Source organism: Blastopirellula marina, assembly GCF_002967715.1.
Classification (GTDB): domain Bacteria; phylum Planctomycetota; class Planctomycetia; order Pirellulales; family Pirellulaceae; genus Bremerella; species Bremerella marina_B.
Genome location: NZ_PUIA01000035.1, coordinates 286538 through 344208, shown reverse-complemented (window position 1 = coordinate 344208; position 57671 = coordinate 286538). Strand labels below are relative to the sequence as shown.

Annotated in this window: 47 protein-coding genes (2 of these 47 running past the window's edge); 23 read left to right on the top strand and 24 right to left on the bottom strand. The window is 56.9% G+C overall.

From position 1 onward, the window contains the following. From C5Y96_RS11315 to C5Y96_RS11295, 5 genes are all read right to left on the bottom strand, one after another. Positions 1-122 carry the 5' end (the start) of a chemotaxis protein CheX gene (locus C5Y96_RS11315; RefSeq protein ID WP_233198917.1) on the bottom strand. It extends 397 nt beyond the left edge of the window, so the window shows 122 of its 519 coding nt (coding positions 1-122); its start codon is at positions 120-122; its stop codon lies off the left edge, out of view. A 229-nt stretch (positions 123-351) separates the two neighbouring features. Next, positions 352-837 (bottom strand): 6-pyruvoyl trahydropterin synthase family protein, encoded by a 486-nt coding sequence (locus C5Y96_RS11310; RefSeq protein WP_105353175.1) that lies wholly within the window; start codon positions 835-837, stop codon positions 352-354. 27 nt (positions 838-864) lie between these two features. Next, positions 865-1722, bottom strand: coding sequence for a triphosphoribosyl-dephospho-CoA synthase (locus tag C5Y96_RS11305; RefSeq protein ID WP_105353173.1), 858 nt, complete (start codon positions 1720-1722; stop codon positions 865-867). Further along, positions 1719-2624 (bottom strand): alpha/beta fold hydrolase, encoded by a 906-nt coding sequence (locus C5Y96_RS11300; RefSeq protein ID WP_105353170.1) that lies wholly within the window; start codon positions 2622-2624, stop codon positions 1719-1721. Before C5Y96_RS11300 ends, C5Y96_RS11305 begins: the two co-directional genes overlap by 4 nt. A gap of 263 nt (positions 2625-2887) precedes the next feature. Then, positions 2888-4414 carry a hypothetical protein gene (locus C5Y96_RS11295; RefSeq protein ID WP_105353168.1) on the bottom strand — a complete coding sequence of 509 codons (1527 nt, stop codon included), beginning with the start codon at positions 4412-4414 and terminating at the stop codon, positions 2888-2890. 214 nt (positions 4415-4628) lie between these two features. On the opposite strand from C5Y96_RS11295, the gene C5Y96_RS11290 reads away from it, so the two are divergent. The 5 genes from C5Y96_RS11290 to smc all read left to right on the top strand — a co-directional run bounded on the left by C5Y96_RS11290 (position 4629) and on the right by smc (position 11897). After that, positions 4629-5600 (top strand): DnaJ C-terminal domain-containing protein, encoded by a 972-nt coding sequence (locus C5Y96_RS11290; RefSeq protein WP_105353166.1) that lies wholly within the window; start codon positions 4629-4631, stop codon positions 5598-5600. Positions 5601-5615: 15 nt separating this feature from the next. Continuing rightward, on the top strand, positions 5616-6038 hold the full coding sequence (gene rnpA / locus C5Y96_RS11285; protein ID WP_105353164.1) for a ribonuclease P protein component: 423 nt from the start codon (positions 5616-5618) through the stop codon (positions 6036-6038). Further along, a complete protein-coding gene (gene yidD, locus C5Y96_RS11280) occupies positions 6035-6283 on the top strand; it encodes a membrane protein insertion efficiency factor YidD (protein WP_105353162.1) in 249 nt (82 codons plus the stop codon). The genes rnpA and yidD overlap by 4 nt, the downstream gene beginning before the upstream one ends. A 127-nt stretch (positions 6284-6410) precedes the next feature. Beyond that, positions 6411-8234, top strand: a complete 1824-nt coding sequence (locus C5Y96_RS11275; RefSeq protein ID WP_105353160.1) for a flagellar basal body P-ring protein FlgI — start codon at positions 6411-6413, stop codon at positions 8232-8234. A 60-nt stretch (positions 8235-8294) separates the two neighbouring features. Further along, positions 8295-11897, top strand: a complete 3603-nt coding sequence (gene smc / locus C5Y96_RS11270; protein ID WP_105353158.1) for a chromosome segregation protein SMC — start codon at positions 8295-8297, stop codon at positions 11895-11897. Positions 11898-11916: 19 nt separating this feature from the next. On the opposite strand, the gene C5Y96_RS11265 is transcribed toward smc, so the two are convergent. The 5 genes from C5Y96_RS11265 to C5Y96_RS11245 form a co-directional block, all read right to left on the bottom strand. Next, positions 11917-12318, bottom strand: coding sequence for a cell division protein ZipA C-terminal FtsZ-binding domain-containing protein (locus tag C5Y96_RS11265; RefSeq protein ID WP_233198929.1), 402 nt, complete (start codon positions 12316-12318; stop codon positions 11917-11919). A 22-nt stretch (positions 12319-12340) separates the two neighbouring features. Further along, positions 12341-13015 (bottom strand): hypothetical protein, encoded by a 675-nt coding sequence (locus C5Y96_RS27765; RefSeq protein ID WP_233198916.1) that lies wholly within the window; start codon positions 13013-13015, stop codon positions 12341-12343. Between the two features lie 142 nt (positions 13016-13157). Then, a complete protein-coding gene (locus C5Y96_RS11255; RefSeq protein ID WP_105353152.1) occupies positions 13158-14108 on the bottom strand; it encodes a hypothetical protein in 951 nt (316 codons plus the stop codon). A 111-nt stretch (positions 14109-14219) separates the two neighbouring features. Continuing rightward, positions 14220-15131, bottom strand: a complete 912-nt coding sequence (locus C5Y96_RS11250; protein ID WP_105353149.1) for a hypothetical protein — start codon at positions 15129-15131, stop codon at positions 14220-14222. A gap of 62 nt (positions 15132-15193) precedes the next feature. Next, positions 15194-16096 (bottom strand): hypothetical protein, encoded by a 903-nt coding sequence (locus C5Y96_RS11245; RefSeq protein WP_105353147.1) that lies wholly within the window; start codon positions 16094-16096, stop codon positions 15194-15196. Between the two features lie 877 nt (positions 16097-16973). Here C5Y96_RS11245 and C5Y96_RS11240 point away from each other — a divergent pair. From C5Y96_RS11240 to C5Y96_RS11225, 4 genes are all read left to right on the top strand, one after another. Then, on the top strand, positions 16974-17546 hold the full coding sequence (locus C5Y96_RS11240; RefSeq protein ID WP_105353146.1) for a helix-turn-helix domain-containing protein: 573 nt from the start codon (positions 16974-16976) through the stop codon (positions 17544-17546). Between the two features lie 534 nt (positions 17547-18080). Next, complete coding sequence (gene moaC, locus C5Y96_RS11235) at positions 18081-18572, top strand: cyclic pyranopterin monophosphate synthase MoaC (protein WP_105353145.1); 492 nt, start codon at positions 18081-18083, stop codon at positions 18570-18572. 19 nt (positions 18573-18591) lie between these two features. After that, positions 18592-19596 (top strand): polyprenyl synthetase family protein, encoded by a 1005-nt coding sequence (locus C5Y96_RS11230; protein WP_233198914.1) that lies wholly within the window; start codon positions 18592-18594, stop codon positions 19594-19596. Between the two features lie 95 nt (positions 19597-19691). After that, positions 19692-20714 (top strand): alpha/beta hydrolase, encoded by a 1023-nt coding sequence (locus tag C5Y96_RS11225; protein ID WP_105353144.1) that lies wholly within the window; start codon positions 19692-19694, stop codon positions 20712-20714. Between the two features lie 10 nt (positions 20715-20724). Here C5Y96_RS11225 and C5Y96_RS11220 read toward each other — a convergent pair whose 3' ends face one another. After that, positions 20725-21666, bottom strand: a complete 942-nt coding sequence (locus C5Y96_RS11220; protein ID WP_146115625.1) for a hypothetical protein — start codon at positions 21664-21666, stop codon at positions 20725-20727. Positions 21667-21700: 34 nt separating this feature from the next. Further along, on the bottom strand, positions 21701-22183 hold the full coding sequence (gene nrdR, locus C5Y96_RS11215) for a transcriptional regulator NrdR (protein ID WP_105353142.1): 483 nt from the start codon (positions 22181-22183) through the stop codon (positions 21701-21703). Between the two features lie 340 nt (positions 22184-22523). On the opposite strand from nrdR, the gene C5Y96_RS11210 reads away from it, so the two are divergent. Next, positions 22524-23102 (top strand): PH domain-containing protein, encoded by a 579-nt coding sequence (locus C5Y96_RS11210; protein ID WP_158261182.1) that lies wholly within the window; start codon positions 22524-22526, stop codon positions 23100-23102. A 59-nt stretch (positions 23103-23161) separates the two neighbouring features. On the opposite strand, the gene C5Y96_RS11205 is transcribed toward C5Y96_RS11210, so the two are convergent. The 3 genes from C5Y96_RS11205 to C5Y96_RS11195 form a co-directional block, all read right to left on the bottom strand. Next, positions 23162-24025 (bottom strand): deoxyribonuclease IV, encoded by an 864-nt coding sequence (locus tag C5Y96_RS11205; protein ID WP_233198913.1) that lies wholly within the window; start codon positions 24023-24025, stop codon positions 23162-23164. Positions 24026-24171: 146 nt separating this feature from the next. Next, positions 24172-24639, bottom strand: a complete 468-nt coding sequence (locus C5Y96_RS11200; protein ID WP_105353140.1) for an NUDIX domain-containing protein — start codon at positions 24637-24639, stop codon at positions 24172-24174. A gap of 13 nt (positions 24640-24652) precedes the next feature. After that, positions 24653-25186 carry a hypothetical protein gene (locus C5Y96_RS11195; protein WP_105353139.1) on the bottom strand — a complete coding sequence of 178 codons (534 nt, stop codon included), beginning with the start codon at positions 25184-25186 and terminating at the stop codon, positions 24653-24655. 164 nt (positions 25187-25350) lie between these two features. Here C5Y96_RS11195 and C5Y96_RS11190 point away from each other — a divergent pair, with 164 nt between their 5' ends. Beyond that, positions 25351-25899: a hypothetical protein gene (locus tag C5Y96_RS11190; RefSeq protein WP_105353137.1), complete on the top strand. Its 549-nt coding sequence runs from the start codon at positions 25351-25353 to the stop codon at positions 25897-25899. A gap of 6 nt (positions 25900-25905) precedes the next feature. Here C5Y96_RS11190 and C5Y96_RS11185 read toward each other — a convergent pair whose 3' ends face one another. From C5Y96_RS11185 to C5Y96_RS11170, 4 genes are all read right to left on the bottom strand, one after another. Continuing rightward, positions 25906-26316, bottom strand: coding sequence for a GNAT family N-acetyltransferase (locus C5Y96_RS11185; RefSeq protein WP_158261181.1), 411 nt, complete (start codon positions 26314-26316; stop codon positions 25906-25908). A 91-nt stretch (positions 26317-26407) separates the two neighbouring features. Next, positions 26408-27463 carry a hypothetical protein gene (locus C5Y96_RS11180; protein ID WP_105353132.1) on the bottom strand — a complete coding sequence of 352 codons (1056 nt, stop codon included), beginning with the start codon at positions 27461-27463 and terminating at the stop codon, positions 26408-26410. Between the two features lie 30 nt (positions 27464-27493). Beyond that, complete coding sequence (locus C5Y96_RS11175; RefSeq protein ID WP_105353130.1) at positions 27494-27739, bottom strand: hypothetical protein; 246 nt, start codon at positions 27737-27739, stop codon at positions 27494-27496. A gap of 16 nt (positions 27740-27755) precedes the next feature. Then, positions 27756-28367: a DUF3990 domain-containing protein gene (locus tag C5Y96_RS11170; protein ID WP_114322173.1), complete on the bottom strand. Its 612-nt coding sequence runs from the start codon at positions 28365-28367 to the stop codon at positions 27756-27758. A 473-nt stretch (positions 28368-28840) separates the two neighbouring features. On the opposite strand from C5Y96_RS11170, the gene C5Y96_RS11165 reads away from it, so the two are divergent. Together C5Y96_RS11165 and C5Y96_RS11160 are read left to right on the top strand one after the other, a co-directional pair. Then, positions 28841-32731, top strand: coding sequence for a DUF6797 domain-containing protein (locus tag C5Y96_RS11165; RefSeq protein ID WP_105353128.1), 3891 nt, complete (start codon positions 28841-28843; stop codon positions 32729-32731). Positions 32732-32830: 99 nt separating this feature from the next. Continuing rightward, positions 32831-33265, top strand: coding sequence for a hypothetical protein (locus tag C5Y96_RS11160; RefSeq protein ID WP_146115624.1), 435 nt, complete (start codon positions 32831-32833; stop codon positions 33263-33265). Positions 33266-33307: 42 nt separating this feature from the next. Here C5Y96_RS11160 and C5Y96_RS11155 read toward each other — a convergent pair whose 3' ends face one another. From C5Y96_RS11155 to C5Y96_RS11145, 3 genes are read right to left on the bottom strand one after another with little or no spacing between them, the layout of a single operon-like run. After that, the gene (locus C5Y96_RS11155) at positions 33308-33733 is read right to left on the bottom strand and encodes a hypothetical protein (RefSeq protein WP_105353124.1); all 426 of its coding nucleotides are present in this window, start codon (positions 33731-33733) and stop codon (positions 33308-33310) included. 16 nt (positions 33734-33749) lie between these two features. Further along, positions 33750-35099, bottom strand: a complete 1350-nt coding sequence (locus C5Y96_RS11150) for a DUF1552 domain-containing protein (RefSeq protein ID WP_105353122.1) — start codon at positions 35097-35099, stop codon at positions 33750-33752. Continuing rightward, the gene (locus C5Y96_RS11145; RefSeq protein WP_233198912.1) at positions 35096-37207 is read right to left on the bottom strand and encodes a DUF1592 domain-containing protein; all 2112 of its coding nucleotides are present in this window, start codon (positions 37205-37207) and stop codon (positions 35096-35098) included. Before C5Y96_RS11145 ends, C5Y96_RS11150 begins: the two co-directional genes overlap by 4 nt. Before the next feature lie 467 nt (positions 37208-37674). Between C5Y96_RS11145 and C5Y96_RS11140 the strand changes: the two genes are divergently transcribed. The 8 genes from C5Y96_RS11140 (at position 37675) to C5Y96_RS11105 (ending at position 51705) form a co-directional block, all read left to right on the top strand. After that, the gene (locus tag C5Y96_RS11140) at positions 37675-39846 is read left to right on the top strand and encodes a peptidase domain-containing ABC transporter (protein WP_105353120.1); all 2172 of its coding nucleotides are present in this window, start codon (positions 37675-37677) and stop codon (positions 39844-39846) included. Between the two features lie 38 nt (positions 39847-39884). Beyond that, a complete protein-coding gene (locus tag C5Y96_RS11135) occupies positions 39885-41252 on the top strand; it encodes an HlyD family secretion protein (RefSeq protein ID WP_105353118.1) in 1368 nt (455 codons plus the stop codon). Beyond that, complete coding sequence (locus C5Y96_RS11130; protein ID WP_105353116.1) at positions 41159-42874, top strand: TolC family protein; 1716 nt, start codon at positions 41159-41161, stop codon at positions 42872-42874. The genes C5Y96_RS11135 and C5Y96_RS11130 overlap by 94 nt, the downstream gene beginning before the upstream one ends. 142 nt (positions 42875-43016) lie before the next feature. After that, entirely contained in the window at positions 43017-43802 is a 786-nt protein-coding gene (locus C5Y96_RS11125; RefSeq protein WP_105353360.1) for a phytanoyl-CoA dioxygenase family protein, read from the top strand. Positions 43803-43825: 23 nt separating this feature from the next. Then, positions 43826-45022, top strand: a complete 1197-nt coding sequence (locus C5Y96_RS11120; protein ID WP_105353115.1) for a Gfo/Idh/MocA family protein — start codon at positions 43826-43828, stop codon at positions 45020-45022. Between the two features lie 475 nt (positions 45023-45497). After that, positions 45498-47903: a PSD1 and planctomycete cytochrome C domain-containing protein gene (locus C5Y96_RS11115; RefSeq protein ID WP_233198911.1), complete on the top strand. Its 2406-nt coding sequence runs from the start codon at positions 45498-45500 to the stop codon at positions 47901-47903. 23 nt (positions 47904-47926) lie between these two features. Further along, the gene (locus C5Y96_RS11110; protein WP_105353113.1) at positions 47927-49345 is read left to right on the top strand and encodes a DUF1501 domain-containing protein; all 1419 of its coding nucleotides are present in this window, start codon (positions 47927-47929) and stop codon (positions 49343-49345) included. A 185-nt stretch (positions 49346-49530) separates the two neighbouring features. After that, complete coding sequence (locus C5Y96_RS11105; protein WP_105353112.1) at positions 49531-51705, top strand: WD40 repeat domain-containing protein; 2175 nt, start codon at positions 49531-49533, stop codon at positions 51703-51705. A gap of 130 nt (positions 51706-51835) precedes the next feature. Here C5Y96_RS11105 and C5Y96_RS11100 read toward each other — a convergent pair whose 3' ends face one another. Continuing rightward, positions 51836-53203: an SPFH domain-containing protein gene (locus tag C5Y96_RS11100; RefSeq protein ID WP_158261180.1), complete on the bottom strand. Its 1368-nt coding sequence runs from the start codon at positions 53201-53203 to the stop codon at positions 51836-51838. A gap of 186 nt (positions 53204-53389) precedes the next feature. Here C5Y96_RS11100 and C5Y96_RS11095 point away from each other — a divergent pair, with 186 nt between their 5' ends. Both C5Y96_RS11095 and C5Y96_RS11090 read left to right on the top strand, forming a co-directional pair. Next, positions 53390-54757: a sigma-54-dependent transcriptional regulator gene (locus C5Y96_RS11095; RefSeq protein WP_105353110.1), complete on the top strand. Its 1368-nt coding sequence runs from the start codon at positions 53390-53392 to the stop codon at positions 54755-54757. 192 nt (positions 54758-54949) lie between these two features. After that, positions 54950-57148, top strand: a complete 2199-nt coding sequence (locus C5Y96_RS11090; RefSeq protein ID WP_105353109.1) for a cation:dicarboxylate symporter family transporter — start codon at positions 54950-54952, stop codon at positions 57146-57148. 104 nt (positions 57149-57252) lie between these two features. Here the strand turns inward: C5Y96_RS11090 and C5Y96_RS11085 are convergent, their stop codons facing one another. Next, on the bottom strand, positions 57253-57671 hold the 3' portion of the coding sequence (locus C5Y96_RS11085) for a TolB family protein (protein WP_158261179.1). Its footprint extends 442 nt past the window's final position; 419 of the gene's 861 nt are visible here — the last part of the coding sequence; the start codon falls outside the window, past its right edge — the gene reads right to left on this strand; the stop codon is at positions 57253-57255.

Sequence of the window (57671 nt, the reverse complement as noted above, 5' to 3'; positions counted from 1 at the left end):
TCTCGTTTGATGGTACAGCCCAACATGGTGTCGAAGGTGACAAGCGTGGAGCGGATGAACGGATTGATGTATTCGACCTGCATGTGAGCACCGATGGCTAGGTGGCGACGTTGAAGCGACATGGATGTCATTCCTGGCTACGACTTCAACGCCAAGCGTGAAGCCTTCCTGGCTTGGAAGACTTCAAAAAATAGAACGCGGTCCCGGTCGGTCAAACCAAAATTCTTACCGTACAAACGGTTTGTGCCGTTTTATGGACTTCATGTCCCCATTCGGTGAATTGTCTTACGGTTGGGCACGTTTATGCAGGTTGCCTGGTAACGATTGGGGCGATTTTGCCGGCACCTGGGCCTAGGAGAATTCGCAGTAACCCCACTGACCGTAATTTTCGTCAACGCCAACACGCAAGACTTCGGGTTTCCACTCAAGCTTCTGCTGAAGCGTGGCCAGTAGCTGCTGGCCGATCCACTGGGCCAGCAGCTCGGTGGTCGTGTTAGGGATGTCCAGCAGAATGCATTCCTCTTTGGGAAAGACCCACCGGCGTTCCTCGAACGTGGCGGTCACTTCCTGGGCGTCGCTGGTCACGTGGATCGCCGGGTGCCTGGTGGGCAGCAGCATCCGGTGGTCGAGCCCGGTGACGATCTCTTGCAGCGAGTCGCGCAGTGCGATGAAATCGACCACATAGTGATTATCGTCCAAGGGGCCGTGCAGTTCGACCTCGACGCGGTAGTTGTGCCCGTGGATTCGCTCGCAGATATTGCCGCCGAACGTGATGAAGTGCCCGGCACTGAAGACGAGGTGATCTTTGGTTAGCTTGACCCAATGACGGACAGGCATGAGCGGGGGCTCCCTGGGGAAAATCAATTAGACAAACGGGGCGACAATCGTTTTCTGCCGGAGGCAAACGAACAGCCCCGCCGCGATCAGGTCGGCGGTGGTGCCGGGGTTTCGCTTGTGGCCGTTGCATCGCAGCCAGAAATCGAGATTGCCCAGCTGCTGCATGTAATCATCTTCCATCGGTGGGCCGGCGTCGATGACACGCTTCGCCAGCATGGTACTCTGCAGGGCCGTTTCGTCCCCATTTTTACGGGCAATCAGTGTATCGGGCATCTGAGCCATCAGGCAGACATGCGTATGGACAATCCGCTGGCTTAGGGGAAGATGCTTGTGAGTTGTATCGGTCAAAAGCGGCACGACCTGGTCGAACAAATCGGCCAGGCTAGTCGTGTATTGCCGGGCAATCGAATCACGATCGGCGGCCAGTTTCATCGCGTCCAGGATGTGCGGCGGTGCGCTGCCGGCGATGTCATGCTCGGCGGAAGTATTCATGCCGCCGGGCTTGGCCAGATTGATTGCCGCATAGATATCGGCGGCATCCTGGGCTGTCGAGTTCTCGATCGCTGCGGCAGCGTCTTGCTGCAAGTTGGCGGCGTCCTGGGGCATCGCCAAAGGAGCCATCAAGAGGAGCATGCCGAGGTTGGTGTTCGTGCGGGTCATACGCGACGTTGCGGCGACACTTTGCAGGATAAGCTGCCCGAGCGAGAGAGACGGGGCCTGATCGAAGACCGGACCGATGGCGATCGCACTGGCGAGAAAGTCTTGCAGCGTGACGTCTTCAAAGTCGGCGCTGCGATGCACGTTGCCAGGCTTGGGGGCACATACTTCCAGCGTACATGCCAGCGATGCCAACTGGCCAATGGTAAGTCCTTGCGGTGCGTTCATCGCGGCGTCTCGGCTGCGACGGGCGTCGGGGCCTGCTTCAGGAAATCACGCAGCAGCGGCTCGATGCGTTCGCTGGCGTCTTCCACAACGTAGTGCCCTGCATCGTTGAAAATGGTGCCCCTGGCGGTCGGCCAGATCGTTTGGAATCGGTCCAGGCACTCCAGCCGGAAACACCAGTCTTTGCCTCCCCAAATCAGTTGAATGGGAAGATGCGACAAGCTGGGCAGTTCTTGCTCGATTCGCTCGAGCACGGCATACGTGGGGTGGCTCTTGGAAAGAGGAATATCCTGCACGAAGCGCGCGGTCGCGATGCGGTTGGCGTAGTTGTCGTACGGGGCAATGTAGCCGGCACGCACGTCGGGCGTGAAGCGTTCTGGCTTTTCGGTGGCCATGGTCAATGCGGGCCGAGCGAAGGCATTGAATGTACGAACCATCCAGGGGCCGAACATAGGTATGCGGCACGCACGAATGCGCAGCGGACAATACGGTGGGGGAAACGCGGCTGTGTTGAACAGCACTAGCCGGGCAAACCGCTCGGGTCGAGCCAATGCCGCACCCAGCCCAATGGCTCCGCCCCAGTCGTGTACCAGCAGATTGATATTCGTCAGGTCGAGGTGGTCGATCAGGGCCACCAGGTTGTCGATATGCTGCTGGAGACGGTAGTTGTACTGCTGCGGTTTGTCACTAGGCCCGCACCCGATGTGATCGACGGCCACCATGCGGTGGGAATCGCGAAACTGGGTAACGATGTTTCGCCAGTAGAACGACCAGGTCGGGTTGCCGTGCACCATCAGCATGGGCTCGCCGGAACCTTCGTCGACGTAGTGCATCCGCGCATCAGGCAGCGTCAGGTAATGCGACGAAAACGGGTACAACTTGCGCCAGTCGGCCGACGATGACATAGTCTGATGGAGTCTCGCTGGAGGATCGAAACTCCTAGTTTACCGGGTCACGCCAACATAACTAGACCGCTAAGTTCTGGTCAAACAACCTTGAATCTGGTCCCCTCGCCACCGTCTGCGGGGGAGAGGGTTAGGGTAAGGGGGCCGATTTCGAGCGTGGGGTATGCGCAGCGTCAACGAATTGCACCAGGCGTGAGGCTCGCACGGGAACCGCACGCCCAAGAAGACTTGGGACGTGGCACCCGGTGGGCATAACCAAGGCATTACGGCGCGTTGGCCATCTTGGCTCGTTTTTGCCAGAAATCACGGGCATCGCGCTGCAAGTCGATGATTTCGTTTCGCTGGTCTCCATCAGGCAGATCGATGTTCATGGCCCGGCGAAAGACCCAGTCGCGGAAGAATTCGGCGGCCGATTTGCTGATTCGCGGCTGGCCGTTGGCTTCGACGTAGAACGGAGCGGTCGTGGCGTATTGAAAGTAGCCAGCTTCCTGGGTGACGACGCGCACCAGGAACCAGCCCGAATCGGTAAACGTCACCGGCGGCAGCACCCCGCGGCGATCCTTGTACTCGTCGAGCGAGATTTCCAGGTCCTTTTCGCCATTTTTGATCACTTCCAGGTAGGCGATCGTCTGCCGGGTTGCCAGGCTCAAAGCGATTTGAAACTCGTGCTTTTCGCCGATATTGATCGGGAAAACGTGCCCTGGCGGGTATCCTTCGACGGTCGCCCTGAGCAGCGGTCCATTGGTGACGAAAACATTTCCGGCATCGACTGCATCCCACCACGCATCCGGCGAGAAATTGCCGTCGACCTTGGCGTAAACACGATCCAGACGCGACGATTTGCCTTCTTCATTGGTCCCGTTCGCGGCCGCAGGTGTGATACGAATGCCGGTTTCCAGCAACTTGTAGTAGACATCGAGGGCCAGGCGGGCCTTGCCGGTGACGTCTCCTTTACGAATTTCTGCCGCCTGGTCGGCCAACGGGTGTTTGGCACCGAACTGGTAGGCTTCGATTTCCGGTCCCAGGATGCAGACCGAATTGAGCAAGTCATGGGCGATCCACAGCGGCAGATCAGGTTCCAGCGGACTGGCAGCGGAGACGTGGGCCGAACCCAGGTCCCCCTGGAAAAACGTTGCCGCCGGGTATTCTGGCTGAAGTCGCTGCACCGGCAGAGGCTCTTTCATGCGGGCAAACCAAAGCTTGCCCCCTGCCCTGGCGTCTTCTCCTCCCATCTCCCACAGCGAACGAAAGGCCCCGAATTCATTGAGGGGTGAGGTGATCGGCTTGCCGGCCCAAGGATTGATTTGGTTGTTCCAGGTAATGTGATTGCCCAGCACCAGATCGTCGGCCAGCATGATCGTTTCCAGGTCGTTGGTACGGCCGGATAATGCCATGTTACCGGGGTACCAGCCTTCGTTTTTCATGTCGATAAAACGTTTGAGCTCGATCGTGCGGCTGTCAGCATCGCCAGAATTGAGGATGAAATTCCCTTCCATGAAGGGATATTCGGGGCCGGCATCGAGCCGGAATTGGTACTGTCCCGGCCTGAGCTTCATTTTCAAGCTGCCGGTAAAGTAGGCTGTCCCATCGATCATCAACGCCCCGTCGATCCGCTGGGGGGCATTGCGCGAGTTGGTAATGCGAATCTTGGCCGAGCAGGGCAACTGTGTTTGGGCGTCGACCACGCGCAGCTCGTATTCAGCATAGGCACCCAGCACGGTGGCCGGTGCTGCCAAGAGGATGAGCAGCAAGATGACGCGAACGGCGGCGAATATATGGGATAAATGCATAGCGGCGGAAGTTTCCGGAAACCAGTGCGTGTGTTTGCCGGGCAAATCTGGGATAATCGGCCGCTCTCCCCAGAGCGGCTTCCAAGTATAGAATAGCTTGCAGAAGTCACACGCCTTATTACGATTCCTAACCCTCTCCCTTCAAGGGAAAGGGAATAGGGTTGTTGTTGGAAGTTGTTTTCAGGAAACCAGTTAGACGAAAAACAAGAAGTTCATGGCTGACGATTACTACAAGATTCTGGGTGTCTCACGATCCGCTACGCCGGAAGAGATCCGCAAGGCCTATAAGAAAATGGCCCAGAAGTATCATCCGGACCTCAACCCGGACGATAAAGCGGCTCATACGAAGTTCAAAGAGATTCAGAACGCCTACGATGTGATCGGCGACGCTGAAAAGCGGAAGAAATACGACCAGTTCGGCAGCAATTTCGAGAACATGGGAGCCGGCCCTGGTCCTGGTGGCGGCGGTCCTGGCGGTTTTCATCAATGGCGCTCCGCTGGCGGCGGCCCCGGTGGTGGGCAGTTTGAGTTCGACCTCGGAGATCTTTTCGGTGGCGGCGGTGGGCCAGACCTCTCGGACATTTTTGGTGGCATGGGGGGCGGCGGTGGCGGCGGTCGTCGACGTCATGCCCAGCCGGTGCGTGGTAACGACATTCAGCACGACGTGACCGTTCCCTTCAAGCAAGCCATGGAAGGGGGCGAGATCAACCTGAACGTCCGCCGGCCTGGTGGCGAGATGGAACGGCTGACGGCCAAGATTCCTCCTGGCATTGAAGACGGCAAGAAGATCCGTCTTCGCGGCCAAGGGGACCCCGGCCCCAACGGTGGGCCGGCCGGCGACCTGTTGATTCGGATCCATGTCCAGGCTCACAAATACTTCAAACGCAACGGCAAAGACCTGGAAGTCACCGTACCGGTCTCGTTGGCCGAGGCCATGCTGGGTGGTTCGATCGATGTCCCGACACCAGGGGGTACCGTGACCATGAAGATCCCGGCCGGTAGTTCCAGCGGAAAGCGGCTTCGTGTGCGCGGCCAGGGCGTGCCAGCGACCTCGGGGGATGCGGGGGACTTGTACGTTGTTTTGCAGATTGCCCTGCCTGAGAAACCGACCGAAGAGTTGAAGCAGGCCGTCGAGAAGTTCGCCGAAGATCACGCGGAAGATCCCCGCAAGGACCTTAGCTGGTAGCGGAAAGGAAAGCGAGTGACGGAGAAGTCTCATCGGTTTCCGCCTCAGCTACGTCTGAAGACCCCAACCGAGTTCGACGCGGTGTTCACACGCCGCGCCTCGGCTGGTAACGGCTGGTTGGTGGTGTACGCCGCCAAGAATTCGCTCGGCGTGTGCCGCATGGGGCTGGTCGTTGCGAAAAAGAAGATCGGCAACGCGGTCCAGCGCAATCGCTGGAAGCGGCGTCTGCGCGAGGCGTTTCGGCTCAACCGCGAAAAACTTCCCAGCGGGTTCGATTTCGTCGTGCTGCCACAATCGAAGAAGCATCCGAGCTTCGAGGAACTCGAAAATGGCCTGGTGCAGTTGGCGCATCGCGCTGCCAGAAAGTGGAAGCGAAATCACAGCCAGCAGACCCCACCGACGGAAGGCCAGCCTCCGGGAGGAAGGCCGCGCGGATGATCTACCTACGATTCCTTTACCAGGGCTGGCAAGCACTGCTGTCCGAGGTGATGATCTTCGCCGTGCGGTGCTATCAGTACACGCTCAGTCCTTGGATCGGACAGTCGTGCCGCTTCTACCCAACGTGCAGCAACTACTTTATTGGTGCCGTGCGAAAGTATGGCCCTATTTCGGGGGCCCTGCGCGGCGCGTACCGGATTTTGCGCTGTAACCCCTTCTGTAAAAGCGGCTTCGACCCGCCGTAAGCCTAAACCGAATGGGAAATTGCTCTTGATCGTGCTATCAGATTTTCCTACTCTTTGCCGCATCTAGATCCGGGGGAAGGGAATTCTTCGGACTACTACCGTAGGTTTTTGACGGACCAGCAATCCAATGCCACGGCACGGACGCTCTCATACGGCTTACCTTTTTTCGACACTTGGCCTGATCGCGGTTGGGGTTATCCTCACCTCGGGGTGTACTGCCCCGTGGACCAGCGACAGTGGTTCGTCGATGAGCTATCTCAATCCCTGGTCTAGCGACGACAAGGAAAAAGACGAGCCTTCGCACGACTGGGAAAAGATCCGGACCGTCGGGGATCTGACCGTTCCTGGTGGCATGAACAACGCCAAGATCAAAGGGGTGACGCTCGTCACGGGGCTTCATGGCACCGGTAGCGATCCTCCACCTTCGCAGGCCCGCGATCTTTTGCTCAACGAAATGCGAGTCCTGCAAGTCGATCAACCACAACAGTGGCTGGCCTCGCCGCATACGGCTTTGGTCATGATGGAAGCGATCATTCCACCAGGAGCACGCAAAGGGGATACAATCGACGTCGTCGTCTTCGCCCCGCCCGAGACCGATACGACCAGCCTGGAAAACGGCTATTCGCCATCAACCCGAATGTCGGAAATGGCCTTCCTGGGTGGCCGAGCACGCAAAGGCAACGACATCGCGATGGCCTCGGGACCAGTCGTATTGGACAGCGTGATCGAAGGAAACAGCAGCAAGGCAAACATGCGACGCGGCCACATCCTGGGTGGAGCTGTAATGTTGGAAGAACGCCCGCTGGCACTCGGCCTGATCGAAGGAGAGGTCTCGATCGCTGCGAGTGCCTCGATCGGTGCCGCGATCAACAACCGCTTCCACATGTACCGCGAAGGGACCAAGCAAGGGGTCGCCACGCCGATGACCGACAAGTTGATCACGCTGGACATTCACCCGCGTTACAAAGACAGTATTTCGCGTTACGTACGGGTCATTCGCTTCATCCCGCTTTCGCGATCGACGGAATTCCGTCAACGCTACCTGGCCGAGTGTGAAGCCGAATTGCTGGAAGAATCAACCGCTCAGGCAGGTGCGCTCAAGCTGGAAGCAATTGGCAAAGAAGCGATCCCATCGCTGAAGAAGGGGCTCGAATCGCAAAACGAATTGGTTCGTTTTTGCTCGGCGGAAGCCTTGGCTTACCTGAACGATTCGGCCTGTATCGAGCCTCTTACCGAGGCGGCCCGCACCAACAACGGCTTCCGTTTTCGTGCGTTGCAAGCGCTTGGCTCGTTTGACGACTTGGATGTGATCGACAGCCTGGAAGGCCTGCTGCACGAAGAAAGTGCCGAAGCTCGCTATGGTGCTTTCGATCAGCTGAAGAAGCGATCGAATCAGTTGCCATCGATCGCTGGCGAACTGTTGGATAACCATGTGCAGTTGCATCACGTGCGATCGGCATCCTCGCCGATGGTTCACTTCCGTTTGAAGGACCGGCCTGAAATTGCCATCTTCGGGACCGACGTGCGTCTTAACGGCGATGTGGCCTTCGTCGGGCAGAATGGTCTCACGATCCGCTCGTCTGGGCATCGTAAGGTCACCGTTACCCGCTTCCAGCCAGGGGGTGGCGAGCTGGATAAGGAATGCTCGAACGACCTGAAGGAAGTCATCAAGGCCCTCACCGAGATCGAGTGTGGCTATGGCGAGATCGTCCGAAATATCTTCGCCCTGCGTAACGAGGGGTACCTGACCGCTCGTGTCGAGGTGAATGCGATGCCGCGTCCTGACCGCAATTATGTCCGCTCGGAAGAGCTGATGGCCCAGGAGTCGGACGAGGACGAAAACCTCACGGATAACTTCTCCCAGTCGTCAGAATCTGCCAAAACCGAAGAGTCTTCCGAAGTAACCACCTACGCGGAAGGGGATGACACCTTGATCCCGTCGTTCGATTAGAGGACTCTGGAGTGTTTATCCACTGTGTCCCTTTAATCTGCCCCTGGGTCGGAGCCGAATATGCTGAAAGCCTTAGAGCTTCACGGCTTTAAGAGTTTTGCCGACAAGACTCGTCTGGAATTCCCCGCGGGAATTACGGTCGTTGTCGGCCCCAACGGTTCCGGCAAATCGAATATCGTCGATGCGATCAAGTGGGTTCTCGGGGAACAGAGTGCCAAGAGCCTGCGTGGCAAGGAGATGGCCGACGTCATCTTCAAAGGCTCTAGCGCCCATGGCCGTAAGCCGATGAACGCCGCCGAGGCGACCATCATCTTCGATAACGCCGAAGGGACCTTGCCGATCGATGCCCCCGAAGTCCACGTCACGCGGCGTGTGTTTCGTAGTGGTGAAGGCGAGTATCTCATCAATCGGCATCCCTGCCGCCTGCGTGACGTGAAGGACCTGTGCCGCGGAACCGGTATCGGCACCGACGCCTACAGCATCATCGAGCAGGGAAAGGTCGATACGCTGCTCCAGGCATCGCCGCGCGATCGCCGAGCCGTGTTTGAAGAAGCCGCCGGTATCAGCCGCTTCAAGGCTAAGAAGCTGGAGACGCAGCGGCGGCTCGACCGGGTTGACCAGAACCTGGTGCGGCTGTCGGACATCGTTGAAGAAGTTGGCTCCCGCTATCGCAGCATCAAAGCCCAGGCCGGCAAAGCTCAGAAGTACCGCGAATACACCGAGCGACTGCAGCTGCTGCGCACCGTCGTGGGAATGGAGGACTGGAACAGCCTGTCGGTCCGGGTCGAGCAGTATTCGAGTGAACTCGAAGCGCTTCGTAAAGATCAAGCCAATGCTCAGGAAGTCATCTCGACGGCGGAAGCTGGCCTCGAAGGAGCGGAAGCGAAGCTGTTCGAGATGCAGGCCGGCCTGACGCAGAAGGAAGAGCAGCACGCCAAGCTCGCCCAGCGGCTGGCTACCCTGCACTCTTCGTCGGGCATGCAGTATCGGCTGCTGAAGGATCTAGAGCAGGAATCGACGTCGTTGTCGGTGAGCCTGGTCCGTAACTTCGGTTCATTGCGGGCGCTGACCACCGACTTTTCGACTTCGCAGCACGATCTTTCTAAAGCGAAGACGCAACGCGACGTCGTTTCGGCCGACCTGGAAAGTGTCGAGGCGGCTACCCAGGAAGTACAGACCGAGATCGAAGCCAGACGCGAGCAAGGGGAAGCCAACCGGCAGCAGCACCTGGAACTGCTGCGGCATGTCTCGACGCTCGACAACGCCTTGGGTGCGGTGAAGGCCCGCATCGAGAGCGATCAGAACCAGTTGGAAGCGATTGAAAAGAGCATCGAGCGCGACGAGACGCGTCTGGGAGAGCATCGTAGCGAGCTCGCTCAGTTGACTCAGGACGAAGGGGGCCTGATCGAGCACCTCTCGACCGCCCAGGCCGACGTGACCGATGCGAAGGGTTCGCTGCGGAAGCAGGAACTGGAAGCGAAAGACATTCAAGCCGACCTCGATGCCCTGTCCCGCCGCCGAGCCGTAGCCGCGGAACGTGCCTCGGTGCTGGATGAACTGGAACGCACCAGCGAAGGGGTGAACTCTGGCGTCAAAGAAATCTTGTCCCGAGCACGCGTCGAACGGCTACCGCTGTTTCAGTCGGTGATCGGCCTGGTGGCCGACGTGGTGCGTGTCGATGTTGAATATGCCCGGCTGATTGAAATCGCCCTGGGGGATTCGGCCCAGCTGGTGATTCTGGAAAACGGCGAGCTACTGCAGCAAGTGCTTGAGCGAGAAGTGATCTTCCCTGGCCGTGTTGGCCTGCTCGATATGCAGTCACTACCGGCTCGCGATAATGCAGAGCCGCCTGGGCTGCGGCACGAACCGGGCGTGATGGGGAATGCCCTCGACTTTGTCGAAGCGGAAGACGAATTCCAACCGGTGGCGTCGTTCCTGCTGGGTGGCATCTGGTTCGTCGACAATGCCCGCAGTGCGCTGGAACTGAAGAAGCGTTACAAGCAGCCGCTTCGCTTTGTTACGCGCGACGGCGAGATGCTGGAAGCGGACGGCCGCGTTTATGCCGGGCCCACGACCAATATCGGTGGTATTATCTCGCGGCGAAGCGAACTGCGAGCCCTGCGCAATGAAGTCGACAAGCTGCAGCAGGCCCTCGAGAAAAAGCAAGCGATCCTGGAAGAAGTTCAGACCGCCGTTGCCCAGCAGAAGCAAGCCTTGGAAGACCTGGTCGGTCAGCAGCAAGAGGCCTCGTCGGTGCTGACTGAGCACCGGTTGGTGAAGCAGCGGCTTGAGTCACGCATTACCGATGCCGACAGCGAACTAGCCAAGCGTGTCGAACAGCGCGAAACGATTACCGTTCGCATCGAGAACGACCAGAAGCAGTTGGCCGAGAAAGAACAAGAGCTCACGTCGACCCGAGAAACGATCGCCCAGCTCGAACGCGACAGCGAAGGCCTGACGCAGGTTCTCGGCGAACTGGAAGCGAGCCTGAGCGATAGCCGCAGCCAGATCACCGGCCTAAAGGTGGAACTGGCCCGAGCCGAGCAGCAGGTCGAAGCTCACCAGGCCAGCAGCGAGCGGCTGCAAGCGAACCTCGACGAACGCAAGGCGGCCATCCAAGAGATTCACGCCTCGATCGACCAGAATCGTACCAAGCTCGAGAATCAGCAGTTGGAAATCTTACGGGCAACTAGCGAGTACGCCTCGGCGATGCTGCAATTGACCGAGTCGCAGGAACAACTGACAACCGAGCGGGCAGCCCGGAAAGAACTGGAGAAAGCGAAGTCAGAGCACACGGCCCGCCTGGTCGAGGCCCGTCAGAAGCAGCGTACGGCCGACGATCAACTGCACCGCAAGGAACTTGCCTTCACCGATCTGCGGCACGAACGGAGCACGCTCGAGCGGCGTCTGCGCGACGACTATCAGATCGAGATCTCAGAAGTCGAACTCGATATCCAGGAGATCGAACTGCCCGGGGACCGGGCCGCGATCGACGAAGAGATTGCCGACCTGCGGCGGAAGATCAGCAACATCGGTTCGGTCAACATGGAAGCGCTCAAGGAGCTCGACGAGTTCCAGGCCCGCTTCGAGCAACTCGATGGTCAGCTAAAAGACCTGACTGAAGCGAAGGAATCGCTCGAGAAGATCATCAGCAAGATCAACATCGACAGCCGCCGACTGTTCGAGGAGACTTTGGAAACGGTTCGCAGCAACTTCCAGGTGATGTTCCGCCGCGTGTTCGGCGGTGGTTCGGCCGATATTATCATCGAAGAAGGGGTCGATATCCTGGAAGCTGGCATCGATGTCATCGCCACGCCCCCTGGGAAGAGCTCGCTCAACATCTCGCTGCTTTCCGGTGGCGAACGTGCCCTGACGGCGGTCACGCTGCTGCTGGCCATCTTCCAGTTCCGTCCCAGCCCGTTCTGTATTCTGGACGAAGTGGACGGCCCGCTCGACGAAGCCAACATCGGCCGCTTTGTCGACGTTCTGAACGGCTTTTTGGATTGGACCCGCTTTGTGATCGTGAGCCACTCGAAAGCCACCATGGCCGCCGCCACGACCCTGCACGGGGTGACCATGCAAGAGTCCGGCATCTCGAAACGCGTCAGCGTGCAGTTCGACGACGTCAACGAAACAGGCGACGGCGATATCTCGGTGGCTTAGTGCCTGACTGCCCTGCTATCTAAAAGAATCGCAGCGCCGCTTCGCTGCCGGGTGGAAAACCTTGCTCGGTTAGTTCGGCCTCAATGCGTTTGATTTCCTGCATCGCGGAATCGAAGTCGACTTCTTCATCGTCGATCATGTAAACGATCTCGCCCCCAAGACGTGACTGGACATACTCGACCGCTTTGCGCATCCGCTCGGCGATGGTCGACGGTGCGGCCGCGCGAGGAAGACTGAACAGGAAGGCGAGGTCCTGCGTTTGGAGACGCCCTGCGGCGATCTCTTCGGGCAGGAAGTAGCCAGGCGGGGTTGAGGTTTCGACGCTGAAGTAATAGTCGTCGCCGATGCCGGTGGGATTGATCCAGTGGAAGCAGTCCATGTCTCCCCAGGTTAGTCCCAGGTACAGCATGACGTCCCAGATCTCACGCCCTTCGAACAGCTTTTCATCCGGTGCGACTACGAGAAAGACAATCGTGCGATCGACTTGTTCTGGTAGCCGTGACAGGTAGAGGGTCCGTGCGGCAGCTTCTTCGGGGGTGCGTGTCGGCTTGGATGGTTGCTTCGATGCTGTCGCTGGCCAGTGCCGACTTGATGCCATCGAGCCGTGCCTGATACTTTGCGGCGGTCGCGACTTCGGCATCGTCTTTCCAGGCCGAGAAGTAGTCCCAGGCAATCTTCAGACCGGTGACCTCGGACGGGCCATCGGCCGAGATCAGAAAGGTCCACGAACCGGTGGCGGCGTCTTTGCCGTATAGGGTCAGTCCGCCGTGCTCTTCGCGGAAGGTTTTATCGAATGGCTGATCCAGACGCTGAACGTCGAAGACGCTGCCTGCGGGGAATTGAACGTCGACGATCCAGTCGGTGGCTTCCTCAGGCAGGTACTCTTCACGTTCCCAACTGGGTGCGGTCGCGCCGGGATGGGCAATCGTGCCCAATAGGTGGCTGACATCTTCGCTTCCCTGCGAGGGCAGCACGGCATCGGCGCGGGCTTGCGATTGGCTGCTGGTGCTGAGGTAGAAACCATCGAGCGGGTTTTCTTCAGACAACGTAGGCTCCTCACGGTTACAGCCTGCCAGCAGGCACAAGATCAGCGAGATGAGAAGGAGACGATCGAGCATGGCTCGTCCTTCGAGAATGGTGTTGGACTGGCCGCGATTATAGCAGACCTTTCTGAGAACCCATGAATAAATCGAATCTGCTTTTATCAACGTGGTGTATCGCCATGCATGTCGGACACGACAAGCGTTCTTGGTGGATGTGCTATTCGGGAATGGGTTGCTGCTCGTAGTAGGCAACTCCGATAGTGCGATCGTAGATGATGAAATGATAGAGCCCATCTGCTTGCCAGATCACGCGAAAACCGTCGGCGATCATTTCGTTTCCATAAGAGAGAATCCATGGCAATCGATTGGGGCTAGGGGACGTTGCGTTGACGGCACTTGCTAGTTCTTCCCATCGTCCGTCGTTTTTTGATACCACCGAGTCATGGTTCGATAGCCATGCTCGAAATGGGGCCTCTTGCATCTCGTAGCTGGCCAGAAGCAGCCCACTGCGGTCGCGCTCGTAGGTGATGGCCTGGGCCGCGTCTGGCACCGAAAAGGGAGCATCCGCTACGGCGACATTGGCTCGGTATACCGATTGGTTCGCGTGAGCCCGATAGGTGGCCGGAATCATGATCAGCCCCAGCACCACGCACAGGGCCATGATCTCTCGCAGGGAAACGACGAGACGCTTCTTGGTAGGGTTCTGCTCGGAAAACTTCTTGAGCTTCCAGGCCCATCGTCCGTTGAACCAGAGCGATGCGATCGTCAGCATTCCGATGATCGTCCAGACGACGGATTGCTCACGGCCCCAGATTTCGGTCGAAATGGGTTCGTTGGAATCGATGTCTATCAAGTGCAGAATTACGATCGCGAGATGGAGCATCGCACAGCAAAGTGAGCTTCCCCAAACCGAGAGCCACGCGCCATGCGAGTTCTGATGAAACGTCCCGAGGTATTGGGCGATGATGGTAAGCAGAGCCCAGGCCAGCAGAAGTAGTGCGTTGTAGCTGAGGGAATGCGGCCAAAGCAGTTCCAGCACCACCATCGAGACACTAGCCGCCACGGCAGCTATGACCATGTTGATAACCGAAATCACGATCAATGCCACCGACGGACGAAGCGGGGCTGGTTCTAGCTGTTGGGGTGTATTGTGCTGCGGGTTATCCATCGACGCAGGTTCCGGAAATAAGCGTGCTGTCCCTGAAACGGGAAATGACAGAGGTCCAATCTAAACGGAGGTTGAACCCACCGCAAGAAAAGCTGAGGGGATGCCTAGGGCTCAGCGGCTTGTGGAACGGCAGAAGACCTGCTGTGTGGTTCGATCGTACGTAATGGTCAGGCTGCGGTCTTCCATTCGCCAGCGATAGTTCCAGCCAGCCGTACTGGAATAGCGTTCGTAGAGGTAGTCCTTTTCAAAAACATGGGTCAGCCGTTCTAGCGAGGTTCGCGAAGTGATGGGCTGCAGTGGAAGTTCCGCCGAGCGTGCCTCGAAGGAGCCGACGCCTGCGTCGAACCATTCGAGAAACGCTTGTTCATTGGCCTGGCACTGAAAAACGGTCTCGTTGGCACCCTTCCAGTAGACGATTTGCCTTGAGCCTGCAGGCAGTGACATCGGCGCATCGGCCGCATTGTTCACGCGTCCGAAATTTGGTGTGGGTGTTTCTCGATAGAAAAAGCTGAATACACCGACCACCACACTGACTGCCAGCACGCTTAGCATCAGGTCTTTTAAAGAGATACCTACTCGCCGGGGAGGAGTCAGGCCGAGATCCTCTGCCTGTTTAAGCTCAAGAAACCAGGACCAGTTGCTGATCGTGACACCACTGCTAATGAGGAGAGTCGCGATCAGAACCGCTGAAAAATTCAACGCGCCGGCATACCCGTTACGGCTCGGCACGACTACGGAAAGTAATTGGATTCCGGCCAAGAAGAGCAGACAACTGAAGAGGGCGAGCCCGACGAACACCCAGGCCGTGGAGATCTTACCGTAGCGAAAAGCTCCCCAGTACTGCAACCCAGCCAGAAGCGCCGGCCAGGGGCACAAGATCATCGCGCAAACCGAGTCGTGTGGATCGGCTGAAGTGAGCCCCACCACGCAGATCGCCGTAAGTGCCAGGCAAGCTACGATCACCAGGACGGCGGATGCCTGGTGAAGGATCGAAGGCTGGGGAAAGGGTGGGTTTCTGTCCATCTCGCTAGGATACGTGACACTGCGGAATGAGGCGAATGTTTGGTGGCGATTCCAACAGCAGCTTAAAAACCGAACGGCTCGCGCTCGATATAAATCGCGGTCTGATGAGAAGGGCTGTAGCTTACCTCGTGACGCCAGCCGTTGTTGTCCCAGTAGATGTGATAGGCGTCGTCGAATTCAACAAATTCGTGTTGGACGATGCCATTCTTGTAGCCAGAGGGCAACATCACCGAGTAACCCACCGGCATCGGCCGCGGGCGAAAGCCGAGGTTGCCGGGTACTTGTTTCCTTTCTTCGATCCATTTGAGCAGGTCTTCCTCTTTCACTTGGAAAGAGGCCAGGATGACTCCATAGGCGTTTCGATGAAACCGCATGTTGGTGCCCTCGGGCGGCAGCGACACCGGTGCCGCCGTCGTGGGAACGTCTTCCAGGTACAGAAATGGATCACTCTGTATGGCAAAGCTGGTAGGTGCGATGATCAGCCCGATGATGGCAACCGCAGCCAGCATTTCTTTCAGCGAGATCGCCTGAAATCCTGAGGGACTATGGCCACGGTCTTCGGCTTTCTTCAAGACCATTTGCCAGTGAGCAGTTTCCCAAACGCATGGCAGCGCCAGACCCAGGGCCGCCGTGAAGGATACCACTGGCAGGAAATACCAGACGACCACTTCCGGCAGCTCGAACAGGCTTTCGATCACCGCGGGAAGGCTTCGCCCGACGTATACAAATGCCGGGATGGTGGCGATGGTGGCTACCAGCAGCCAGGTAGGCCGGCGATGAAAGAGCCCCCAATAATGCGTCACGATGAGCGTCAGGCCCACGCACAAGCCAAATAGCCCCACAACGAGTGCGGCTCCTCCTTCACGCATCTGATACGCAGCCAGGGCCGCGCATGCGATTCCGCCTGCGATCGCGAGGGATGCATTGAGAACGGCCTTGATCGGCGGTAGTGACGTGTCAGGCATCGAGCGGCGCACATAAGTAACGAGATGAACTTCCCAAGAAAATAATCGCCGATGCTAGCAAGTGCCATGGTTTCTGCCGGCAAACATTTGAACAGCGATGTTCTTGTTGTCGTACGAAGTCATGTCGAACCGAGCCGCGAATATTTTGTCTTTAAACAATGAAGCACTACGGCCATCAGGCTGCGGCCAACCGCCGGATAATACCTATTAGCGGCGATGGTCTTTTGATCAGCGCTTGCGAATAATTCCATACCACCGGGTAGGATCGCTAGCGACTCATCGCACCGTTAAAACCGGAACAGGACGTACAATCTGTCGGTGCCGCTGGTGGCGATTTTAAAGATCGCAGCAAACAGATCGGAAAGATGCTAAAGAAACACCCCCCAAAACATCGAAATTAACCTTCGGAAGGTTTGTTACACACTTCCCGATTGCAGCACTTGTTGCAGTCGGTGTGATGAAGCAGCCGGCCAAGGGGGGAATCTTTAACAAGCTGAAGCTTTCGCAGTGGCGTGACCTCGTCAGTGCGTGAGTTGTTCTGTTTGGGATTCTCCCATTGGTCACCGCATCGCCGAGCCGCTGCGAAAAGGTGAGCGAGGTTTGTTCTTTTAGAACAGCCGATCAAACCAAGTCGTGAGTAGTGGATCCGGTTTCCGCCTTGAAGGCGCGGTTCAGAAGGATCTGAGTACGAGCCACGAGAGAAGCAGCGTTTGTAGCGCCCTGACCCAGACATTGAAAACGAAGACTCTACCCATAGCCGAGTGCGAGGGATCGCCAGAGGAGTCTGAGTGGAAGATGAGGGGCGATTTTCGTGTTTCCGCCAGAACCGGAAACACAGTGGAGGTCAACTCAACGAAAGAGTAATGGAGAGCCTGTGATGAAGGTCTTCACAACAGGACAGGTCGCAAAGATCTGCAAAGTGGCCCCCCGCACTGTGAGCAAGTGGTTTGATTCGGGCCGCCTCAAAGGGTATCGCATTCCTGGTTCCCAGGATCGTCGAATCCCGCGGGAATATTTGATCAAGTTCCTGAAAGAACACGGCATGCCCCTTGGCGACTTGGAAGACGAAGCCATGGCCAAGGTGCTGATCGTAGCTCAGGACCAAGTGTTGGTGGAAAATCTGCGTCGTGAACTTCCGTTGGAGAAAGCATTCAAGGTCTGCGTGGCCGCGAGTGGTTTTGAAGCCGGGATTCAAGCCGAAGGTTTCCATCCGGACTGCATTATCGTGGATTTCTCGATCGGTCGTATCGAGGCATTGCAGATTTGCCAGAATCTGCGTCGGAATCCGGACTTCGCGGAAACGATTCTGATCGCCTTGCTGCCCGACGATGGAAGCTCGATGAGCTTCGATCGATCCACGATCAATGAGACGTTCAAGAAGCCGTTTGATGCGGCTCTGCTGGCCGAACGTCTGCGAACTTTGATCGGTGCTAAGAAGGAATTGGTCTAAGACCAGTAACTTCGGGGTTACCACAATCCGAGCTTAAAAAAGGACGCCACGATGCAAGTCGCGGCGTCTTTTTTTCGTTCTTGGATGGCGCAGAGCAGCCAGTTGGCGTAAGCAGCGATAAGTGATGAGGATCGCACAGGGGGCGACTTCGCTGCGGTAGTAGCCCCTCGCAACTAGGGGAAGCGCTTACGTTTTGCGGGCCTTACCCAGGTTGCCAGGTTGCGTGAACAAGCGTAGAACAAGCTTGGGTTGCGCGTTATGTGCAGTCTGTTGAGATGGGCTCTGCCAACCGGTAAGGGAAGCACCTCCTAGCCCAGCGGTTGTTTAGCGGATGAAAACCCCCTCAACATTCGGGTTAACCTGTTCGGACGAGCTGCGGTTCTGGTTAGGGATAAGGGGGCTGATGGGCATTGCGAAGATTGGTTCGCGGGTGACCGAGGCTTCCATCCGCAGAAAACGTTGTCTGCGCCCCTTCTGAAGAATCGCGAATCGTCTTAACATGGAGGCATTCGTGATTTTACGTGTGAGGGCTTGATGGCGGATTTCACCCATTTGGATCGCTCGGGCGCGGCGAAAATGGTCGACGTCGGGCAGAAGGAAGCCACCCATCGCGAGGCGGTTGCCCAGGCTTGCGTAAAAATGGAAGCCGCTACCGCAGAGGCGATCCGCGATAACCGAAATAAAAAAGGGGAAGTGCTGCAAGTGGCACGCTTGGCCGGCATTATGGCCGCCAAGCGAACCGACGAACTGATTCCCCTGTGCCATGGACTGCCGCTGGAAAGCATCGAAGTGGCATTCGAGTTTGCCGATGCTACCCGCTTGGTGGTGACCGCCACCGCTCGGGTCACGGCCAAAACAGGCGTCGAGATGGAAGCGATGGCGGCTGCTTCGGTAGCCGCGTTAACCATTTACGACATGTGCAAGGCAATCGACCGAGGAATGGAAATCGAACATGTCCGCCTGATGAAGAAGTCAGGGGGCAAGTCGGGGACCTTCCAACGAGAGCCTGAACCTAAAGCCGATTAGAAAGCGAATCGAGACCATCGTGAATCCTGCGAATCAGACTCAAGCCGCTCCCAGTGCCGAAGCATTGATGCGTTGTTACGGTGGAATCGGTGACGACCTGGCGGAAGTTGAAGCGATTTTGAAGCGGGAGATGTCGTCGAAGTTTCCCAAGGTTAGCGACATTGTTTCGTATGGATATCTGCTAGGTGGTAAACGCCTCCGCCCTGCCCTGGTGCTGCTATGCGGCCAGGCCTTCAGCAATGTCACCCCCAGCCACCATAAGCTGGGTGCGGTTCTGGAAATGGTTCACACGGCCACGCTGATCCACGACGACGTGCTCGATGGTGCTGAAACGCGGCGTCATCTGGAAACGATTCATCATCGCTGGGGGACCGAGTCGAGCGTGCTTGTGGGGGACTTCCTGTTCACTCACGCGTTCTACCTGGCCAGCACGCTGCCCACCACGTTGGCCGCACAGAAGATCGGTCAGGCGACCAACATCGTGTGTGAAGGGGAGCTACGGCAGATCACCACCAAAGGACGCTTTGATCTGAGCGAAGAAGAATACCTCTCGATCATCGAAGCTAAGACGGCCGTCCTGTGCCAGTGTGCTTGCGAACTGGGGGCGATCTATGCCGAAGCCCCGCCGGAAGCCGCCAAGCAGGCTGCGGAATATGGTCGCTGCCTGGGTGTTGCTTTCCAGATTGTCGATGATCTTCTCGATATCGAAGGAGACACCGATAGCACCGGGAAGACTCTCGGTACCGATCTGGCCCAGCGCAAGCCGACCCTGCCGATCATTCACGCGCTCAAGGTCGCTTCACCAGAAACCAGGGAAGAGATGCTGGCCGCTCTGCAAGCCGAGTCCCCTGATCCTGCCCAGGTAATGGCCTGGCTCGAAGAATTCGACAGCGCGGCTTATGCCCGGCAGACGGCCATTCGCCACGTAGAAACGGCTCTGGCCAACATCGCCCAATGGCCAGCCACCGACGCGACGGCTGCGCTGCGTCAACTGGCCGAGTTCGTTCTCAAACGCTGCTACTAACCCGCCTGGGCAATGCTTTCGCGGCGATTCGATGTGGAATATGCTAGAGGGGAAATGCTCCGTCCTTTCACTCCCCTCACCTGCGATATCTCACCATGCGATACCTGCCCCTCTTGGCCCTGGCCTTTCTAGCTACCATTCTTCCGCTTTCCAGTCATGCCGCAGAAATTTCCGGCAACGGCGACTTCGTGATCGGCCCTGACTATCATGTCGATCCTGACCTGACCGACCAAGGCAATCCCAAGGGGAAGTATTTCACGTTCTCGATGCCGTTGGCCGAGAGCAAGCTCTTCGATGGCAAAGACACGACGCTCGATCCGAAAAAGGATGTGCGTACCGAACGGAAGATCTTTGTCTATGTCCCGGCCGCCTATGAGGACGGCACCAAGGCCCCGATCCTGGTCACGTTGGATGGCCCCAGCCGATTGGACCTGGTTCGTAACGCGCTAGACAACCTGACGATCTCGAAAGACCCCAAACGCAAACTGCCGGCGTTCATTGCCATTGGCGTGCAAAACGGAGGCAACGACGGTAAAGGAAGCCAGCGCGGTCTAGAGTACGACACCATGTCGGACCGCCATGCCCGGTTCATCAACGAAGAAGTCCTACCAGCCGTGCTGAATAATCCTGAAATCAAAGCCGCGTACCCCAACATTGCCTTCACCGAAGATCCCTGGGGCAAAGGGATCATGGGTTGTAGCTCCGGTGGAGCCGCGGCGCTGACGGCCGGTTGGTTCCGCCCTGATCTATTCCGCCGCTTGATCACCTACTCTGGTACCTTCGTCGATCAGCAAGACGACGACGCACCCCAAGAGAAAGACTACCCACTTGGCGCGTGGGAGTATCATTCGAGCATGAAACTGATCGAAAACAGCGAAAAGAAGCCGCTACGGATCTTCACTCACGTGGCGGAGAACGACAACCGAGCCAATGACCCGGAAGAGACCTACCACAACTGGGTGATGGCCAACAACCGAACCGCCGCCGCCCTGAAGGCCAAAGGTTACGACTACCGTTACATCTTCAGCAAGGCGACCCGGCACTGCGATAAGAAGGTCTTCGAACAGACCCTGGGTGACACGCTGGTTTGGATGTGGGAAGGGTACGAGACGAAATGACGAGCAAGCGTTAGTCTCTGGCGATGCGATTGCGATAGAATCCTCGCTGATCCTGACGGTCAAAGGTCACTTCGTACTGGATTCCACCGACGCGCCAAGTCGCGTGCAATCCATCCACGATATTGAACTTGCGGTTTCCTCTTCCTTCGTGAAAATAGCGGCGAACGTCCACCGGCAGGGTGATCGGCTGAAGAGGAACTCCCCGGCACTCAGGTCGTTTCTCAGGCAACTCGCTTTCAAACCAGGAAGTAAACGCTTCTTCTGAGGTAGCGAAGTCGCAATCCAGATAAGTGTTCGATTGGACCGTGTAGGTGATTTCAGAGGCGTCCGCCGGTAGCAATATCGGGGCTTTTTCTCGAGCAATTCCGTGGCCGCGGTCATGGTATCGATCGACGTACCGGGCCCTGGCGATTCCAAAAATGCAACCCATAACAATCAAGCATCCCGTTAGATGCCCGATTGTGAAACGCAATGGTGGCCGATGAACGTGTCCTGTCTTCACGCTTTCTCGCAGTTTGTTCAGCCAAGCGATATCGAGGCCAAGGCATAGACCCAACCCAAGTCCCGTGAGTATGACGATGATGTCCTCTCCGGTTGGCTCACGCCCACGGTAGACAAGTCTTCCGTATCCCCCCAGCAGTAGAAGCAGCATTAGAAATATCTGGCCAATTACTAACACCACGGCGATTTGGTATCTTCGGAAGACGCCTAGGCACTGGTTGACCGCAACGGCAAAACACCAGGCCGCGACGAGTCCTACACTAACGCTAGAATAGTTGTTGACGGCGGCCGCCGCTTCCCCCAGACGCAAACCGCCCTGCCACAGGAAAAGTCCGATGACCCAGAGGGAACTGGCCATCAAAAGCCAAGAGGGTGACGGCGATTTCTGAGGTACGGAATGCAAGCCGTTCTCGATCGTCTCAGAACTGCTTACGCCATCGTAGGAGTTCATCAAACCGCAACGGTCCCGGCGTATCGCCAAACACTTACGAAGACGGCTTCGGCACGCTCGGGGCGTACTTCTTCAGCATCGGTTGCAACTCGTCCACAAAGTCGCGTACGTCTTTGAATTCTCGATAGACGCTGGCGAAGCGGACGTAGGCGACCTGGTCGATTGCGTGCAAATGCTGCATGACCATCTCGCCGATCAGGCGGCTTTCGACTTCCCCTTCGTACTGCGAGTAGATCTCGCTTTCCACAGCCGCCACGATCGCTTCGATTTGGGCTTCGCTGATCGGTCGTTTCCAGCAGGCCAGCGACAGGCCGCGTTTGATCTTTTCGGGGTGGAAGGGTTCCCGGACGTTGTCTTTCTTGACGATTTTGATGTCGAGTTCTTCGACCCGTTCGTACGTAGTGTAGCGCCGCTTGCACGCCAGGCACTCGCGCCGGCGTCGAATCGAGAAACTGTCCTGGCTTGCGCGTGAGTCAATCACACGGTCGTTGTCGGCTCGACAGAACGGGCATCGCATAGGGCTTACTCGATATCACGATGATGCGAACAAAAAAAGTGCGCGGTCACCGCCAGGGAAACTACTTCAATCTTCATAGTTTGGCCTGTACTTTCAAATTGAGCAAGCTAAGTCTTCATCAGCAAACAAGATAACTCGCAATTCCAGCAACTTATTAGGCGGCATGCATCTAAAGAAACCCGTCGCCGGGACGCTTTTTTGCCCCTGCAGAAACTCTATAATGGCCGGGAAAAGGATCAAGATTGGCCTCGTTTTTGCGAATATTCGCTCAGAGGTCCCCCCTCTTCTAACAAGAACCACGCAGGCCCACCTGCTTTTTCCATTGGGAAGGAATTGTACGATGGACGCGAGCAACCCCAACGATGCCGGTAACCCGCACGACGCCGCTATGGATGCCGGTAACCAGGACCCTGGCGAAAAGTTTACCGCTGGTAAACGGAAGTCTGGGGGCGGCGGCCCGGACGAGCATATCTGGAGCGGCGGTTACTCGGCCGTCGATCAGAGCGGAAGCTTCATGATCCTGTCTCTGATTACCGTCGGCTTGATCGTCGGCGGCGTACTTATTCCTTGGATCCTGCTGGCGATTCCCGTGCTGTGGATCGCCCAGTTTATCCGCGTTTGGTGGATCAAAATGGGGGTCGCGTACGAACTGACGACGCGTCGTTTCATTCACGAATACGGCGTCATCAAACGCACGACAGACCGGATCGAAGTGATCGATATCGACGACGTGACCGTCGAACAAGGGATCCTCGATCGTATGTTCAACGTCGGTACGATCAAAATCACTTCCAGCGATCGCACCCATCCCGAGCTTCGCATTCCCGGCATCAAAGACGTGAAGAGGGTTGCTTTGCTGATCGACGATGCCCGCCAGGAACAACGCGACCGCCGCGGTGTCTACATCGAATCGGTGTAACGCAGAATCAAGCATTTGTAGGGTGCGTTTCAGGCGAACCGCACCCTACGGCCGCGGACCTATTTGATCAGCGAGCGTAGTGTTGCCAGGTTCTTGGCGTCGTTCAGCACACCGTCTTCTTCCCCTTTGGGCGTTTCCAGGTACATGGGAATCTTCTTGAAGCGGCGGTCGTTGAGCATGTGCCGAAACGCCTCGACGCCGATCTTTCCTTCACCGATATGATCGTGACGGTCGACCCGCGATCCGAGGTCCTTCTTGCTGTCGTTCAGGTGAATGCCGCGCAGCTTGTCGAAGCCGATCAGCTTGTCGAAATCCTTGAACGTCGCTTTGAAGTCTTTCTCATCCGAGATCGGATAGCCAGCGGCGAAGATATGACACGTGTCCAGGCACACCGCCACGCGTTCCCCTTCTTGCACCCCTTCCAGAATCGATTGCAGGTGCTCGAACTTGTGCCCGATCGAGCTTCCCTGCCCTGCGGTCGTTTCCAGCAGTAGCGTCACCGGGCAATCCGGCAGCAGCTTGTGAAGCTCGTCGATCGCCTTCACGATTCGCTCGATTCCTTCTTCGAGCGTCGCTTCCATGTGGGCACCGGGGTGAAACACCAGGTTCGGAATGCCGAGTTGCTCGCACCGCAGCATCTCGACCCGCAGCCCTTCCACGGACTTCTCCCACAGTTCCTCCTTGGGGGAAGCCAGGTTAATCAGGTACGAGGCATGACAAAGGGGCGCACCGACGTTGTGCTTGGCCAACGCATCCTGAAACAACGCCACGTCCTTGTCGGTGATATCCTTGGCCCGCCACTGGTTGTTGTTCTTGCAGAACAGTTGCACCACATTCATATCCACTTCAGCAGCAGCTTCGACGGCCTTGTAATAGCCGCCGGCGATCGACATGTGGGCACCGATGGGGGGCATTTGACTCATGAGGTGATCCTATTCTGTTCGCGACAGGGCACGACAAGCGAGATGTTCAAAAAAGGCTTGCTGCGAGGTTAGTTCAAGGTCGCTGGAATGAATTCTTGTTGGCGAGGTAGCCTAGCAAAACATGCCTCGACTCGCTACCAGTGACGCTAACGAGCAAACTTTTCGGCCAGTTCATCCAGCAAAGCAACCTGAGCCGGATTGATCTTCTGCCGGGCCACCGGCAAGTCGAAGAACTCGGCGCGATCGATCTCGGGAAACTCGACTTGTCGACCTGACTTGGGAGGCCACTCCATCGCAAACGTGTTTGAGGTGAGGGCCGCCGGATCGCAGTCTCCTTTAAACGCCCAGGCATGGACGGTCTTGCCACCCTTCTGCTGGATAGGTGTTAGTTCGGTGAACGGCCCAACTGCCGTGAGGCCTGTTTCTTCGTGGAACTCGCGCTGCGCGGCATGCAGATAGTCTTCCCCTTCTTCCGGCTCTCCTTTGGGAATCGACCAGACGCCAGCGTCTTTCTTCTGAAAGTATGGTCCGCCTGGGTGGCCGAGCAGAACCTGGCATTGGTCATTGTGCCAGCGAACCATCAGCAGACCGGCACTTTGTTTGGACTGGGCCATGGGCTAACCTCTCCTACAGCAAGAACCGTAGAATTGCCACCATCAGGAAGCCCAGGAACAGAACGCCATAGCCGATGACGCCCGCCATGCCCAAGTAGTTGGCCCAAAGTAACAGGGCTCGGCCGCTGGGGTTCATATGCTTCTTGTCGATTTCTTCCAGGTCGGAGTGGGCCATGCTCCAGGCCGCGATGCTGAAGATAGGGCAGACGCCTAAAAGTCCAATCAGGGCCAAGATCAGGCTGGGAATTCCGCGATGAGGAACCTGATACGGAGCATTCGTTTCACTGAGACGGACCTGGTGAAAGGGTGAGCCTGAGCCGACTTGCTCTGGCAGGGCTAAAACCGGGTATCTGTGATCCGATTTTTCCCAGACCGCGGAGTCTGCCTTGCGCAGTTCGCATTGGCGATCGATGCGTCCATCCATCACCCACTTATCCAGTTCCTTTGAGGGAATCGGACCGAAAATCTGCCCTTCGGGAATCTTGACGAAGAATAAGGGTTCTTCGTTGGGCGATGCGGCCTGAGCTGGCTCCGGAGCGGAAGACATACGATGACGCAAAGGAAAGAGTTTTGATAAGACAGCGAATTGGCGACTATGGTAGCTTCTTGACGCCGCACGTGCCAGCATTGGTCAAGTTGCGTTAAAACTCGTTGTATTTATGGGCTGGTCGTCCTTAGAATTAAATGCATCTTAATGGTTTCGAATGGGTGATGCCCCTACTAGCTTTTCTGGGCAATGCCCAAGTCGACTTTTGGCTGAGGATGATGACCATGTGGACGATGTGGATCTCAATTTGGGTCTCGATTGTGGTCCTCGTCGTTTTGATAGGTACGTGGGGATTGGTGGAGTGGATCCGCGGTCGTCGCCGGTACCGACTGAGCAGCAAGAATCAGGAGCAAGCCAAGCAGCGGTTCCGTCTCCGCCGAGAGTGGTTGGAGGCTGAATTCTTGAAAGCCGCCGCTGCCAGTGGCAAGCCACGCGGTTTGCGCTGGGTCGATTGCGAGTTTGGCGACGACGTTCAATATGCCTGCGATGAAGAGTACGGTCTGTTGCGCGCGTTCGTCTCTTTGACCGTACGGTTCGAAGCCATCGAAGGAGGAGACATGGAAGAGGTCGAGGCCGTCGGCAATCTCCGGGCCGCGACGGGTGTCTTTGAATACGATGGCGACCGCTGGATCGCCAACCCCCGCGCCATCTTTAACCTGTCACCCAACCAGGCCATTCTGCACTTCAAGCATCGTTCGGTATCGATCGACTGAAGCCCGCTACAGCAGCTTCCGCAGAAAGATCCGCCGCTGCCCTTGCGGGAAGTCCTCTAGCTGACCAAACGGCTTGTACCCAAGTCGCGAATAAAACTCTGGCGACTGAAACGTAAACGTATCGACCCAGACACCGCGGCAGGCTCGTTCGAGTGCGATTCGCTCGGCCTGCTCAACGAGCTTGCTTCCGAGACCTTTCCCGCGATACGCGGCATCCACCGCCAGCGTCTCGATATAGAGCCACTCCCAGTTTGTAAAGCCCACCAGTCCGGCGATCACCCTCCCCTCTTCTTCGATCTTCAGCACAACCGGCTCTGGCCGAAACGGAAAGCCAGTGGCCTGGGCATTCTGCGAAAGGATGGCGATCACGGCGTCTTCGACGCCATCGGTTTTGGGAGTGGCTTGTTCGACTTGCATGATGCTCGCTCGACGGATGCACGGAAAACGGATGTTCAGTGCCGTGATCATACCAGATGGTATTGCCTGCTCGTCGATTGCATCGGACTTTCTATTTCAGCATCTCCAAGACAACTTCAGCTCGTTTGGCCAGGCTCTTGTCGTCGATCAACTGGCAGGCCTGGGCGATTTGCTGAGCCCGCGGCTTTTGCTCGTCCGAAAGTAGAAACGCATCCGACAGGGCCATGATCGCCAGCAAGATACGATACAAGATGAACTTACTTACATCACGTACAGCCGCGTCGCTCAGAGCCCTGTCATAGGCATCCAATAGGCAGATCGCATCCCCTTCTTCAGGCTTCGAGGCAATTATGGTCGACAACGGGAGCAGCCATGCTTTCTGCTGTGCCGAAGTAATATGCTGTGCAATAACCTGCTTAACGGCTGGAGTCGGCGGCGTAAGTTCAGCCATTTGATCGGCAACATTCATCATCGCCCGAACGCGTTCGCGATATTCGGGATGAGATTGGTGCGTTATGGCCGTGAACTGTTGTACGAGCGGTTCGAGGGTTTCTAAGTTGAATTCACCCTGCGCTAGAAAAGCCGCTACGTTCTCTTGAGATCGGGTGGCGATACGGGTCTGTTCAACAAGTGCTTCCTGCCGTGCCGTAGACGTTGCGGCCGTATCCTTGATTTTCTTCTCAGCGGCGTTGGTGTGGGTCTTAAACTCTTCATTCAATTGATCCGAGAATTTCTTGGCCAGGTTCGGCAGGAACTGGCGGGCGGCGAACCCTGCCAGGGCCCCAAAGGCGATAAGCCGGAAGACGCTGACGGGAGAATTGGGGTCCGTGAAGGGATCAGATCCGAGAAAAACGGCGATGACCAGGATACTGACGATGGCTCCCATCATGCCCACGAGCCACTCACCAATGATCCCAAGATCTGCGACGGTGTCATTGTCGGTGGTGATTTCGCTGCGAGGCATGCGTAACTTCCCGGAGCCGCCGTCCTCGATCAATCCGTGAATCATGCCGCCGAAACCACCGGCGATTGCAACCGATATGAATTTGAAGACACCTTCTTGTCCCACAAAATAATACAAGACGAGACCAATCAAGACGCCAGCGATCAGGGTGAGAAGCAGGCCAATCCAATACAGAAAGTTCATTTGTAAGTTCCTGGCTGGTAAATCGTGTTGCTAACTTATGACTTCGGGGAGACCATGCTCGATGATCCGATGCACCACTTCTGTTGTGAGCTCGACCCCTTGGTTGTAAACGGCGTCACCGACCTTGCGGTCTTCGGTTTCCAGTCGGTAGCGTCCAATGCCGAAGTCGGCACTTTCCTGTGAGTGCCTATACGAATTGATCAGGCCCTTGCGTACATCCGACCAAAACCCTCGAACCAATTCTTCGCGACTAGGAGGTGGTTTAGGTTCGCTCATAAGATGGTTTTCCAATCTACTGGATAATCTGTGAGTCGTATTTGCTTTTGTCGTTGCTATGGATCAAAACATTCAACAGTTGAGCCGCCGCATCGGTATGGAAGCTGAACTGGTCTGAATCCTGCATGGCCGATCGTTGTTTCCAGAACGCCGATACCGGGCCACACACGATGTCGTACCACTCGCCGTTGTGCTGGGCATGAGGCCCATCATGATGGTTGATTTGAGGCGTTTGCGAGCTAGACGGCGTGCTGCTCTGGCGGCAATGTTGCACAAGACTCCAAAAATCTTCCTGGAGATAATCACCCAGTTGAAACGAAAGAACGTCAAGTTTGGCCAGTTGGTGACGCTCGACGTGAAAGGTGAGTACTACCGGTTGGTAGCCGGAAGTTCGGGAGAACCTTGGGTGATAGAAGCGAGCCCATGCCCAGTGCTTGGCTTGGCGTTCAAGCGTGGTTGTGTAGAAGCCCTGGCCGAAGTCGGTGTTCGCCCGGCCTAACTGCGGTTTGACTCCATGCTTCTCGATTTCATCCCGATCCTTCGTCGTGCAGCCGTGATAAAGGGTAACGTACTTGTTGCGTGGCGGCTTCCAGCCGGACGCCTGGGCTAAGATGGGCAATGGTAGCACTCCAGTTTCGCGTTTCCAGGGATTAGGATCGCGATTGTCTCATAATACAAGTCATAATGCAAAGAGTATAAGGTTAGAATAATGGAACGTTAACGCAGTCAGCCGGTGTTAAATGCTATGGACTGCAATCGCATGGTATGGTCAGGTGTGCTGGCGAATATTCCGCGCGATCAGACATGCGTAAGTTCCCTGGCACGAGCGGATCCCACAGCGATGGCCACCAGTAAGCAAGCCGCTTCGACTCTCAGGAGCAATTGGCAAAGGGAATCGTGTGGTTGGGGAAACAAAGCAATTCCTGTCAATTGCGGCCTGTACTATGCGCTGGTATACGGTGTCGCTGTCGTAAAAATCATAGTTTCCCCAGACTTCGCAGGCTAAAATAGACTCTCTTCAAGCCTAACGGATCACTTCCGGGGTGTGCCATCGATCACGCTTGCTCGTCCCCTCATCCATTTCCAGACGCCAAGATATCCATGTTGCGTTATCCCTTTTGCTTAACGGCATTCGTCCTGCTGCTTATCACTCTTTCTGCCCCGACTTTGCTCGGGAAAACGCTGGAGCAGCAGCTTCAGGCGATCGATCCCCAGCAGCTTGCTGTTGAAGCGAAGCAGTTGGGCGACGCCAAACGCGGTGCGATCTTGTTCTATCAGCCGCAGATGGCGTGTCGGTCGTGCCATGCGATGGATGACCAGGCCCTGCTTGGCCCGGACCTGACGCAGTGGAAGAAGCTGCCGTCGGATGCCGACCTTGTTGACGCGATCCTGTCCCCCTCGAAGCAGATCCGCGAAGGCTTCGAGGCGGTCAGCATTTTGACGGTCCACGGAAAGGTGATCACTGGGCGACAAGTCGAAAGCACGCCCGAACAGGTTGTGCTCCAAGAACTGACCGGTGCCCAGCAGCGGCATACGATTCCCACCGATGACATCGAAGCCCAAACGGCCGGTAAGCAGTCGCTTATGCCAGCAGGCCTTGCCAACCAGCTATCAAGCCGGCAGCAGTTTCTGGACCTGGTGCGTTACCTGATCAAAGTTCGTGACGGTGGTCGCATCGCAGCGAGGAACCTCGAACCGGCTCCCCATTTGTATGCGGTGAAACCGGTTCCCGAGTATGAAAAACGGATCGACCACGCTGGCTTGATTGCTGACTTGAACGATGCCAGCTTCAAGCGAGGCGAGGCCATCTACACGCGGGTATGCGCCAATTGCCACGGTACCCACGACAAAGCTGGATCGCTGCCAACTTCGCCTCGCTTCGCGTCAGCCAAGCTGAAGAACCGCATCGATCCGCACGGCATGTATCAAACGCTGACGCACGGCTTCGGCATGATGCAGCCGCAAGGATGGATGGTGCCGCAGCAGAAATACGACGTGATTCATTACATCCGCGAGGCCTACTTCAAGCCGAACAACCCGGCGCAGTATGCGAAGGTTGACGACACTTACTTGAAGAGCTTGCCCACGGGAGATTTTCGCGGGCCCGATCCTTCGCCCATGCAGCCCTGGATCACCATGGACTATGGTCCGTCGCTGATCAATACGTACGAAGTCGGTAATGACGGCTCGAACTTTGCCTACAAAGGGATCGCCACGCGGTTGGATGATGGCACTGGCGGCGTTTCGCGTGGCAGTCGCTGGATGATCTTCGATCACGACACGATGCGTATGGCCGCGGCTTGGCAAGGGAAGGGTTTCATTGACTGGCAAGGCATCCACTTCGACGGCAAGCATGGCGTCCACCCGCATATCGTCGGGCAGGTACTCGCCGCCAACAAAACGGCCCCAGGCTGGGCGAACCCTGAGGACGGTTCGTTCGCCGATCCTCGCGTCCTCGGACGCGACGGCCGCCGCTATGGGCCTCTGCCGTCATCGTGGGCCAAGTACCACGGGCTATATCGCCATGGCAACGATCGCATCATCAGCTATTCGGTTGGCAAGGCCGAGATTCTGGAGATGCCCCAACTGCTGGTCGATACGCCGGCTGTCTTTGCCCGGCACTTCGAGATCGCCCCGCACGATCACAAACTCGTCATGCGTGTGGCCGATTTGCCCGGCGGATTTTACGATCAGTCCGAGCTGGCGAAGTGGAAGAGCGATGACTCGGCCTATGTCGTCCAGGCTGGCAAAGACGCTGCACCAAAATCTGAAGGTCTGAAGTTTGATGGCGCAACGTCGGTGCAAATCAAAACAGGCGATGCGTTCGACATGACGAAGTCCGATTTCAGCATCTCGGCTCGCATTCGCACGAAACTAGGCGGCCCGATCTTCGCCCAGACTACGCCTGACCCGAAGTGGGTTCCTGATGGCAAGGTCTTCTTCGTGCGTGGGGGCAAGCTGTGTTACGACATTGGCTGGGTCGGCGTGGTAACCTCGAAGACAAGCGTCAACGACGACAAGTGGCATGACGTGGCGATGACCTGGGATCAGACGACCGGAATAGCCTCGTTGTGGATCGATGGCAAGCTTGACGCGCAGAAAGAACTTCGTCCGAAACAAACACTGAAGGGCACGGTGGTGAGAATGGGCTATGCCAGCCCTAATTTTCCGGACCCTGGCAAATATCAAGGAGAGATCGAATCGCTGCGATTCTATTCGGAAAAGCTATCCCCTGAGGCAATCGGAGACTTTACCAGCCAACCGCGGCCTGTCCCCCTGTGGCATAGCGATGTCTTGCCGAAAGGTAATTTATTTACGCCGTCAAAAGAGAAGCTTGAAGCAGAAATCATCCGGGGTGCTCGCCAGTCTTTTGCCCGGAATTACCTCATTGCTGGACTGAAAAATCCGCCATCGGCGGCCGCTTTTCGTATCGCCGGAAAGGCTCTTCTATTGGACTTGCCAGCCAGCGATAAGCCAGCGAAGTTCACGTTGTGGTTTACTTCGGCGGAAGAAGCTAAGGATGTCGATCAGATTGTCAATGCCGTGAAGCTGACTTCCGGCGACACGCCTGACCTGAAGATGGCCACGCAAGGAACTCCTGCGCGGTGGACGGAAGTGCTGGAAACGAAAACGGTGCCAGGGACCGAGGGTGGTCCGTTTGCGGCCGATGTGTTGACCTTGCCCGATAACAATCCGTGGAACGCCCAGATGCGGCTGACCGGGTTCGACTTCTACCCTGGCAGCGACCGCGCGGCCGTGTGTGCCTGGGACGGCGATGTATGGCTGGTCGATGGCCTGATGGCGAACGATGGTGCGCTTCGTTGGCGTCGCATTGCATCTGGCCTGTTTCAACCGTTGGGTTTGAAGATTGTCAACGGAGCGATCTACGTGACCTGCCGCGACCAGATCGTGATCCTGCGTGACCTCAATGGCGATCTGGAAACGGATTACTACGAGTGCTTCAACAATGATCACCAGGTCACCGAGCATTTTCACGAGTTCGCGATGGGGTTGCAGGTCGACGACGACGGCAACTTCTACTACGCGAAGTCGGCCCGGCACGCGTTAACTGCCGTGGTACCGCACCATGGAACGCTGCTGCGAGTTTCGCCGGATGGCAGCAAAACCGATATACTGGCCACCGGCTTTCGCGCTGCTAACGGCGTATGCTTGAACCCCGATGGCACGTTCGTTGTGACCGACCAGGAAGGACACTGGAACCCGAAGAACCGCATCAACTGGGTCGAGCCAGGGGGCTTCTATGGCAACATGTATGGCTACCACGACGTGACCGACGAATCGGACGACGCGATGGTCCCTCCCCTGGTTTGGATTACCAACGAGTTCGACCGTTCGCCGGCAGAGCTATTGTGGGTGCCGAAAGATTGCTGGGGGAATCTCGGCGGATCGCTGCTCAATCTGTCGTACGGGTACGGCAAGGTGTATATCGTTCCGTTTGAAACGGTCGATGGCGTGAAGCAAGGAGGCATGTGCGAGTTGCCACTGCCGCAGTTCCCTACCGGCATCGCACGTGGTCGTTTCAGCCCGGCCGATGGCCAGTTGTATGCTTGCGGTATGTTTGCCTGGGGCAGCAATCAGCAGCAGCCTGGCGGCTTCTATCGCATTCGCCGCACCGAGCAGTCGGTTTATTTGCCGATCGGACTGAACGCGACCATCGACGGCGTTCAGATGACGTTCAGTGGTAAACTCGATCCGGCCACGGCGACCAATCCGGACAACTACGCGATCACCGCGTGGAACCTGCTGCGCAGCAAGAACTACGGATCGAAACACCTCAACGAGCGTCCCTGGAAGGTCAGCGCCGCGAAGCTATCGGCCGACGGAACCACCGTTGCACTGACCCTGCCTGAGATCGAACCAACCTGGGGCATGGAGATTCGCTGCTTCCTGAAGTCGGCCGAAGGGAAACCGGTCGAGGTGCGGATTCACAACACGATTCATCGGTTGAAGGAGTCAGACGCGGCGAACTAAATCATATGAATCGCATGTCGGATTCTGCTTTAATTTGGCTGTGGCATGGTTTAGACTTCTACCACGCATGGTGAGTCGTTGCTCTTTACTATGGAACCGATGATGAGCTTGTATGGAAGATTGTCGCTGGTGGCTAGTTGGTTGCTGTTTGGATTGGCGTTGGGCTGTGGCCCGCTGATGGAACCCCGGCTGGATGCCACCAGCGAAGAGACTCTGCGTACTTCACTGAACCAAATGGTGAGCGGCATGAGCGAGATCGAGAGACGCGAGTTCATCGCGGATGCCCGGTCGATGCTTATCATGACCGGAGCACGTTCGCAGCAGCATGTCGATGCACTCAATGGTATCGAGACGCCCCCGGTCGAAGTGTTGAAACCACTGCACGGGATGACTGTTACCGAAATCCGAGCCAAGGTTGCCGATCGGAATACCAGGATGGCAGAGAGCTTCGAGAGAAGTCGCCAGATGGGGGACGAAATCAAGGCCAAAGCCCACGCCGGCATGCCTGAGATGCATCGTCCATTCGCACCGTAAGCCACCTGCGACAGATTCGGTTGACCCCATCAGAATCAGGCACTAGCAACCGCTTCGTAGCGTCTCGGCTGCCACGGCCAAATGAGGTTCGACGAGCGTAACGATGCGTGCGAATTTATCAGCGATCTCTTTATGCGGACACTCGGCCGCAGCATATTTGAGCACGACTACGGGACTCCCAATCGGCCCGGTCGCAATCAAGCCGTTCCAGGAACCACTCGGGAGGCGAACACTTGGTTCGTACTGCGACAGGCTCTTTATCAACTCGCCGATTTCATGACGCTGGCTTGCTGAAATGGCTCCCTGTACCGAAGTACCCACAAGCTTTCCTTGGATGCGGACGTGAATCTCTCCGTAGTAAGAACCGTCGGGATGGATGCCGCGGAGGAACCACATTTCACCCAAGCCGCTGCCCTGTTGAGGTGGATGCCAGCGTAAGATGATGTTTTCGGCGATTGGACTTGGCATTGCGATAGGACCGGCACTAAGCACGTATCGCGTCGATGGTGCCGCGGCTATCGGCGAACTCGTCGATCTCCAGCCCCATCATCTGGGCTTGGGTCAGCCACAGGTTGGCCAGCGGAGTTCCTTCTGGCATGTTGATATGCTGCCCCGTTTTCACCTTGCTGCCACCCCCGGCGACGACCAGCGGTAGGTCGTTGTACTGATGGGTGGAACCATCCCCCAGGCCGCTACCGTACGTAAAGAGCGTGTTGTCCAACAGCGATGTGCCGTCCGCTTCGACAATGCGGTCCATCTTACCGGCCATGTAGGCGAACTGCTGCATGTGGAACTCGTCGACCTTCAACAGGTCGTCGATCATGTGCGATTGATCGTGCGACATTCCGTGATGGCTGCGCGGTTTGTCAAACAGGCTCTCGAACATGAACGGCGTGTCCCACCGCTCGGGGCCGACCATGAAGGTCGCCACGTTGGTCAGGCCGGTCTGCAGCGCGGCCACCATTAAATCACCCATAAGGCGAATGTACTCGCCGCGCGGGAGGTAGGCTTCCGGAGGCTCTTCGAGATCGACTTTAGAAAGCTCGCTCTTCATTGTTTCCAGGCGATTCATCTGCATTTCGATCGCCCGGATCGAATCGAAGTACTCGGCGAATTTGTGACGGTCGTCGTAGCCTAACTGCTTCTTCAGGCTGTTGGCGTCTTCCAGCACCAGGTCGGTGATGTCCCGCAGTTGCTGGGTATCTTGCGTGGAAAACAGTCGGCGATACATCTTGCGTGGGTCGCGGATCGATGGTGCCAGGTGCCCGGTGCCGTACCACGAGATGTTGTCGAAGTAGATCGACTCCTTATTGTCGCGATGGCTGTTGCAGCTGAACTCGAGCGTGCGAAACGGGGTGTCAGTGCCGATTTTGTCCGCAACCAGGTGATCGAGTGTACGATCTAGCGGCCATGCAGTTCCCTTGATCGTGTATGGCTTCGCGCTACTAAGGTAACACGAAGCACACTGCGCATGGACGTCGGTCCCTTGCTGGAAGGTGCGATCCATGCCGGTGATCAGGTTGACCTTGCTTTTAAGCTCTTCCAGCGGCTTCATCGTGGGCGTGAGTTCGGTCAGCAACTTCTGCCGAAAGTTGGGGTCTTGCTCGTCGAGAGACCTCATCAAGGTCCCCATGTTTCCCACGGGAATCTTGCCGTTCTGTTCGCCGGGAAAGAACCCCCGCCGCACGACCCCAATCGGCACGTAGAAGATCGCCATTCGCTGCTGCACGGCTTTGGCCGCCGCGGCCTGGCCGGTACTGGCCAGCCAGGGAAGTGCGAGCATCGATCCCCCGACTCCACGGAGAAATCGGCGACGGTTAAGGGACCTCGTCATGGGTTCACCTTTTGGGATAGCTGATTTGGGTTCGACTGATCGGGACTACGTTTGGCCAGAAATGGCTGGCTGAGGATGACTTCTTTCAGCATCGTTTGCATGCGGAAATCATCGGACTTGGCATTTGCAACAATGGTGTCCAGGGCGATTTCGTCAGAAGGTACCAGTTCGCGCGCCAGAGAGAACGAAAGCAGGTGGCCTGCCAGGGCTCGAGCAAAGCGAGGTTCTTCGCGCAGGATGGCATCTTTGAACTCGATGATGTTAGTGAACTCGTGTTTGCCGAACAACTTGCCGGATACATCCACCTCGCGGCCGTTATCGTACTTCTCGCGCCAAGTGCCGATGGGGCTGTAGTTCTCCAGGGCAAAGCCCAGCGGATCGATCTGTTCATGGCAGCCGCGGCAATCGGATCGCTCGCGATGCAGTGCCAGGCGTTCGCGCAAGGTCAAGTATTCTTCGCCACTGGTAGGCTTCTCATCAAGGGGCGGCACGTCAGCCGGCGGCGGCTTGGGTGGGTTGTTGAAGATCACCGAGGCGATCCACGCCCCACGCGTGATCGGCTGCGTTCTTTGCGGGCCAGAGGTCATCGTCATGATGGCCGCATTGGTAATCATGCCCCCGTTTCGGCGATCAGCGACCGGTACACGCTCGAACTTCAAGACGGTGTCGTTGGCCCCCCGGACACGCTTGGCAGCGTCGGGGGAAGCCAGCGTGCCGTAAGCGTCTTCAAGCAGCTTCGAACGATAGGTGAAATCGGAATCGATCAACTGTCGGACAGGCTGGTTCTCGATCAATACCGTCTCGAAAACTAACAGCGGTTCGAGCATCATGTGCATGCTGTCGCGATATCGGGAAAAGTAGAAATTGGGATAGGTCTCGCGGTCAGGCACCGAAGAGATGATCCGTTCCAGTTGTAGCCATTGGGTCGGGAAGCTATCGGCGAACCGCTTCATCTTGCCGTTTTTCAGCATGCGGTCGATCTGCCGATTGAGCACCTCCGGTGAACGGAGTTCGCCAGCGGATGCGAGGTCGAGCAAGATTTGGTCGGGAATACTTCCCCACAAAAAGAACGACAACCGCGAGGCGAGTTCATAATCGTCGACCAACGTCGACTCTTCCCCGGAACTCTTCTGATCGTACACATACAAAAACTTCGGAGATGAGATCACGGCAGCCGCGGCCGACTTCATCGCTTCGGGGAACTCGACCTGCGCGTCAAGCTGTTGGGCCACATATTGCGAATATCGGTCGAGTACATCAGGTTCAACCGGTCGGCGAAACGCGCGAGTCAGGAACGGTTCTAACCGGCGGCGTGCTACCTCTTGGGCATTTTGTGCGGGGGCCGGCGCTGCGAAAAATGTTTTCCAGATACCCACGTTCTTGGGCGTAAAATCAGGGCTCTCGACGATCGACTTGCCAAGCTTGAGGAACTCTTGCATCAGCAGCGGAGAGAGCGTCAGGTGATCTCCGCGATTGTCGAAGCCATGTTCGGCCCGCAGGTCTTGCGGAATGACGACGACACCTGACAGGCGAGGTTCGATCATCTGCGACTTGCCCATAGGACGGCTTCCTACCGAGACGACCTTCGGCATCTGGCCGGTCTGCGGTTGAAAGTAGCCGCTGTGATCACGCATCATGCGTTCTGGCAAACTGAACACCACACACTTGAGATCGAACAAGTCGGTGACGGCGTTGTTGTACTGAAAGCGGTTCATCCGCCGCATCGGAACATGCGGCAGAGCTTCGTGCCTGGCGACCGCGCGATGCAGTTGTGTGGTCAGCGCGGAGAGGAACTGCGTCTGCAGCGTTTCCTCTAGCGGCGGCTCGTCCTCCGGCGGCATCGCACCGAACTCGACTGCTTCAATGGCCTGCCGCAATAGCTCTGCTGCCGGGATGTTTTCGCTATCGACTAGCGACCGCAAATCGACATCGCCAGAGAGATCATCGACGTCCGCGCCGTGGCACTTGATGCAGCGGGTTTGGATTGTGCGCGCCAGCACGTCCTGCTCCGGCTGGGGCTCGGCGGCGTGGGCTTGCGTACAATAAAACGAGAGCAGCAGGATCGCGGCTAGTCGCATCGTCGCCATGTTCGACAGCAGGCTGGGCATCAAAAACCAAGGCCTCCGCGCGGCACGTGGGGATAGGTCGGGGGAATCGTTGGCAGGCTATCAGGGGCGAAAACCACAGATAGCACGCATCCTTCGGGGTGCCACTGGTGGTTGGTCCAAACCCCCGGGAAAACGGGAAAGGAGTTTTGTGAGGAGGAATTATCGATACAACTCAAAGTTTATAGCAAAAAAACGGAGACACCACCATTTTTTACGGGGCCGAAAAGTTGAAAGTGTCTGGCTGTACCTAAGAGTTCTGCAGGCTCGAAAACCATTGTTGTATCGCTAGATTCCGCCTGGAAATCGAGTTCGCGGCAATTGCCAAGCTACGATATGGCCGTTTTTTGAAGCATTGAAATTTTCTATGTCTGGCATCCAATAAATAAATTATTCCGCGTGATGATCGACGCGATAATTAACGGTTAGAGAATCTGCCACGCAGATCATGAGGAGAAAGTTCGCACACAATGACGCTCGGACGTCCAACTGATTGGGAAGATGCTTCGCTTCGCGGAGCCGCGGACGTGCTTGCGCAGTTTGCTGCGGCTGCTCGGGTGACGTTTGACCGCGGCCAGGCCCGACGATTGCTGCACGAGGCCGAACGAGCCATCCCCGGCACCGACCCAGCCACATGGGGCTGCCGGCTGGTCGAGGTGGGTGAAAGCATAAATCTGAAGGTGCGCACCCTCGATGCCAGCATCGATCGCATTATCGAATTCGTCCAAGATGGTACCCCGGTTGCCTACGGTTCCGAGAACGAGCCTGGCGAGATTCGCTGGCGGATCCTGCTTCAAGCCAGGGGCAACAAGGTCCAGGTAAGCGAGCCGCAAACCGAGACCACACTGTGGCTCTCGCGTGCTGCATTGGCCAAAGACCTGACCCTATCGGGTAAAGATGCCAAGTGTCGCTGGATTGTCGGTCAACCGGCTCTCAGCTGTCAGGCTTCGGGGCGACCAACCAATATGCCCTCGAGCGAAGGGGGCAGCAAGCCGATCAATCGCTTGATCTCGCTGGTCATGCCTGAGAAACGCGACCTGTGGATTCTGTTGATCTTCTCGGCTATCGTCGGTTTGCTGGCACTGGCCACCCCGGTCGCCGTGGAAGTGCTCGTTAATACGGTCGCATTCGGCAGGTATCTGCAGCCGGTCATCGTACTGGCGTTGCTGTTGTTCGTCTTTCTGATGTTCGCCGCCGCGATGCGGGCGTTGATTATCTACGTGGCGGAAGTCTTGCAGCGACGAATCTTCATTCGTGTGGTCGAAGACCTCGCCTACCGCTTGCCGCGCGTCGAACAGGAAGAATTCGACAACCACCACGGCCCCGAGCTGACCAATCGCTTCTTCGATGTGGTGACGGTCCAGAAGTCGGTTTCGTCGCTGCTGCTGGATGGCGTGGCAATCGTGCTGCAAACGATTATCGGGATGGCGGTAATTGGGTTTTATCACCCGTTTCTGCTGGGGTACGACATCGTCCTTTTGATGCTCATCATCCTGGCCGTTTCGGTACTGGGACGCGGAGCGGTGAAGACTTCCATCAAAGAATCAAAGGCAAAGTACGCCGTTGCCGAGTGGCTGCAGGAACTGGCCCGGCATACGACGGCCTTCAAGATGAACGGTGGGCAGACCTATGCCCTTGAACGTGCCGATGACTTGGCCGTGCATTGGCTGGAAGCACGCCGGGCGCACTTCCGCATCCTGGTGCGACAGATTCTCTTCGTGTTGGGGCTGCAAGCAGTGGCGGCAACCATCTTGCTGGGCATGGGAGGCTGGCTGGTCGTCTCTGGCGAAATGACGCTGGGGCAACTGGTCGCGGCGGAACTCATCGTGATGACGATCCTCTCGTCGTTTGCCAAGCTGGGAAAACACCTGGAAAGCTTTTACGATCTGCTGGCTTCGATCGACAAGCTGGGGCAACTGTTCGACCTGAGCATCGAACAGCACGACCGCTTGTTCCATTTGCGCGAGGGAGAACCGGCACGTATGTGCTTCCGCAACGTGTCCCTTGCCAATCACGAGCGGCCAGTCTTTTCGGACCTTACTCTCGAAATCGAACCAGGCATCTCGCATGGGATCTACGGCGACTCCGGTGCCGGCAAGTCGACCTTGCTGAGCTTGCTGTGCGGGCTGCGTCATCCGAACAAGGGAGGTGTCGAACTCGACGACATCGATATCCGCGAACTACGCCCCGACTCGCTGCGAGAACACATCGCACTGGCAGGCGACATCGAGATTTTCCACGGAACGATTCACGAAAACATTCATCTCAACCGGGCTCATATCAATGCCCGCGATGTACACGACGCGTTGGCTACGGTTGAATTGTTGGATGAATTTCAAGATTTGCCCGACGGGCTCAATACTGTCGTGCAGACACACGGACATCAACTTTCTCGCAGCCAGGCCGCGCGCATGATGCTCGCCCGAGCCATCGTCGGGCATCCGCGAATGCTACTTTTGGATGGCGTGCTCGATGGCCTTTCCGACGACCTGGCCGACCGGCTGCTAGCTCGCTTGCAAGAGGAAAAGAGCTGGACGCTGGTGGTCGCAACGGCGCGAAAGCGCCTTGCCGAGCAGTGCGATCAACAGATCTCGCTGCGCTCCGGCGGGACTACCCGAAACACGCAGGTAAATACACGGTAAACCAAATCGATTCTAAGGGTTCTAAGCAGCTGCTTCCGATGAACAAAGTGGGTTTGACGAATATGGCGACCACCACGCAATCATATGACGATAGCTTGCCAGCGTTGAAGCTAGTGCAGTCTTCGCGTTGGGTTTGGCGGCTGGCCAATGCGCTGCTGGTGATGCTGATGTTGAGCATCGTCGGCATGATTTTCGTGCCGTGGCAGCAGTCGTCTCGTGGGGCGGGACAAGTCATCGCTTACGCACCGCAGGAACGGCAGCAGATGGTAACGGCCCCGACCAAGGGAATCGTCTCCGAGATTATGCCTGACTTGCGAGAGGGGTCGCCGGTGAAGAAAGGAGACCTGATTCTCGAGATGGAACCAGCGGCGGCCAACCTGGTCAACCAGTTGGAAGCTTCGCTGCGAGATCTCGACGCCAAGGTTGAAACGGCCCAGGTTAAAGCTGAGGTGTATGGCAGAAATGTCATCGATTTCACTGAAGCCAAAACCGCCGCGGTTTCCGCCGCCGATCAACTGGTGGAAGCGGCCAAGGCCAAGTGGGATGCGAAACGAAAGCTAGTACCTGGCTACGAAGCCAAGCGGTTGCAGGCTCAGCTGAATCTGGATCGTCAGAAGAAGCTGTTCGATGAAGGTCTGCAGTCGGAAAAGGAGTTGGAGAAACTGAAGAAGGACCTCGATGTCGCCGAGGCTGATCTCGAGTCGGTCAAGCTCGACGTCGAGGCCGCGCTCGGAGAGTTGGAAGCAAAGAAGAACGAACGGATTCAAAAAGAGCGGGAAGCCCAAACGAAGGTCGACTATGCCAAAGCAATGCAGCAGGAAGCCTTGGGGCAGGTAGCCACCGCCAACAAAGAACGCCGCGACGTTAACATCAAGCTCTCGGAACTACAGCGTCTGAAAATCAGAGCCCCCCGCGATGGAACCTTGTATCGAGTCGAAGTATTCGAGCAAGGGCAGATGTTAAAAGAAGGAGATCCCCTGTTCACGATCGTCCCGGAGGCAACCCAACGGGCCGTCGAACTTTGGATCTCTGGGAACGATGTTCCCTTGGTACACACGGCCGATCATGTTCGGCTGCAATTTGAAGGTTGGCCTGCCGTGCAGTTTGCCGGCTGGCCCTCGGTCGCGGTCGGAACGTTCGGCGGCACGGTAGCCAGTGTCGACGCCACCGACGACGGGCTCGGCAATTTCCGCGTATTGGTCGTTCCTGACGCCGACGCCGAGAATGCCTGGCCAGATGAAAGATACTTACGACAAGGCGTCCAGGCCAACGGCTGGGTGATGCTGAATCAGGTTCCTTTGGGCTATGAAATATGGCGACAACTAAACGGATTTCCCCCTACGGCCGCCGACAGCAAGGCCAAGAGCAAGGATGCTACGAAGCCCAAGATCAAGCTTCCCAAGTAAGATCTTCGGCCTCGCTGGTTGTCTCCTGCTTGTTTCTGTCGGCCGTGGTGCTGGCCGGGTGTCGCGCGTCCACACCGAGCCCGCCTGACTACTCGGAACACGTCACCACCAAGGCCAGGCATCACGCTCAGCATGCCTCCCCTGCCCCGGAGATTGATGCTCAAACGCGGGCCGATCTGCAAATGGTCTCGTTCGAGGAAGAGGCCCAGTCAAAAACAGAAGACCTGCCTACACTGCAGTCGGTTCCTCTCGAAGAAGCGCATTCCGTTCCCCCGGAAGAAGTCCAGCCGGCACCGCTTGAAGTAGAAGACGTGCTAACGGCGGTTCAGGCATCGTATCCACTGCTGACCAGCGCCTATCTGGGGCGCGATGTCGCCGCCGGTGACAATATCGCCGCGTGGGGTGACTTCGACTTGAAGCTTAAGGGTTCGTCGATCTCGCGTCCGGAAGGTTACTATCAAACCTATCGCAACGCGGTGTCGATGGAGAAACCTCTCTTTTCCGGCGGCTACTTGTACGGCGGTTATCGTTTGGGGGAAGGCAACTTTCCGCCCTGGTACGGCGAGCGGCAAACCAACGGCGGTGGTGAGTTCGCAGCCGGAGTCGGCGTTCCGCTGCTGAAAGATCGCACCATCGACAAACGTCGCGCCGAACTGTTTAAGGCGCAGCTCGAACGACAACGCGTTGAGCCGGAGATCCGCGCTCAGTTGATCGAGTTCTCGCGCGTGGCGACTATTTACTACTGGGACTGGGTTGCCGCCGGTCAGGCCCGCGATGCCCAGCAAGGGCTTCTTTCGCTGGCCCAAGCACGAGTGCAGAGCATTCAACGGCGGATCGAACTGGGAGACCTCAAGTCGATTACCCGCATCAACAACGAGCAACTCATCGCCGCGCGTGAAACGAAGCTGATCGAAGCGGAACGTAAGCTGCAAAACGCGGCGATCAAGCTGTCCCTCTTCTTTCGCGATCCCGCCGGCGAGCCACTCTTGCCGCATGAATCGCTGTTGCCAGGCAATTTTCCTGCGCAGCAGCTTCCCTCGGAAGCGGACTTTGCCGATGCAACCGACGCCGCGATCGCTTCGTCGCCGCTATTAGCGGAAATGGATTGGAAGATCCGTCAAACGCGAATCGATCTGCAGCAGGCCGAGAACACGCTACTGCCCAAGCTCGACGCGCAGCTGTACGCCTCGAAGGATATCGGCGAACCGACCAGTTCCAAGGGAGACAAGACGCCGTTTGAGTTAGAGCTGGGGCTGTTCGGCGAGGTGCCCCTGCAGCGCCGCGAGGCCTACGGCAAACTCACTTCGACCCAGGCCAAGCTGCAGCAGTTGTCGGCCAAGCGTCAGTTCACCGAAGACAAAACAGTGGCTGCCGTACAAGATGCGGTCTCGGCCCTTTTGAACGCCCACGCGCGAATTCGCCGGGCCGAACAGAACGTTCGCCTGGCCGACGAAGCCTTGCAGTTGGCCCGCATTCAGTTTAACGAAGGGGACATCGACCTGGTCGAACTCAACATCTACGAACAGGCCACCACCGACGCCCGCCTGATCGACATCTCGGCCAAAGCCGACTTCTTCAAAGCCACGGCAGACTACCAAGCCGCCCTGAACATCACGCCGTAGCGACCCCCTGCTGCGTGGTCATCATGGTTCGTTCAACACCCTTGGGCATTACCGTTTGGCGTTCGCCCCTGAAATGTGGATAATAGCGGCGTGTTCCCCCCTCACTTTGCCCCTCATGCCACAAGCTCTGAAGGATCGATCGATGAATCAGTTCGCCCTGAGCGAAGAACAAGTCGCGCAGTTTCAAACCGCAGGCTTTTTGATTGTCCGCAGTTTGTTCGACTCGTCGGAAATGGAAGGCCTGCTCGCGTATGCTCGGGCCGATCAAAACCTGATGGGGCAGTCGCATGTGAAGACCGATGCTTCCGGCAAAGAAACGCGTCTGACCGTTCGCAACGATTTGGACGAGGCTTCCCTCTACACGGCGATCGTTCACAGTCATCGCGTCGCCGTCACCATGCAGACACTGCTGGGGGACGAGGTTTATCACTACCATCACAAGATGATGCTCAAGCAGCCTAAGACCGGCGGGGCCTGGGAGTGGCATCAAGACTACGGCTACTGGTATGAAAACGGCTGTTTGTACCCTGATATGGGCAGCTGCATGATCGCCGTCGACAAGGCCACCAAGGCCAACGGCTGCCTGCAGGTACTCAGCGGAACGCATCATCTGGGGCGCGTCAATCACGTGAAGATCGGAGATCAGACCGGTGCCGATCCGCAGCGCGTCGAAGCAGCGATCCAGCGGCACGAACTGGTCTACTGCGAGATGAGCCCCGGCGATGCGGTCTTTTTTCATAGCAACCTTTTGCATCGCTCGGACGAGAATGTTTCCGACGATCCGCGCTGGTCGCTCATCTGCTGCTATAATACGCGGCACAACGATCCGATCGTCACCGGCGGTCGCCACCCCAACTACTCTCCTCTGGAAATCTGGCCCGACCAGCGGGTCTCGCAAGCGATCCAGGCCGTCTCCTCTGCCAACTGAATCGCATCGATGAAGGCACTTCTATGACACGTATTGCTCTTTTGGGTACCGGCCTGATCGGTCGCTTCTACGCACAATCGCTGCACGGCAAGCGTTCGCGCGATCGGATTCAGGTTGTCTATTCCCGCAGTCCTGATCGCGCGGCTGCGTTCGCCGACGAGTTCGGAATTTCGCAGCACACAACCAGCTGGCAGGAAGCGATTGCCAGCGACCAGATCGACGCCGTCGTCATCGGTCTGCCCAATCACCTGCACCTGGAAGTCGTTCTCGCAGCCGCCGCGGCGGGTAAGGCGATCCTGTGTACCAAGCCGCTGGGGATCAACGCAGAGGAAGCTCTGCAGATGCTCAATGCGGTCGAAGAAGCCGGCGTCTATCACGCCTACCTCGAAGACCTCGTCTACACGCCGAAAACTTTGAAAGCACTTCAGTCGGTACAGGCCGGGGCGATTGGGGACGTACTGTGGGTTCGCTCGCGCGAAGCTCACCCAGGCCCCCATAGCGATTGGTTCTGGAACAAGCAACTTTCCGGCGGCGGGGCAATCATTGACCTGGGGTGCCACTGCATCGAGATCGCTCGCAACTTCATCGGTAAAGAGATTCGCCCCGTCGAGGTGATGTGCTGGGCCGAAACGCAGTTTCATCCGGTCGATGTCGAAGACCATGCCATCGGGCTGGTCCGCTACGAAAACGGAGCGATCGGGCAGTTCGAGACAAGCTGGATCTTCCGCGGTGGAATGGACCTGCGGGACGAGGTCGGTGGCACCGAAGGAACCATCTGGCTCAATCACTGGCTACGCACCGGCATGGAGATGTTCTCCTCCTCGAACCAGTCAGGCTACATCGCCGAGAAAGCCGAGACCGATACCGGCTGGCTCTTCCCGGTGGGCAACGAGGGTGCCGCGCTGGGCTACGACGACATGTTCGCCGACGTCCTCACCCAAATGGAAAGTGGCGGCAAACCTCAAGAAGACTTCTACGACGGCTATGTCGTCAACGCCATCATCGACGCCGCCTACCAGTCGGTGCAAACCCGCCAATGGTCCCCGGTCGAACTGCCCCTATGGCGAGGCCACACCGGCGAGCAAAAAGCCGAAAAGCACCGTGCGTTCGACGAAGATCACGACCTGATCAAAAGCGAACGCATGCCTGACGGAGCAACGAAGTACATCCTGCGAAACAAGCAGACAGGCGAATTGAGTCAGCGGATTGTTGCGAAGTGAGTACTCGTTTGCCTGTTGGTAAACACATAAGCATTGGCTGCTAGTTCTAGCCGGCCGCTTGCCTACCCAGATCATTGATTGCATTTATTTTATCGCGGAAGAATTCTATGAAATGAATGCGATCTCGCAGGTGGCTCACTGCGAGTTGCTGGGAGTCCTCTTAGGCCCCCGCTGCGATGGCGATACGCACGCAAATTGCGATACCAACGCGATTTAGAGGGGGGCCAGCTACAGGTTAGAACGCCCTCGGAGAATTGCTCGCGAATGTGAATAACGGTTGCTGGCAAATTGGTCTGCTTCCGAAAATCAATGTGGGCAAAGACAAGCCACGCGTTATACTTGAATGATCTCACCTGACATCATTTTCCTGCCCCAATTTGCTGCCTGCCCCTGGGCTGGGTAGCGGTCCCTTCCCTTCCGACCGATGCGTAGTGAGGCCGCTATGCGGACATCGAACTTTAAGCGAAGAGCGTTCGTGACAGCGCTGATGGTGCTGCTGGCCGTAGGTGGTACGACTGCGCATGCCGCAGATCTGGCCAAGCCCAGTTCTCAGGACGTCGCCTTCTTTGAATCGAAGATCCGACCTTTGCTCATCCAGCACTGCGTAGATTGCCACGGTGCCGATACGCAGGAAAGTTCCCTTCGCGTCGATACCATGTCGGGCATGCTGGGTGGCGGCGAGTCGGGTGCGGCGGTTATTCCGAAAGATCCCAAGCACAGCCTGCTGCTGGCCGCGGTACGTTACGACAACGAACATTTGAAGATGCCACCCGACGGCAAGATGTCGGACGAACAGATCAAGCTGCTGCAGCAGTGGATCGAAATGGGTGCTCCTCACCCCGATCAACTCGGCAGCGGCAGCATCCAGCCGCGTCGTGCTCCGATCGATATGGAAGAAGCGAAGCGGTACTGGGCATTTCAGCCAATTCAGCCGCCGCTGGTTCCGGAAGCATTCAGCCAGCAAGCCAATCCGATTGATTCGTTCATCGCGGCAGCGCTCGACAAGCAAGGTCTGCAGCCCAACGGCCCCGCCGATCGGCGAACACTCATTCGCCGGGCCACGTTCGACTTGATTGGCCTGCCGCCGACGCCGGACGAAGTGAATGCGTTCCTGGCCGATCAGTCGCCCGATGCATTCGCCAAGGTGATCGATCGCCTGTTGGCTTCGCCGCAGTATGGGCAGCGCTGGGGGCGGCATTGGCTGGACGTCGTGCGTTACGCCGACAGTAACGGCCTGGACGAGAACCAGGCCTTCGTCGATGCGTGGCGTTATCGCAACTACGTGATCGATTCGATTAATGCCGACAAGCCATTCGATCAGTTCGTTACCGAGCAAGTCGCCGGCGATTTGCTGGCGAAAGATTCGACAACGCCCAGCGATTACGACGCGACCATCGCGACCGGCTTTTTGACGCTCGGTCCCAAGGTGTTGGCTGAGAAAGATGTCGTGAAGATGGAAATGGACATCATCGACGAACAGATCGATACGCTCGGTCAGGCATTTCTCGGTTTGACAATCGCGTGTGCCCGATGTCACGATCATAAGTTCGATCCGATCTCGACGGCCGACTACTACGCCCTGGCCGGGATCTTCAAAAGCACGCAGTCGATGCAGTCCTTCAAGACGATTGCCCAGTACAACGAAAAGGTGTTGGCCACCGACCAAGAGAAACAGCAGAAAGCGAAGCTTGATCAGGCCAAGAAGGAGAAACAGGACGAGCTTGATAAGCTGCTCAAAGAGGCCAAGCAAAAGCATCCTGACAGCGATGAAGCCGCTTATCCGGAAGAACTGCGAACTCTCCTCGCAAAGCTTCGCCAAGAGATTGCTTCGATCGCGGAGCAATCCCCCGAACTGCCCACGGCGATGGCCGTCACGGAAGGCACTCCCGAAAACCTAAGGATCCACGTCCGTGGGAGTCACTTGATATTGGGGCAGCAAGTGCCCCGCGGCGTGCCCTTAGTGCTTCAACGTAGCGAACCGCTGAGTATCGACGACAACGAAAGTGGACGCCTGCAACTGGCCCAATGGATGGTCCATGCCGACAATCCGTTGACAGCTCGCGTGGCTGTCAATCGTGTGTGGCGATGGCATTTTGGCACCGGCTTGGTTCCCTCGACCGACAACTTCGGCAAGCTGGGCGAAGCGCCGACGCATCCCGAGCTTCTCGACTGGTTGGCCGCCAGTTTCGTTGCCGAAGGTTGGTCGCTGAAGAAGCTCCATCGGCAGATCATGCTCAGCGAGACCTATCAGCGAAGTAGCGATACTCTAGAAGCAAATGCCGCGACCGATCCCGATAACCACTGGTACTGGCGGGCCAACGTGCAGCGGTTGGAAGCGGAATCGCTGCGAGATTCGCTGCTGCAGGTCAGTGGCAAGCTCGATACTTCGCAGGGAGAAAGCATGCTGACGGTCGACAAGTGGAAGCTGGTGTTCGATCACACGTCGAAGGATGACACCAGCTACGACACGCAGCGGCGTTCGGTTTATCTGCCGGTCATTCGCAATAACCTGTACGACGAGTTCGCACTGTTCGATTTCGCCACGGCCGATACGACGCAAGGAGACCGGGCAACGTCGACGGTCGCCCCGCAAGCGTTGTTCACACTCAATAGTCCCCTGTTTTTAGACGCGGCGGAAAACCTGGCCGATCGCTTGCAGCAGCAAGTTCCTGATGACGATCGAGCACGGATCGAGCTGCTGTATCAACGGACTCTTTCGCGGATGCCAGAAGAGCATGAAGTGACGCGGCTGCTGACGACAATTGACCAGTTGGAAGTCGTTTTGCAAGCGCAGATGGATCAACCCAAGGCAAAGCGTCAGGCCTGGACGGCGGCGTGCCAGTGCGTGCTGGCCTCGAACGAATTCCTGTACGTGCAGTAACCTTTCCCGAAAGCGAGAGCACGATGAACGACCAACCGACATCCTTGCTGAACCGGCGGTGCCTGCTGAAGAACTCGGCGGTCGGCTTCGGCTACCTGGCGTTGTCGGCGCTGCTGCAAGGGGAGTCGCGACAAGCGATGGGAGCACCGACCGGTGAGGTGCCGCACTTTCCAGCACGTGCCAAGCGGGTCATCTTTCTGTTCATGAAGGGTGGTCCTTCGCATGTCGATACGTTCGACTATAAGCCGCAGCTGCAAAAGGATGACGGCAAGCCTCTTCCCTTCGACAAGCCGCGCGTACAATTCGCCCCGACCGGCAACCTGTTGGGTTCGCCATGGAAGTTTCGTCAATACGGCGAAAGTGGCATGTACGTGAGCGAGCTCTTTCCGCACGTCGCGCAGCATGTCGATGACTTGTGCTTTTTACACTCGGTCCACGGCACCAACCCTTCGCATGGCGGGGCACTATTGAAGCTGCATACCGGCAGCGATAACTTCATTCGCCCTAGCATGGGCGCGTGGGTGAATTACGGGCTGGGGAGCGAGAACGATAACCTGCCTGGTTTCGTGACAATCTGTCCTACGTTCGCTCATGGGGGCGCGAAGAATTGGGGTTCGGCGTTCCTGCCGGCCGAGTACCAAGGCATTCCCCTGGGTGTCGCCTCGCAGCCGTCGACCACGGCCAACGTCAAGTACATTGATAACCCGCGTTGGTCGAAAAATGTCCAGCGCGTGCAGCTCGACTTGATGAATGCGATGAACCGCGAGCACTTGACGCACGTGCAAAGCGAGCCTTCGCTGGAAGCGAGGATTCAATCGTTCGAGCTGGCTTATCGTATGCAGTCGAAAATGCCCGAGGCACAAGATCTCTCGCAGGAAACAGCTGAGACGATCGAAATGTACGGGCTGAACGATCCGGTCACCCAGGACTTCGGCCGGCAATGTTTGCTCGCGCGGCGTTTTGCCGAGCGGGGCGTTCGTTTCATTCAGGTGACCCACAGCGATACGAAAGTGCAGTGGGATCAACATGGCGATCTGAAAGCAGGTCACACCAAGAATGCGGCTGAGGTCGATCGACCAATCGGGGCGCTATTGGCCGATCTCAAACGCCGCGGCCTGTTAGAAGATACGCTCGTATTGTGGGGTGGCGAGTTCGGACGAACGCCGACTTGCCAAGGAAGCGGTGCCGATGGCCGCGATCACAACCCCGAAGGGTTCACCATGTGGATGGCTGGCGGCGGCGTGAAGGCCGGCTATCGCCACGGTACGACCGACCAGTACGGCTACTACGCCCAGGAAAATAAAATGCACGTGCATGATCTGCACGCGACGCTGCTGTACCTGTTGGGGCTCAATCACGAGCGGCTGACCTATCGTCACGCCGGTCGTGATTTTCGGTTGACGGATGTGCACGGTATCGTGCACCGCGAGATCCTGGCCTAGCGTGGCCCTCTTTGGCCGCGCGACTCGACAAAGTTGCTAATTCCCTAAGATGCCGAGATTCGACTAGACCTTGCGTGTCGCTGGCATTCTATTGAAGCGTATGGTCGGAATCGATTGGGCCGGGGGAACGTATCCTGCTTCCTGGCGGCCTGTCGTCGGATCCTTGTTTCATTCGGGAGCTAGTGATGAAATCGGGAAGCCTCCTGGGCCGAACGTTTGTCTTTTCGTTGGTGGCTGTGGTCCTAGCGGTCGGGTGGTTGACTGCCCGTGCCGCAGCGGATGATTCGCCGGTCGACTTTTGTATCTATTCGTCGCGGGCTGACGCCTCGTACGTAACCTCGCTACGGGAACTCTTAAGCCAGTTGAGCGACGACACGACGGTTAACATGGCCGAGTCGCTCGAGCAAGCCGCGGCTTCCGACGCCGAGGTCTTGGTGCTGGCGATGCCAGACTCGCGGCAGATTTACTCCGAAGAACTGCTAGACGCTATCAAGCGGAAGAAAGTCATTGGCCTGGACTTTGGGGCGGCGCAGTTGTTCGGTCAGTTGAAGCTGCTGATCAATGGAGGTGCCTGTCATTTTATGACACCGAAGTATCATGTGCCTCGATTGAAACAAGAGTCGAGCAAGCTCTTGGGGGATCAATCGCCGTCTCCGATGTTCCATCCGTATCGTCGAGTGGTACCTGGGGACAACTTCGGGATGTACATCTCGCCCCAGCATAATTTAATAGAACATGTCGACGTGATTGCCCGCTGCGAATTCGGGGAAGAATATGCCCCAATCGTGCGACAAGATAATTTCGTGCTGCTTGGCTACGCGGCGCATCCGAAAGATTGGAACCCGCAGTACCGGCAGTTGTTTCTGCAGGTCGCCCAGGCATTGCTTGTGAACGAAATGAGTATCTCCGAACCGGTCGAAACCCCAACCGGCAAGCCAGGCACCTACGAGTACCGACTATGGCAATCAAGGTCGCCGCTGGGCCAATCTTCGCAGGAATTCGGATTCCAGTTCGACCAGCCGGTGCAGTTTACCGCCGCGCTCACGCACACCGGCTCGAAGGCGATGATGCTGCTATTTAGGTCTGAGCTGAAGACACGCCACTCGACGCGAAAGGATGCAGAAATGGGGGAGTCGCTTGCGATCTCTGTCGATATCACCGAGGAGGACATTCGAGAGAATCGAGGACGCTATTGGATTTTGGATAGCAAGAATTTCGATCGGATCAATCCTGCCCAGTGCAAGTTGACAATCGATATCCGTCCGCTCGAAAAACTGCCTGCCGATCAGGACGATCCACCTTTGCAACTGGCTGACGAGCCGCAAATACAACTGCCGCGGTCGGACATTTCGCCGTCGCCGTATGACTTAGAATTCGATCAAAACGTTTGGACGCTAAACCCGATGGCCTCCTACGAGCGACCGGGGGCTTCCGAGGGATCTGCCGTCGATTTGAAGTACTCGATCGATGGACGTTTCATTGCCATCGGAGGAATGTTACGTGCGACCCCTCCTAGGACTCCCAGCGGCGGAATGATTGAGCTATGGGATGTGGCTGCAGGTCGGCGAACGATTTTAAGCGAGGGTATCGAGACACGGATTCATCCCACGTTGTTTTCGGTTGCGTTCTCGCCTGATTCTCGGCGGCTTGCTGCGGCGGATAGTTCGGGACGCGTGAAGGTGTGGAGTCTGGCCTACCCACCGATCGGCGAGCCGGAAGTGTTTGAATTTAAGGACGAGAACTTCTTGAATTCCACCATTGCCGATTCGCTTTGGTTTACTCCGGATGGAAAGGAGCTAATTGTGGGGGCCCATCCATCACAACGTTTCAATCTCGATACTGGGGAGAGTGTAAAGTATGTTCCCCAAGACACGGATAAGCCCAGTGGAACGGCGGCGATCGAACGCCTGCGAGGTCACTGGTATCTTCCTACGGCGAAGATTCAGGTGACGACAACCGCCCCCAGGTTTATGGAGGGGGCTGTTGTCTTTTCCGACGGTTCGTCTGGGAAAGCGAAGGCCACGATTGTCGGCCTGAGTTACGAGAGGCCAAGAATTGCCATCTCGGCCAACGGAAAGTTGTTGGCAGTGAACAGTGCCCGTATGAAGCTTACCCAAGATAGCAAGACCTGGTGGGACGAATATCGCGAATACCCTACGCACCGCATACCGCCTACGAGGATCGCGTTGTTCGAGATCAACGATGGCCTGCCGGAGTTCCTCGCCCAGGTGGAAGTGGGGCATGAGTTGATTTCGGGGATCGGGCTTTCACCGGATGGTAAGACGCTGGTTACCTGCGGAAGTCATTTGACGTTTTGGGATCTTAGCGACATTGAAAAAGAAGCCCCGGAAGATCAATGAAAACGCATGATCTGGTCGAGGCTTTGAGCACGAGCGGCGTGACCTATCGTCACGCCGCTCGTGATTTTCGGTTGACGGATGTGCACTGTGTTGTGCACCGCGAGATCTTACCCTGATCCTATATCGCTTGTTAGTTGACCGGAGGACCCAGCACACTGGCCGTTTGGGCCGGTAGCTGTAGCATCAGGCTTGGCGACTGGCTGCCGGAGTCCATTTGCAGCAGATAGCTCGGGTACTCGCCGTTCCACTTCTCGATCCGTTCGCGTTCAACCTCGAACTGCTTGAGCTGCACGAACAGTGGATCGGACTGGGCTTCGCGGGTTGCTTCGGCGATCTTCATGATCGCGTCGGCCTCACCTTCGGCGATGGTCCGGGCCATGTTCGCCTGGCCTTCGGCTTCCAGTTCGATGCGTTCGTTCTCTTTCTGTTGGGCATCGAAGAGGGCCATATTGATCACCTTCTTCTGCTGCGCGACGAAGGTCTCGTCGATCGCTTCCTGGATCTTGGGGGTCTGATAGGTGAAGCCGCCGAACATGCCGATGGTGGTGACGGTGATACCGCGTTGTTTGAAGAACGCGATCACGTCCTGGCGTACGTCGTCGACCATTTCCTGCTTGCGCGAACGGAGTTCGTCGAGGTCGTACTTGGCGGCCGTTTCGGCTGCGACCGACTGAATGCGGGCTCGCACTTCCGAGTCCATCATGTCGACTAATGAACGGCTGCGATACATGTACAGAAAACGAGCCGTGTCATCTTCTTCGATGAACGCGGTGCAGTTAAATCCAACCGAGAAACCAACTGAATCCTTGCTTTCGATCCAGATCGCTTCGTTGGCGGTCTTGGTACCGCTAGAGGAATCGGCAGTCCATTCACGTGTGACAGGCGAACGATCGACCTTGATCAGACGCACCGTGTCCATCCATTGACCCATGCTATACATGCGGCCGGTCTGGACCCAGCGATGAGGTACCTGCACGCGTTTGGCAGCGACTTTGCGCTCGGCCAGGTAACGTTCCGATTCGAACGCGACCTGCTGATCGGTGGCTCCTTCCAGCGGAATGAGGAAGCCGGTTTCCGAGGTATCGATTTCTTCGAACTCAGGCGTATCGAACGGACGGCATCCGCTCGAAGCAGCCAACAGCACGACGACACCCAGCATCGCCACCAGGCTATGCTTCGATTTCAGCGATGCGGTGCTGGCCGGTGCATCGGCTGGCGCGGTCCAACGAGTTACCAGCAGTGGTCCTACGAGGACCGCCGCGGCCAGCAGAACGAGGCCCGTCAAGGAAACCGGAAGGGACGCGTGCAGCGCGGTCAGCGTTTGCAGCGTATGCGACCAGGCCGGCGATTCCATCTGCCGCAAGGCCATCTCGTTGGCAGCGATCGGCCAGAGGTAATGCTCGACCAGCAGGTCGGCCTCCACGGCTAATCCCACCACGCACGCCAGGATAATCAGGCGACGCATCATCAACTCACTCCATGTCAACTCACGTTTCATCGAGGCTCTCCAAAAGGGGTTAGGGGGTAGTTCCGGGTCCCCTTTTGCATGGGGCGTGCCGAAAATCATGGGAATCGTGTAAGTCAAGTTATGAAAATGGGTTACGTGAAAATAGGAGTGTCCAGCTATGTGAGACTTTTCACTACATCTAGTGAAAAGTCTCACGTTCACAAGTAGCATAGGGCCATGCAATTCAAACGGCTAACGATCTACGGTTCCAACCCCGATGCACTGGACGATTTGCGTTCGGCGTTTCAAATGGCTGCGCCCGACTGCGAGGTGCGGGTGGTGCAATCAGAAAAGGAACTGCTGCGTGAGGTCAGCGCCCAGGCCGACGACAGTCTGTTCGTCATTCATGGTCCGCATGCCAGTAGCAAGCTGATTGGGGCCATGCGTCAGTTGTCGTCGACGGCACTGGTGGTGATTGCGGCCGATCAAGGAAGCGTCGAGACGGCAGCTTCGGCGATTGCGATGGGAGCGAATGATTTTCTTGTTCGTGGTCCGCAGCTGGCGGCACGGGTGGCGACGCTATTAGGGAAAATGGGCTACCTACTGGAAGTGCTCCGCGAAGCGCGGTCGCTTGATGCCCAGAACACGCAGTTGCAGAAGGATCTACGCTTTCTCGGACAGATCATCGGCAACTCACCGCAAATGAATGCGATTGTCGATCGCGTACATTTGGTAGCGCGCGTACCGCGGCCGGTCCTGATTGTCGGGGAACGGGGCACCGGCAAAGAGGTCATAGCTCGTGCGATTCATTATGCCCAAGACGATCACGCGCGACCGATGGTAACGGTCAACTGCGCGGCGTTCACGACGGCGCTGCTCGAGAGCGAATTGTTCGGCCACGAAAAGGGAGCATTTACCGGGGCCGACGAAACACGCGACGGCAAGTTTGGCCTGGCCCATGGCGGGACGCTGTTTCTCGACGAGATCGGCCACATGTCGCTGCCGTTTCAGCGGAAGATTCTGCGGGTAGTCGAGTATGGCACGTATAACCGTGTCGGCGGACATACCGAACTGCGAACATCGGCCCGCATCATTGCCGCGACGAACGTTGACCTGCGTCAGCGGATTCGCGAAGGGGAGTTTCTGAGCGACCTGTACGACCGTCTGGCGTTCGAGGTAATCGAAGTTCCGACGTTGCGAGACCGCGAAGGGGATATCGAAGTCCTGGCGCAGCACTTCCTCGATCAGTTCGCCCAAGAGATACCCCGCTTCGCCGGCAAGCAGCTATCCCGGTCGGCGATCAACGTTTTGCGGCGGTATCGTTTTCCTGGTAACGTCCGCGAGCTGAAGAACATCATCGAGCGGGCCGCTTACCGCGACACGACCGACGAGATCACGCCGGAAGATATTGGCATGCTGGCCAACGACCCGCAAGATGTCGCTGGGTCTGGCTTCAAAGAGCGGCTAGATAACTTCTGCCGCTTGATGATTAGCGAAGCGATGACCCAGTGCGGCGAAAACCAAGCCGCTGCTGCCCGACAACTGGGGCTGAGTTATCATCAGTTTCGGTATTATTACGCGAAGTACTTGGGGGATGAATCGTAGTAGCGACACGTGGTTCCTACTCTTGCACGCCCAAGCAGACTTGGGCATTGCACCCGGTCTTTTGGTGATTCTATTGGCCCCCAGGATCCCTGGCTCGACGAGGCGTCTAATTGAAATCGGTGGATACATGGACTACTTTTGAAGGAAACCCCTGAACCGACACCGTGTTTCTACTAGTCTGGCCCCACGTCGATGGCAACTTCTACCCCTCGTAAGAGACACCCCAGCTTCTCGACCTGGGTTGTGATTTCCTTGATCTTGGGGGTCGGATGCGGGCTGTTTTTGGGAGAATATGCCCAGTACATCAATTGGGTTAGTGATCTGTACGTCGGCTTGTTGCAAATGGCCGTTTTGCCGTACGTGTTGGTTTCGCTGGTCACTAATATCGGGCAGCTGACGCGAGAAACGGGTATTCGGCTGTTGCGTATCAGTTTGTTGGTGTTGCTGGTATTGTGGGCGATTGGCCTGGTTTCGCTGGCCGTTAGCGCGATGGCGTTTCCGCAGTGGGATACCGGTTCGTTTTATAGCAGTCGCTTCACCGATCCTCCCCCGGCTTACGACTGGAAGAGACTATTCATTCCGTCGAACCCTTTCGAGTCGCTGGCCGAGAACGCGGTGCCGGCGGTGGTCGTCTTTGCGATCGGGCTTGGCTTTGCCCTGATGCGTATGCCGGGCAAAGAGAAACTGTTAGAGCCGCTATCCGTGTTGATCGAGGCGTTGGCGAAGGTCAACAAGATGGTCGTCCAACTGACGCCGATTGGGCTGTTTGCCATTGCCACCAATACGGCCGGCACGATTGAATTGGGGCAGTTGAGTTTGCTGCAAGGCTACTTGCTGGCGTACTGCTTGCCAGCGATTATTCTCTCGCTGGTCGTCATGCCTGCATTTGTTTCAGCGGTGACGCCGCTACGCTACTGGGATATTCTACGAGCCTCGCGCGATCCGCTGATTACGGCGTTCGTGATCGGCAATTCGTTTGTTGTCTTGCCGATGATTGTCGAAAGCGTGAAACGGCTGCAGCAAGGTAACAGCCTGGGGGATAGTCTGCATGGGAACAAGCCGGAGTCGCTTGTTCCGCTGGCGTACCCGATGCCTGATATCGGTCGAATCGTGGCGCTAGTATTTATTCCGTTCGCTGCCTGGTTTTCTGGCACCGTGATTGCCCTTGATAAGTACCCTCCGCTGATGGGTGTTGGGTTTTTGGGGGCATTTGGCAAACCAGTGATTACAATTCCGTTACTCTTGAACATGGCCGAGTTGCCGAGTGACCTGTTTAATTTGTACTTGATCTCAGGGGTTGTCGCGGCGCGTTTCGGCGACCTGATGAAGTCGATGCACCTGATTTCGTTCACTCTGCTTACCTTTTGCGTACTGAACGGGACGATTCGTTTTCAACCGACGAAGATCGTCGGCAGATTCATCGGCTCGTTTCTGTTGCTGCTGGCGACCTCGCTGGCGACACGAGGCTACTTGATCGCGGAATTCCAGGACCACTATTCACGTGAAGCCCTGCTCACTGAGCGGACGATGGTTCCCATTCGCCGTGGCCATGGTTTTACGATGTCAAAGCATAAGATTCTGGAACAATCGGCTCCCAATCCGCAACCGATCAAGCCAGGCGAAACTCGCATCCAGCGCATTCAAGAGAGTGGCGTGTTGCGTGTCGGTTTCAGTGCCGATCGGATGCCGTTTGCTTACTACAACGGCCAGCGACAATTGATCGGGTTTGACATTCAGATGGCCTATATCCTGGCCAACGATTTGGGTGTCGATCTCGAGTTTGTACCGATCGACCGAAACAAACTGGTGCAGCAACTGCAGGAAGACCACTTCGACGTGGTGATGTCGGCGGTGGAAGGCAACGTCGACAGAGCGATCTCATTTCCTTCAAGTGATCCGTACATGGAGGTGACAATGGCCTTGGTTGTGCCGGATTACAACGAGTACAAGTTCCGCCAGCTCGATGAGATGTTGAAGATTCCACACGTGAAACTGGCAGCCGTCAAGAATAGCTACTTCGCGTCTTTAGCCAAAAAGGACTTTCCAGAGAACTTCGAGGTGGTGGAAATCGAAACGGTCGACGAATACTTCGCTGGCCGGTATCGAGAGGTGGATGGGCTGATCCTTAGTGCCGAATCTGGATCGGCCTGGACCCTGCTGTATCCTCACTTTGCGGTGGCCAACCCGCTGAATGGCCGCAACCGTGTCCCACTATATTACCTGACTGGCAACGACGCGGAATTCAACCAGGTTCTGGAAAGCTGGTTGCGACTGAAGCGAGCCGACGGAACCTATAAGTTGCTATACGACTATTGGATCCTGGGAGAAGAGAAGCGACCGCAAAAGCCACGCTGGTCGGTGCTGCGGAATGTTTTGGGGTGGGTTGAGTAGGGACCTGCCACTCTTTAGAAGAAATGTGTTGTTCGTTTGCTGCACAGACGCTCGACGTACCGCCGGTTCGTGTCGTGAGATGCAGTTCTCGGATCACAGATGGGTTATGGCTTTGGTTGGGGCTTCCAAGTCAGAGGGGAATCGATCAAGCTGCGATCAGCAAGTATTTGTGTGACGCCGGTATCGAGATCGATCTGCCACACGCTGAACTTCACGTTGCCGCCTGTGAGACCATTGGGCCACTCCGAACGCTGGAAAAGTATTCGGTCGCCTGCATGTGTGAATACAGGGTGATAACAGCCTCCGATGTTTGGTGTGAGTTCGCGTTCTGCCGCCTCGTTGGGGTCGGTGATACAGATCCTCAAGTCAGGCTCAAACTTTCCTTTTGAATAGGCAATGAACTTGCCATCGGGAGATGGAACTGCTCCCGACGGGCCAGGAATTGCTTGAGGTGCCGACGAACCATCGACAGGAATTGTCATTCTGCCGTTGGGGGTCGAGAAGACAATGTGCAAGCCATCGT

Coding starts and splice junctions, on each gene's coding strand:
- C5Y96_RS11305 (WP_105353173.1), bottom strand. CDS start 1,722: ATGAACGCACCGCAAGGACTTACCATTGGCCAGTTGGCATCGCTGGCA.
- C5Y96_RS11095 (WP_105353110.1), top strand. CDS start 53,390: ATGCAATTCAAACGGCTAACGATCTACGGTTCCAACCCCGATGCACTG.
- C5Y96_RS11300 (WP_105353170.1), bottom strand. CDS start 2,624: ATGTCATCGTCGGCCGACTGGCGCAAGTTGTACCCGTTTTCGTCGCAT.
- C5Y96_RS11180 (WP_105353132.1), bottom strand. CDS start 27,463: ATGAACTTTCTGTATTGGATTGGCCTGCTTCTCACCCTGATCGCTGGC.
- C5Y96_RS11250 (WP_105353149.1), bottom strand. CDS start 15,131: ATGGACAGAAACCCACCCTTTCCCCAGCCTTCGATCCTTCACCAGGCA.
- C5Y96_RS11175 (WP_105353130.1), bottom strand. CDS start 27,739: ATGAGCGAACCTAAACCACCTCCTAGTCGCGAAGAATTGGTTCGAGGG.
- nrdR (WP_105353142.1), bottom strand. CDS start 22,183: ATGCGATGCCCGTTCTGTCGAGCCGACAACGACCGTGTGATTGACTCA.
- C5Y96_RS11125 (WP_105353360.1), top strand. CDS start 43,017: ATGAATCAGTTCGCCCTGAGCGAAGAACAAGTCGCGCAGTTTCAAACC.
- C5Y96_RS11190 (WP_105353137.1), top strand. CDS start 25,351: ATGCCCCTACTAGCTTTTCTGGGCAATGCCCAAGTCGACTTTTGGCTG.
- C5Y96_RS11220 (WP_146115625.1), bottom strand. CDS start 21,666: ATGAACTCCTACGATGGCGTAAGCAGTTCTGAGACGATCGAGAACGGC.
- C5Y96_RS11200 (WP_105353140.1), bottom strand. CDS start 24,639: ATGGCCCAGTCCAAACAAAGTGCCGGTCTGCTGATGGTTCGCTGGCAC.
- C5Y96_RS11210 (WP_158261182.1), top strand. CDS start 22,524: ATGGACGCGAGCAACCCCAACGATGCCGGTAACCCGCACGACGCCGCT.
- C5Y96_RS11290 (WP_105353166.1), top strand. CDS start 4,629: ATGGCTGACGATTACTACAAGATTCTGGGTGTCTCACGATCCGCTACG.
- C5Y96_RS11295 (WP_105353168.1), bottom strand. CDS start 4,414: ATGCATTTATCCCATATATTCGCCGCCGTTCGCGTCATCTTGCTGCTC.
- C5Y96_RS11205 (WP_233198913.1), bottom strand. CDS start 24,025: ATGAGTCAAATGCCCCCCATCGGTGCCCACATGTCGATCGCCGGCGGC.
- C5Y96_RS11100 (WP_158261180.1), bottom strand. CDS start 53,203: ATGAAACGTGAGTTGACATGGAGTGAGTTGATGATGCGTCGCCTGATT.
- C5Y96_RS11240 (WP_105353146.1), top strand. CDS start 16,974: ATGAAGGTCTTCACAACAGGACAGGTCGCAAAGATCTGCAAAGTGGCC.
- moaC (WP_105353145.1), top strand. CDS start 18,081: ATGGCGGATTTCACCCATTTGGATCGCTCGGGCGCGGCGAAAATGGTC.
- C5Y96_RS11245 (WP_105353147.1), bottom strand. CDS start 16,096: ATGCCTGACACGTCACTACCGCCGATCAAGGCCGTTCTCAATGCATCC.
- C5Y96_RS11185 (WP_158261181.1), bottom strand. CDS start 26,316: ATGCAAGTCGAACAAGCCACTCCCAAAACCGATGGCGTCGAAGACGCC.
- C5Y96_RS11255 (WP_105353152.1), bottom strand. CDS start 14,108: ATGGATAACCCGCAGCACAATACACCCCAACAGCTAGAACCAGCCCCG.
- C5Y96_RS11135 (WP_105353118.1), top strand. CDS start 39,885: ATGAACAAAGTGGGTTTGACGAATATGGCGACCACCACGCAATCATAT.
- C5Y96_RS27765 (WP_233198916.1), bottom strand. CDS start 13,015: ATGCTCGATCGTCTCCTTCTCATCTCGCTGATCTTGTGCCTGCTGGCA.
- C5Y96_RS11150 (WP_105353122.1), bottom strand. CDS start 35,099: ATGACGAGGTCCCTTAACCGTCGCCGATTTCTCCGTGGAGTCGGGGGA.
- C5Y96_RS11225 (WP_105353144.1), top strand. CDS start 19,692: ATGCGATACCTGCCCCTCTTGGCCCTGGCCTTTCTAGCTACCATTCTT.
- C5Y96_RS11195 (WP_105353139.1), bottom strand. CDS start 25,186: ATGTCTTCCGCTCCGGAGCCAGCTCAGGCCGCATCGCCCAACGAAGAA.
- C5Y96_RS11130 (WP_105353116.1), top strand. CDS start 41,159: ATGGCGACAACTAAACGGATTTCCCCCTACGGCCGCCGACAGCAAGGC.
- C5Y96_RS11090 (WP_105353109.1), top strand. CDS start 54,950: ATGGCAACTTCTACCCCTCGTAAGAGACACCCCAGCTTCTCGACCTGG.
- C5Y96_RS11110 (WP_105353113.1), top strand. CDS start 47,927: ATGAACGACCAACCGACATCCTTGCTGAACCGGCGGTGCCTGCTGAAG.
- smc (WP_105353158.1), top strand. CDS start 8,295: ATGCTGAAAGCCTTAGAGCTTCACGGCTTTAAGAGTTTTGCCGACAAG.
- C5Y96_RS11275 (WP_105353160.1), top strand. CDS start 6,411: ATGCCACGGCACGGACGCTCTCATACGGCTTACCTTTTTTCGACACTT.
- C5Y96_RS11310 (WP_105353175.1), bottom strand. CDS start 837: ATGCCTGTCCGTCATTGGGTCAAGCTAACCAAAGATCACCTCGTCTTC.
- C5Y96_RS11145 (WP_233198912.1), bottom strand. CDS start 37,207: ATGCCCAGCCTGCTGTCGAACATGGCGACGATGCGACTAGCCGCGATC.
- yidD (WP_105353162.1), top strand. CDS start 6,035: ATGATCTACCTACGATTCCTTTACCAGGGCTGGCAAGCACTGCTGTCC.
- C5Y96_RS11160 (WP_146115624.1), top strand. CDS start 32,831: ATGATGAGCTTGTATGGAAGATTGTCGCTGGTGGCTAGTTGGTTGCTG.
- C5Y96_RS11120 (WP_105353115.1), top strand. CDS start 43,826: ATGACACGTATTGCTCTTTTGGGTACCGGCCTGATCGGTCGCTTCTAC.
- C5Y96_RS11155 (WP_105353124.1), bottom strand. CDS start 33,733: ATGCCAAGTCCAATCGCCGAAAACATCATCTTACGCTGGCATCCACCT.
- C5Y96_RS11140 (WP_105353120.1), top strand. CDS start 37,675: ATGACGCTCGGACGTCCAACTGATTGGGAAGATGCTTCGCTTCGCGGA.
- C5Y96_RS11165 (WP_105353128.1), top strand. CDS start 28,841: ATGTTGCGTTATCCCTTTTGCTTAACGGCATTCGTCCTGCTGCTTATC.
- C5Y96_RS11105 (WP_105353112.1), top strand. CDS start 49,531: ATGAAATCGGGAAGCCTCCTGGGCCGAACGTTTGTCTTTTCGTTGGTG.